We start from the raw sequence: 57,671 nt of genomic DNA on the forward strand, positions 1-57,671 counted from the left end.
ATAAATGATTAGTAATTGCCCGCTTGTTGCTAGATTTAACTTTAACCCAACACTATTAAACATATATTCTATTAGATTTAAACGTTTAGATATTGATTTGAACCTTTCCATTTTACCAGCTCTACATATTCACTTTTTATTCAGTTTATATTTATTAAATAGAATAAAGGGCTGAGAGTGTCTTATCTTCCCTCAACGAGTAAAAAGGCATGAGAAACTAATGGGAGTTTCGCCCACACCTACAGATCTTAAAGTGGTGTCAAACAAAGAACAGGTTTAGAACAGTAAGCGATGAACAGAATGAACGACCGAGGAATTGCTTGAAGCGCAAACAGCTAGTAATTGTATTCCCGAATTCAACACACTATTGGCAGCAAGGGAAACAGTTGGGTTAACTCTATGACAAAACAAATCCCCAACAGATTAATAACGAACGTAAACGCTTAGAAACAAATTAAACTAAAAAAGTAGCCAAAAACTGCTTCAGAAACACTTAATCATTAAAAATTGTATTTTTTTAGGTTTATAAAGTATGTTTGCGCGAGAATGAATATACTTTATTAGACATTAAAGATAGGAAATAGACATTAAAGATAGGAAATAGACATTAAAGAAAAGGCGACACGCCAATTTTATGCCTCGCAGGTTAGTTATTTGAATTGACTCTGCCACGCTTTGTATCAAAAAGCGACAAAACCTCTATTTCTAATAATCATTTGTATCTGACATTAATTAATTCGTATTTAACTGCATATTTTCAAAGGAATAAGATGAACGAACTCATCATTCATACCATTACTGTGTTCATGGGTTTTTTTGCCATTATGAACCCTATCGCCAATACCCCAATCTTTCTCGGATTAACGGGTCATAACGATAGAGAAACGGTCAAATCTATCGCTTTTAGATCAGTACTGATCGCCTTCATCATCGTCACTATTTTTGCCCTTTCAGGCAAACTGATTTTTGATTTCTTTGGTATCACCCTGTACTCACTGCGCATCACGGGCGGCATTCTGGTCTTTTTGATTGGCTTTAACATGCTACAAGGTGATTCAACAGCTGATAAGTCGGAAGAGACGGCCAACTCAGAAGGTCAAAAAAGTGCAGCGCTAAGTATTGCAGTATCACCTCTCGCCATGCCAATACTAGCAGGCCCCGGCACCATTGCTACCGCGATGAACTTCGCAAGCACTGATGGGATCTATGAGCCCATTATTACCGTCGTTGCCTTTGGCCTACTGTGCATCCTAACCTATGTAATATTTGTATTCGGCGAGCGCTTCGTAAAAGCGGTAGGACCAAGTGCATTAAATGTAATTACCCGAATGATGGGCCTGATACTCGCCGTTATCGGTATGCAGATGTTACTTGAAGGGATTCAGCAAGCTTATACAGCACTGTTTATCTAGAGTATAAATCAACTAGGTTTTATATAAAAATAGCCAGCAACCCGCTGGCTTTTTATTTGCTTTTTTATCATTTTCCCACAGAATCTAAAATACAATATCTTATTTTTTCTTTATGTAACAATTATATAAAATCATATCCTGATGACATATTCTGATGACATAGTTATGAAAACTTAAAGTTCTGAAAGCTTAAAGATCTGAAAGCTTAAAGATCTGAAAACTTAAAGCTCTGAAAACTTAAAGCTCTGAAAACTTTAACTTCATAGCCATAAAGGAAACAAGGTAAAAGCAAGACCGTCCAGAGTAATAACGAAACATTATTCACCAAGAGGCGTATTCACTAATTCAGATAAACAAGCTCAACCTGCACATCAAGTAAAACTCATCTGTAGACATTGTGGTGAATCCCCCCCCTCAATGCACGGTAAGTTTGTTTGATACATTAACAGTCATCAATGCACTAAAAATATGCCCATAAAGCAGCCTTGCCCCATGTGCTAAAGCAAAAGTCCAATAGTGTGATGTGGTTTATACCTTGAATTGCCAAGATTGTGATTTTAGATAAAGACTGATTAGTTGTTAGATAAGGTTTACTTTGAGCCACTTATTCATGGCCCACTTATTCACTGGTAAAACCTATTAGCGCCGCAGCACCGCTATCCAGCGACCAAGATTGAGTAAGCTAGCCAGCGAGCCAGCCACGTAAGTCAGCGCCGCGGCCTTTAGAATCTTCTCCGCATGTTTTAGGTCACCGTCGTGCAGGTAGTTACCCTCTTTTAGTATGGGCAGCGCCTTGCCATAACTGGCATCAAACTCCACCGGCAAGGTCACCAGATGCACAACAGTGCTCAACCCCATCGATAGCACGCCAATCAAAATAGTCAACGCGCCAGCCTGCGGTATACGGGTGAGCATAAACACCACTGGCGCCGCGAACATCATTATACCGGCAATACGTTCACCGACCATCGCAGCTCTAGCGAGCTTCTGCCTTGTGATAAACATAGTCTCGCCGCGAGAATCCTGTAGAGCATGGCCTACTTCGTGGGCAGCGACAGTCACAGCAGTTAGGGAGTGACCGGAATAGTTATCTGGTGTAAGGCGAACAACCTTGTCGGCGGGATCATAATGATCGCCGTTGGGAGTATCTTCAACCTTGACGTCATTTAGGCCAAAACGGTCAAGCAGATGACGAGCAAGTTCACCACCGCTACCTTGCTGACGATAGCGATCAGCTGGTTGCTGAAACTTGTCCATGATGTGCTTAACCCACAAGCCAGGCAAGAATACGCAGGCCGCAATGACAATAATTAGAATGATCCATAGCATGAAAACAAGTATGCCATAAACCTTGAGGTAACTCTCCAACATTCAAAGCCACTAAAAAGCCCCAATACCGTTAGATATCTGGGCTTTTGTATATACCAAGAGTTCTTTTGCATGAAACTTCGTTTTAGCTTTGAGGCTAGAGACCAACAGAGCATTTTTAAGGAATGAATTTTTACCTTATTAATAGGAAGTCATGCTATAGCTTTCAAAGCCTGTTTATGAGTATTATGGTGCTGATTATTATCAAGTTATGAATGGATGCTGTTGATAAATGATTCTCAAAAATAAAACACTTCAAAATGCTCAAACACCTCAAGCTGTCGCTGGTCAAAAGCAAGAGCAGAATGTGGCATTTTTTCTTCGCCGAGCGTTCAAAGACAACCCTGAAATTCTTATCATCAATGATTTCAAATTCACTTTTAATGATGAAACCGCTCAAATCGATCACCTAATCGTTTACCCCTATGGCTTTGTACTCGTTGAATCAAAAAGTATTAAAGGCAATGTGGAGGTTAATAAACAGGGTGAATGGACTCGAAGCTTTAATCAAAAATGGTCTGGCATGCCTTCGTCAATCAAGCAGGTAGAGCAGCAACAGATCTTATTTAAAGAACTACTAAACCACCATAAAATCGAAATACTTGGGAAAATGTTTGGTATTCAGCAAGGTATTAAAGGACGTTGTTGGGATCACCTCTGCGTGGTATCAAGCGATGCAGTTATTGATAGAAATAGCATGCCAAAAGTCGTATCAGAACAATTAGTGAAATCCGAATTTTTAGTCGATAAGCTTCATAAAATAATGAAGCTAGGAAATAAACTTTTACGCAAAGTTAATGTGTATGACACTCGACCTTATTTTAGCCAACAAGAGCTCGACTCAATTGGACACTTCATTCTCAGTCAGCACATTGATAGCCATAAACAAACAGTAAGTCCTATACCTGAATTAGTTACTCCAATAGCAAAGCCTCAAACTCCAAATGTCTATCAAGAGGTTCAACCCGTTCCTCAAGTAAAACTAAGCTGTAAACATTGTGGAGAATCAACAAACTACACCCCAATGTACGGTAAGTTTGGTTATTACATTAACTGTAATCAATGCACTAAAAATACGCCCATGAAGCAACCCTGCTCCATGTGCCACAGCAAAAAAACTAAAGTGTAAAAGCGCAAAGAGACTTACACCTTGAATTGCCAAGATTGTCAAAATCAACAAATTTTAGTAGCGAAGTAGAGTTAGGTATTTAAATGAAAGATAAAGATAAAATAGCAGTATTTATTGATGCTGATAATGCTCCTTCCAAAAAAATTGACAAAGTACTTTCTGAGCTAGCGAGATATGGCGTCGTTAACATCCGTAAAGCCTATGGGAATTGGAAAAGTACAAATTTAAAGTCTTGGGAGGATGTTTTACATGAATTTGCTATACAACCTATTCAACAGTTCGATTTAACAAAAGGTAAAAATGCTACAGATATGGCCTTAGTTATAGATGCTATGGATGTTCTATACACTAAAAATGTAGACATAATCTGCTTAGTTTCTTCAGACTGTGATTTTACTCCTTTAGTAACACGCGCTTTAGCTGACGGTAAAATGGTCATTGGTTTCGGTGAGAGAAAAACACCAATTGCATTTGTAAATAGCTGTTCTAGATTCCTATTTCTAGACGAAAAAGTAGAATTAGAGATACTTAAAACTTCAGTGCCCAAAAACTTAAATAGAGATACAAAACTTATAACTCTACTAAGGCAAGCAATCGAAGCAGTAGAAGAGGATGATGGTTGGGCAATGCTCGGTCCCATAGGAACTCATATTTCTAACCATGCATCTTTTGATCAGAGGAATTACGGGTTTAAAAAGCTAAGCGACTTGTTCGCATCAATAGATCTTTTTCAAATGAAAAAAACACATGGCTCTGTTTTATGGGTAAAAGATAAAAAACGATCAAAAGTAAATCATAAATAAAAATGAGTACCTAAAAAAGCCCACGACTTAAGTGGTAATGTTAGTAAGCCAACTCCACTCTATATTGGAATATATGGAATACCCGAATACAGCAAACCAAACTTTTTTAAAAGCAAATATCAATTTTACAGCTGATAATGCCGTCAAGGTCATACTATTCAAAGCAATTTCACCTTGTTTAGCATGAGCAGAAATTTGGTTGCCCCAAGTCGGTTTCTTCATTCCAAAATCTCAGTTATTCTCAGTAAGAAGATTATATCAGACTGGTCATACCAGTCAACTGGTCGACCAGTTGATAATTAATGATAAGAAAACTCTCAGTGCCAAGAATAAGTCTCATAACTTCAAAATAAACTAATGTTAAAAGCACTAAAAAGCCCCGATACCGTTAGGAATCGGGGCTTTCAATTTTTTTAGTTTCTAAGCTTTTAGGCTAGAGACCGACAGAGCATTTACGTAGGATAAATCGTGTTAGTACAAGGCGCTTTACCACGACGTTTAGTTTTTCATAAACGAGTGGTGAAGCAACGCAGTAATCACCGATTTAGACCAGTAAATTACATGCCCATGCCGCCCATACCGCCCATACCACCCATACCGCCCATATCTGGCGCTGCTGCGTCTTGTGGAATTTCAGCTACCATTGCTTCAGTTGTGATCATAAGACCCGCAATAGAAGCAGCAAACTGTAGTGCACTACGGGTTACTTTAGTTGGGTCAAGAATACCCATCTCTAGCATATCGCCGTAAGTGTCATTACCTGCGTTGTAACCGAAGTTACCTGTGCCGTTTTTAACTGTGTTAGCTACAACTGACGCTTCTTCACCGGCGTTAGTTGCGATTTGACGAAGTGGCGCTTCCATTGAACGTAGTGCGATAATTACACCGTGTTTTTGGTCTTCGTTGATCACTTCAACTTCAGAGATTTTAGAAGCAACACGTACTAGTGCAACCCCACCTCCAGGAACAACGCCTTCTTCAACTGCTGCGCGAGTTGCGTGTAGTGCATCTTCAACGCGGGCTTTTTTCTCTTTCATTTCAACTTCTGTCGCTGCGCCAACTTTGATAACAGCTACGCCGCCAGCAAGTTTAGCCATACGCTCTTGAAGTTTTTCTTTGTCGTAGTCAGAAGTTGACTCTTCAACTTGCTGCTTGATTTGAGAAACACGACCAGAGATTTGAGCTTGCTCGCCGTTACCATCGATGATGGTTGCGTTATCTTTAGTGATAACTACGCGCTTAGCTGTACCTAAATCTTCTAGGGTTGCTTTTTCAATTTCTAGACCGATTTCTTCAGCGATTACTGTACCGCCAGTTAAGATAGCGATGTCTTGTAGCATTGCTTTACGACGGTCACCAAAGCCAGGTGCTTTAACAGCAGCCACTTTAACGATACCGCGCATGTTGTTCACAACTAATGTTGCTAATGCTTCGCCTTCAACGTCTTCAGCAACGATAAGCAATGGCTTACCTGTTTTCGCTAACGCTTCTAGGATTGGTAATAATTCGCGGATGTTAGAGATTTTCTTATCAACTAATAAGATGAATGGAGAATCTAACTCAACGCTGCCAGTTTCTGGCTTGTTGATGAAGTATGGTGATAGGTAACCACGGTCAAACTGCATACCTTCAACAACGTCTAATTCGTTTTCTAGTGCTTGGCCTTCTTCAACGGTGATAACGCCTTCTTTACCAACACGCTCCATTGCTGTTGCAATGATTTCGCCAATTGATTCGTCAGAGTTAGCTGAGATAGTACCAACTTGTGCAATCGCTTTAGAGTCTGAACACTCTTGAGAAAGTGCTTTTAGCTCAGCAACAGCAGCGATAACCGCTTTGTCGATACCGCGCTTAAGATCCATTGGGTTCATGCCAGCTGCAACCGCTTTAAGACCTTCTGTCACGATTGATTGAGCAAGAACAGTAGCGGTAGTAGTACCGTCACCAGCAGCGTCATTGGCTTTAGAAGCAACTTCTTTCACCATTTGTGCGCCCATGTTTTCGAACTTGTCTTCTAGTTCGATTTCTTTAGCCACTGAAACACCATCTTTAGTGATAAGTGGTGCGCCAAAGCTTTTATCTAAAACAACGTTACGACCTTTAGGGCCTAAAGTGACTTTAACTGCATTAGCTAGAATGTTTACGCCGTCTAGCATTTTAACGCGAGCGTCACTGCCAAATTTAACTTCTTTTGCTGACATTTGTCTGTTCCTTAAAATTTGAGATGTTTGAAAGCGAGTTAATAACGAGGATTAACCTACAACTGCCATTAAGTCTGATTCAGATAGGATAAGTACTTCTTCACCATCAATCTTTTCTTTCTTCACGCCATAACCTTCATTGAAAATCACTACGTCGCCAACTTGTACGTCAAGTGCTTTAACTGTACCGTTCTCTAAGATGCGACCATTGCCCACAGCTAGGACTTCACCACGTGTTGATACTTCTGCAGCACTGCCTGTTAATACGATGCCACCCGCTGAAGTTGACTCAACCTCTAAACGCTTAACGATTACACGGTCATGTAATGGACGAATATTCATCTACGGACTCTCCTAATAATTGCTGCCCACAAACGAGGCGGTTTAAACAAATGATAAGGGCATAAATCCCTTTAATGTTTGATATATGGGGGTTGATGATCACAGTTCCAAGGGCGGCAATAAAAAAACTGCGATTTTTTTGTAAAAATTGTAGCTAGTATTTTTTAAAGCATGATGAATGCTGATAGAATTTGTCCCCCGTTGTCATGTTAAAGCCGAGATTGATGAAAGATAAACATGGGTTGCTAAGTGCGCCAATTGGTCGCGTACTCTTTACAATGAGCCTCCCAAACCTTATCGGTATCCTCACCATTTATGGTGGCAGCCTGATAGATACCTATTTCATTAGTCGTTTAGGCACTGATGCGTTGGCGGCTGTCAGTTTTACCTTCCCTGTTGCCATTGTATTTGCCAGTATCGCCATTGGTATCGGCGCTGCAGTGTCCACCAACCTTGCGCGGCTTATTGGTAGCGGTAATACCGATAAAGCCAAAAGCTTTTTATTTGATGCCATGCTACTGACTTTCTTACTCATCAGTGTTTTGGTGGCCGTCGGCATTGCGACTATCGACCCTTTATTTACCTTAATGGGCGCCAATGAAAAAAGCCTACCGCTGATCCACGACTATATGCTGATTTGGTTTTGCAGCGCACCGCTACTGGTGCTGCTGATGGTCGGTAACCAAGGCATACGAGCAACGGGTGACACCCGCTCTCCAGCTATCATCATGTCTGTTGCAGCCATTATCAACTTAGTGCTTGATCCCATTTTAATCTTTGGTTTGGGCCCATTTCCTCGATTAGAAATTCAAGGCGCTGCCATTGCTTCATTAATTTCCTGGGTCGTTGCATTCACAGTGTCCACTTATATTCTTATTTGGAAAAAGCGCATACTTGAATTAATGACCTTGTGTAAGCTGCGTATAAGATCTAATTGGAAAAGACTCGGCCACATTGCCCGCCCTGCAGCATTAATGAACATGCTTAACCCAATCGCTAATGGGGTTATTTTGGCGATGCTTGCCCGTGCAGACCAAGGGGCTGTCGCAGCATTTGGCGCTGGTATTCGCCTTGAAACCTTATTCATCGTAGTGTGCATGTCGCTCACTTCAAGCTTAATGCCTTTTGTTGGCCAAAACTTAGGCGCGGGGCAACATCAGCGCGCTAAAGACGGCATGATGATGTCACTTCGCTTTGCCTTAGTTTTTCAAACCTTACTGTATGTGCCTATCTTTTTTAGCGGCCACGGAATTGCTGAGCTATTCAGTAACGACCCATTAGTTGTTGACTGGTTAAGCTTTTACATTCAAGTGCTGCCTGCTGCATATGGTCCATTAGCGGTAGTGATTATTTTTGCGACTTGCTTAAATGCCTACCACCGCCCAATGATGTCATTAGTGATTAACTTGGTACGCCTATTCGTGTTAATGCTGCCATTAGCCGCGATAGGTTTGTATTTAGGTGGGGTAAAAGGTTTGCTGATTGCACTGCCAGTGACCAATACCATCATGGGCATTGCTTGCTACATGATGGCCAGTCGGATAACTGAACCTGACACAGCCCAAAAGCACTACAATAGCGATAAAATAACTAACTCTGCGGATTCAACGCTATAGTTTCAGCGCTATAGTTTCAGCGCTATAGTTTCAGCGTTATTGATAAAGAGCTGTTGATTAAGAACTATTGATTAAAAACTGTGAATCAAGTTTTGTAGATTGAATCTCAAAGAATCAATAGCTTAAATTAAGCTTAGCTCTTTATCGTTAGCATTAACTCAGCAGTCATGATTAAGCTTCATTAATCAGCTATTGCAGCATTCCATAATTAATGGTGTATTGAGAGAAAGGCATTCTTTAAGATAATGCTGACTCAGTAACCAATCAACATAGTCTAGGAAAGTTCATGAGTAAATCGGTCAATGCAGCGCTGTTAAACGCTTTTGTCTGTCCTGGCACAGGCCATTTATATTTAGGTAAAAAGGCCATTGGCTGGGGCATTATCGCCGCCTGTTTCGTGAGTTTATGCGTGATAATGACCGAAGTGATGACACGTGCCCAAGTTATTGCCGATGAGATTGTCGCTGGCAATATGCCAATGGATTTTTACAGTATTTACGACGCGGTTCATCAAAGTATGACGACTAATTTACCCCAGTCATTAAACCTTGCCTGGTTTGTGTTACTCGCTTGCTGGATAGGCGGTACTGTTAGTGCTTATTTGATGGGAAAGAAAATGGATGAGCAAAAAAAGAGTTAATGCTAAACAGGCTTACACTCTATGAAATAGTTAAAAAGATAACGAAAAGCCGCTTGAGGCAATGACTCAAGCGGCTTTTTTAATCTGCCAGACCAGCTTATGATTTTTTATCAGCGTCGCTGTTCTCACTCGTCTTTTTATCATCAGACTTTTTATCATCAGACTTTTCAACACTGGCGTTTTTATCACCGCTATCTGCTGGGGTAATATCTTTCACTTCAACCTGATGCGACTCAGGGGTTAAATCATTTGGATCAAACTTGCGCTCAAAGTCGCCGTCAAAGGTATTGCCATCTTGGTTAAATGGATTTTGATTTTGGCCAAATGGGCTGCCATTCCCAAAAGGGTTTTGACCTGCTTGACCTTGGAAACCGCCACCAGCAACCACACGCATTTGCATCCGTTTAAATACATAACTGGCAATCGGTGAACGTGTAATTGGAGTTAACAGTAATAAACCGATAAAGTCAGTGACAAAACCTGGAAACAATAATAATAAACCTGCCGCCGCTAGCATCATGCCTTCGACAATTTCTTTACCTGGCGCTTCACCGCGCTCAAGCTTAGATTGCACCGACATTAAGGTACTTAAACCTTGGCTACGAACCAATGAAACACCGACAATTGCGGTTAGAAAAACTAACGCGACAGTGTTCAATGGGCCAAACACATCCCCTACTGAGATCAATACCGATAACTCAATAGCAGGAACAAGAATAAAAACTAAAAACAAAACTAACAGCATGTTGGCCTCAATTATTTCATTGGGTATGAACAATATATGGGGGTAATCGGGTCTTAATTCAAGACGCATCGAGATTATCGTTAATCGCAACTGAATTAGGCGACTAACAATGCTCACGTAATTTGCTATTGTACTCAACAAGATTGTACTTAACAAAATGGTACTGAACAAAAGTGAGATACATTAGCGAATTATGATTAAATTCAAAAAGTATTGGCATTAACCTATTTTAGGTTATTAAGCTTAAGCTAACTTTAAGAGAAACCAAGGATGATAGATACCTTATGTCAGCAAGCTATTTATTAGTTATAACAACTTGTCCAGATATCGCCAGTGCTAAAAGCTCGCCGCGGCATTAGTTAATGCTAAAGTCGCCGCCTGTGTACAACTGCATTCTCAAGTTGAGTCAGTTTATATATGGGAAGGTGAGATTTGTCATAGTAGTGAAGTCGCTATGCACATAAAATGCATGGCAGGTAATTATGATGCGATAGAAAAAATAGTGATCGATTTACATCCCTATGAAGTACCAGAATTAATCGCTACGCCTATTACTCAAGGCTTGCCAAATTATTTACATTGGATAAAAGAAACCTCTCAATCATGAAAAGAATATTTGCGCTTATATTGACCAGTTTGCTTCTGCTATCGCCATTAGCACACAGTGAAGACATTTTTAGTAACAGCAATAAATTTAGTTTCCTGCAGGACGAGCCAGAGTTAATGCCTGTTGAGCAGGCGTTTGTGTTTGATTACAAGCAAGATGGTAATCAAATCGCGATTAATTTTGTCATAGCCGAAGGCTATTACATGTATCGGGACAAACTGACCTTTAGTGCCGATGGCGCTGTAATTGGTGATATCGCGCTACCAAAAGGTAAGATGCACGATGATGAATATTTTGGTGAACAACAAGTTTACTACTCTTATGTTGAGTTACCGTTAGCGCTAAAAGAGGCTGCAGCAGGCTCTAAAGTACAAGTCACCTTTATGGGCTGTGCTGAAGGCAAATTATGTTACCCACCAACTAAACGTGATGTAGACCTTGAAGCCGTTGCTGCAAATGATGGCAAACTGCCAAAAAAGAAAGCCATTATTGGTGGTGCACCTAGCGATACTGCTACTGATAGCACAGCTACTGAATCAAATAACACAAACACTTCTGAGCCTATCACCCAACAAGATAGCTTAAGCCAAATGTTGGCTAACGACAGTTTAATGTGGACCTTGGTAATCTTCTTTGGCTTAGGTATTGGTTTAGCCTTAACTCCGTGTGTTTTCCCAATGTATCCCATCTTGTCTGGCATTATTGTTGGCCAAGGTAAGCAATTATCAACGGCAAAAGCCTTCACTTTGTCGATGGCCTATGTTCAAGGTATGGCCATTACCTACTCACTACTGGGTTTAGTGGTGGCCTCAGCTGGGCTTAAGTTCCAAGCAGCGCTGCAACACCCCGCCATTCTGATTTTCTTAGCAGTGATGTTTGTGCTACTAAGTTTATCTATGTTTGGTATGTACGAATTACGTCTGCCAGGTAAATGGCAAGATAAGATGAATACACTGTCGAATAACCAAAAAGGTGGCAACCTGATTGGGGTGTTCTTTATGGGAGTAATTTCAGGTTTAGTGGCTTCACCTTGTACAACAGCGCCATTATCTGGCGCATTGATCTACGTGGCTCAAAGTGGCGACTTACTCCAAGGTTTCTTAGCCCTTTATGTATTAAGCATGGGTATGGGTGTACCACTGCTTATTATCGGCACATCAGGCGGTAAGTTATTGCCAAGAGCAGGCGCTTGGATGGATATCATTAAGACCATATTCGGTTTCTTACTGATTTCAGTCTCTATCGTCATGATTGATCGTATCTGGCCAGGCGTTGTTTCTGATGTACTTTGGTCACTATGGGGCATTGGCTTAACAGGCTACCTTATCCACCAAAACAAACTGTCAGAGTTTAACTGGAAGCAAACTAGCCGTGGCATTGTACTCATGCTGGCATTATTGGCGAGTTTCTCTTACGGTTTCCAAGCTGTGATGTCTGCGATGGGCTTACAAGCGCCATCTATCAGCAATGAAATAAACCAAACTGCGCCAGCTAAACAGGTAAAATTTAAACTGATTAAGTCAGTAGAAGATTTAGAACTTGAATTAGATAAAGCCAGCATTAGCGGTAAAAACGTGATGCTAGATTTATACGCTGACTGGTGTGTGGCCTGTAAAGAGTTTGAAAATATCACTTTTAAAGACCTTATGGTGATTGAACGTTTAGAGCAAATTATTTTACTTAAGGCTGACCTCACCAAAACCGATGCAGTTGATGTCGAATTGATGGAGTATTTCAGCGTTCTTGGGTTACCAGCCCTTATCATGTTCGATAAAAATGCTGACCAACGTGAAGATCTACGAGTAACAGGGTTTATGAAACCTAAACCTTTTGCTGAACACTTGGATTTATTACTTGAAAAGTAGTTTCAGGGTTTTATAACCCAATGATAAAAGACCAATTTAATTTTTAAATTGGTCTTTTTTTTATTTTATGATGACATTTTAATATCAAGTTAACTTTTTTCTTATACAATCTACTTATCTACAACCCCTTTTCAACAACTAGAATTAAGGCTTTATGGAACCTGCAATATTCATCATCACCCTTCTTTGCGGCATGCTAGTCAGCCGAGTGGGACTCCCTCCGCTCATTGGTTATTTAGCGGCTGGTTTTTTACTGTTTATCTTTGGCATACAAGATGAAAGTGTTCCACTGCTACAAGAGTTAGCCGACTTGGGTGTCATGCTGTTACTGTTCGCCATTGGCTTAAAATTGGATGTTAAAAGCTTACTGAAATCGGAAATTTGGGCCAGTTCCAGCCTCCACTTAGTTGGCTCGATTCTATTCTTTTTACCCATCCTTAAATTATTAGGTTTGGTAGGCTTGGATAGATTGGTTGATCTTGAGATTAACCAGCTCTTGCTATTAAGTTTTGCGCTAAGCTTCTCTAGTACGGTATTTGCGGTAAAAGTGTTAGATGAAAACGGTGATGGCCAAGCACTATATGGCCGAATCGCTATCGGTATCTTGATTATGCAAGATATCTTCGCGGTGCTGTTTTTAACGATTTCTAAAGGTGATTTCCCTTCGGTTTATGCCTTTGGTTTATTGTTACTACCACTGCTAAAGCCCGTCATTTATAAAGTGTTTGATCGTGTCGGCCACGGTGAAATGCTGATTTTATTTGGTCTCGCCATGGCACTTGTCATGGGTGCTTGGCTGTTTGAAGCGGTTGGCTTAAAACCCGATTTAGGAGCCTTGATCATGGGTATTTTACTGGCAGGTCACGCAAAATCCTCTGAACTAGCTAAATCAATTTATTACTTTAAAGAACTGTTCTTAGTCGCCTTCTTCTTAACCATTGGTTTAAATGGCTTACCCACCATCGAAGATATTGGGCTCGCAGGTTTACTGGTCTTATTGATCCCCTTTAAAGTATTACTTTTCTTTTTCATCCTCACCCGCTTTAAATTGCGTGCGCGTACCTCTTTATTCGCCTCGTTTAACTTAGGCAATTACAGTGAATTCGGTTTGATTGTCGCTGCCGTTGCGGCGCAAAAAGGCTGGCTACCAGCAGAGTGGTTAATTATTTTAGCGGTTGCATTAAGTATCAGTTTCTTAATTGCAGCGCCACTAAATGCCAGTGTGAATCGCTTATATCAAAAGTTTCAAGCCACTCTCACCACACTTGAAAAACATCCACTTCATCCAGAAGATAGACAAATCCCAGTGGGTAACCCACGCTTCTTAATCTTAGGTATGGGTCGTATTGGTTCCGGCGCTTATGATGAGCTACGCAGCAAATACAGTGGCGAGATATTAGGGATTGAGCACAAGCAAGAGTTAGTCGACTTTCATCGCCAAGAAGGCCGTAATGTTGTGCAAGGTGATGCAAGCGATACCGACTTTTGGGAAAAGCTTGAGCGGGCACCGAGCCTAGAATTAGTGCTATTAGCAATGCCACATCACGTGGGTAATATGTTTGCAGTAGAACAATTAAAGAAATTAGAATACAAGGGAAAAATCAGCGCGATTGTTCAGTACTCTGAAGATGCAGAATCTCTTAAAGAGCAAGGGGTAAACAGCGTTTATAACTTGTATGAAGCAGCTGGTGCAGGTTTCGTTGATAACGTGATCCACGAGTTACTGGAGCCTAAGACAGAAGTAGATACAGAAGTTGATAAAGCCAGCGCATCACCTGAAATAACCCAGACGTTAAGTAAGCCGTAGAATCTAACCTGAACTCGGGATAAGAAGTTAGTTAAACTGTTGAATTATTACATGTTTGCTTTCAATCTTATTCTAGAGAGATATTTTTTGCTTAGAACAAGGTAAATTTGTGCGCCAATAGCTGGCCTATTGCAAACAAATTTAACGCCGTTATCAGTAAAAATAACCTCTAGAAAGCAAGTTGTTATCCCGAGCTCAGGTTAATCTAATATGCAACAGCTCCTCATATAAAGGCGCTGCTGCAATGAACTAATATGTTTAATGGGTTTATTTTCAGAACTGGTAAGCTACTTTCAGCATAGGTCCATAAAATTGATACGTGACATCTAATTCAGTGTATTCCGTTTGAGAGTCGACTCCTATTTCATAATAGTTATACGTTGCTGTCACACTAAAATTATCGGTAACATTGTATTTAGCGCCAAATTCAACTTCATACATCCACCCTGTTAATTCATCAAACTTTAAATAAAAAGCATGTAAATGGCTTTTCAGCATCAGCTTCTCGCTTAAATGATGTTCAATCAACAAGCCCATATTGGGTAAAGGGGCGGTAACAGATTCATAAATCTGTCCTTCAACGCTTGTATCTGAGCTCGCATCTTCAGCAATAATATCAATATCACCCTCAAACCCTAAGCCAAGTCGGGTAATGTGTACTCCAACCAAGAAGTGCATATTAAGGTGTTCTGACGCAAAAAACTGATATCCATATCCAAGCCTCATAATGTCTAAGTCGAGCTCTGTAGATAAGCTCGCTGAAGCATCAACATGGTAAAGGTTGCCGTCTAACTTAATTTGAAATGGGTGGTGAACATGCTCTTGAATGCCATTTCGCTCTAATCCACGCCAATCTAGATAGATCTGATGGCGATCATTAAAACGGTATTCAGCGCTGAAATAAGGTAGGTGTTTGTCATCTGGCAAATTCAAATCTGATTCGAAATTAAGGTCATCATACTTTTCATTAATAGGATCATACACACGAATATTCGTGCTGGCTTGAGAAAAGAAAGCCCCTATTTCTAATTCAAATTGGTCAGCATGACTGTAACTAGAATAGCAACTTGCTATGGTGCTCAGCCATACAATGTGGACGAATTTACCTAATATGACTTTGTTAAGCGAGGACACAAATACTGCTCCATTTTTAAACGAGTAAAATAAACCTTTTCTGTGTTTAAAGCATATCCACAATAGTGAAAGGTTTCACGCTTTTTAAATCAAACGATACAGATAAAGATTTTCCCAACTAATTTTTTACATAAAATCATCCTCAATGAAAATGATAATGATAGTTTGTAAAGTCTTAACCTATTTATGATCACAACTTAAGCTTGAAGTCAGGCATAAAAAGCGCAACCTATGCGATATTGAGTAAGCGCTTAGTTAACCTCAATTCAGGATAGTTAATTAAATAAATACTCTGTTCAAAAAAACCTTAATACCCAAACAAGCCATTGTATTTTAGTGCGTTACAAATAAAAAAGTGAGCCAATAGGCTCACTTTTGGTTTGATACCCTTAAGGGGACAAGGACATCACTAACTTTATAATTTCGTTCTTACAAACTCGCTTTTACAGTCTAGTTTACTGCTTATTTTTTAGAGTAAGCAGCCGCTTGTTCACCTGCTAAGCGACCGAAAGTAATAATGTCAGAGATTGCGTTACCACCTAAGCGGTTGGCACCATGAACACCACCAGTCACTTCACCTGCGCCGTATAAACCTGGAATCACTTTCTTTTCTTCAGATAGGATTTCAGCTTTATCATCAATCGATACACCCCCCATTGTATGGTGAACGCCTGGTGTGACTTCGATAGCGTAATAGTTACCTTCATTTAGAGAGCGAGGTAAGTTAGGACGTTCAAAGTCAGTATCTTTACCTGCGGCAACCAATTTGTTGTACTGCGCAATTGATGCCGTTAATGCTTTTCCATCAATCCCTGCTACCTTACCTAAATTTTCAGGAGAGTCAGCTGAAGGCACAACACCCAGTTGGATATACTTATCAATTTTCTTCAGTGATTTACGTACTGAGTCATCAAAGACTAAGTATGCTACTTTACCCGTTTGGTTCAAAATCGCTGCCGCCGCTTTATCACGAGTGGTGATTTCGTTGACGAAGCGCTTACCTTCTTTGTTAACCAAAATCGCGCCGTTACCACGTACTGCTTCAGTCACCATCACGCCGCCTTTTACCGATAAGGTTGGGTGAGCCTGGATGTACTTAACATCAGTCATGCCTGCGCCAGCATTGCCAGCAACATCAAGACCATCACCTGTCGCGCCAGGTTGGTTAGTTGAAATAAAGCCTTTCAGTTTAGGATCGTATTGAGAAACACGCTCATTATTGCGACCAAATCCACCGGTTGCCATCACAACGGCATCAGCTTTAATCCAGTAGTACCCTGTGTATTGACCTTTAACCAGTAAACCTTCTACTTTACCCGAATCATCTTTAATAATTTCAACGCCGCGAGTGTTCATGCGCATGTCGACTTTACGCTCTAAAGCATTATCGTAAAGCACTTGAATAACGTGAGCACCCACACCAGCGCCACCTGTTGGACGATGTGAACGATTAGCTGATGCGCCGCCCATACGACCAACATCATTTAAATCGGCGCCCATTTCAGTCATCCAGTCCACTGAACCTTTAGAATGAGACGTTAGTACTTCAACCAATTTAGGGTCATTTAAGTCACGGCCACCTTTCATGGTGTCTTTGTACATAGACTCAACGCTATCTACGATATCTTTGGCTTTTTGTTGATCTGTCCAAGCAGCGTTCATGCCGCCAGCTGCAAGTTTAGCGTTACCGCCAATGACAGGCTCTTTCTCAACTAAAATGACTTTAGCGCCCTTGTCTGTTGCAGCCACTGCAGCAGAGAAGCCTGCACCACCAGAACCGACAACCACAACATTTACTGTGTCACTCGGCGCTGCTGCTAATGCCGCTTTTCGGTCTGCAGAATCTTTAGCTAGCTCAGCAATTGAAGGCTCGTAACGCTCCCATTTGCTACCAAATGGCATATCGAAATCAAAGCTATGGCAAGAGTCACAGTAAACAACTGATTTTTCGTGACCACTATGACAAGTCGTACATGCGACATCGCCGGGAAAGTGAGATTCATGGGCATTGTAGTTTTCACGAGTATTGTTTTCCGCCACTTCAGCTAGCGTGCCATGACACGAAACACATTGCTCATTTTCAAATGTAAGGCTGTCATTCGATAATTCACCACTTGGTAAGTGACAACTTTCACATTCTTGATTTTCAGAGTGAAAATCAGCAAGATTGTCTGCTGCTATTGCGCCGCCAACTAAGCCAGCTGAACCGAGTAATGCAGCTAATAGCGCTGCGCATCGTGTTAATTTCATGGTAACTCCTTTAATGTAGCCATGACGCTAATTCGCCATTCTCTGCCATGCCTTTTGGTCATCACATTTGCTACTGAACCTGATTTAACTTAATTTTCACGCTGTTTGGTCCATCACTCAACCGAACTTATCAGACATACTTACAAAATTAACAGCCGATCACATATAGCATTTATCCCTATGCAAAACCGCATAGCCCAATTCAGCACTATGCGGTTTTGCATAGTGCTAAGTGATCATCTTCACAAACTCGTTTTAACTAATGTCACTTATCAAATTATCCATTTTTGCTATCTAAGTGGCTCAGCCTTTCTGCCAAATTTACGCTCAATGCCACAGTTATGAAGATTACGATTTGCTAAAGTGCAAGCACGTTGTAACTGCTGATGATTGATTAACCTTGATGAAATATTGGCTCGGCTTATTGTTACTATTCAGTTTTCCTTCAATCGCAAAGGAAACCATCGTCTTTGGCGTGCATTCCACAACTGCACCTTTGGAGTGGCGAGATAACGGCGTTGATCAAGGGTTTCATGTTGAATTAATGAACAGCATTGGCCAATTGCTAGATAAGCCAATAATGGTGCGACGCAAGACTTTTCAGCAGTTGATGACAGACATGCATGATGCAAACAGCCAGATTGATGTTGTTGCAGTAGTGAGCCCAACCAATGTAAGACGTGAATTAAGCCAATCAGATCCAATTTATGCCACCCATGCCAAGGCCTATACCCTGCAAGGCAAAGATTACATCGACAATTGGTCTGATTTAGTCGGTAAAAGAGTCGCGATCAAAAGTGGCGCTTTTGTGGATGTGTTTTTAACTAATCAACCGCAAAACTTTACCCAAGTAAAAGTCGATTTATATGAAACGGGCTTTCAAAAATTAATGACTGATGAAGTCGATGTGGTACTGGCTGAAAACTTCGTCGCGCGGCGTCTGCAACCCAAATATCCTTTGGTACGAAGTTCAAGTGACGCGCTGATTTTCGGGGCATTTACCTTTGTCAGTAACCCAGAAAATGCTGCCTTACTAAAAGAAATTAACGATGCATTAAGACAGTTAAAAATCTCGGGAGAATACGACAGACTGGTCAATAAATGGTTTGGTATGGGCCGAGAAAAATTCGACATAACCTCGACCCAAAGAAAAATGCTTACCCTATCCATCGTCATTTCGATTATTTCGGCCATGGGGATGTTGTATACCTTTTCAGTAAGTCGCAGCCTAAAGTATCGCTCTGAAGCCCTCGCTCTTGAGCTAGAGCAGCGTGAAATTGCCGAGCAAAAAATTCGCTCTTTATCACAACAGTTTCAGGCTGTACTTGATGGTATTCCTCATGGGATGACGATATTTGATCATCAGATGAAGTGCCTGTGGAGTAACGATAATAATCAGTTATTGACCCACAGTCAGTTTCATTATGTCGATGGCACCCCATTTGATTTAAGTGCCAGTGTAAAATCGGTGATTGAGTCTAAAAAATCACTCATCGCCGATATGGGTTATTTAGCCCAATACTGGCAAGTGCAAATTCACCCCATTGCTGATGAACAAGCCGTAGTATTGCTAGAAGAAAACACCGAGCAGCAACACCTTCGCCAAGCCAATGACGAAGCAAGCCGTTTGGCTTCACTTGGCGAACTTTCCGCAGGTGTTGCACATGAAATTAATAACCCCACTGGGATTATCATTCATTCTATTGCGCTGTTTGCTGAGGCGATGAAAGATTTACGCCCCGCTGCTGACTATTACCAACAACAAAACCCTTTTTGGTTAGTGGCAGGACTTGAGCCTCAAGCAGCATTTGATGAAATAAGCCACAGCACTGAAGTAGTGGAAGAAAGCGCTAAACGTATTTCTCGCATTGTGAACGACCTAAAACGTTATGCATTGCCCAACATTGCCGCAAATCATCAATCCATTAGCTTAAATGAAGTGGTACAAGTGGCGCAGCGTCTGACATCTAACCAGTTAAAACGCTATCAAGTGAATATTGAATTACAGCAACCTAGCCCGCTGATTAACGGCGATGCGCAGCAATTGCATCAAGTGATGATTAACCTGATCCAAAATGCTTGTCATGCCACACCTGCTGGAACAGGGCTTATTTCGATTAAAACCTTCAGCACTGAAACAGCTGCTTATATTTGTGTTGAAGATAACGGCAGCGGCATGAACAAAGAAACTCTCAAACGGATTACAGAACCTTTTTTCACTACAAGGCGCTCCCATGGCGGTAGTGGTTTAGGTTTATCTGTTTGTAGCCGAATTTTGAAAGAACACCATGGCCATATGAAAGTCACTTCCACCCTTAATGAAGGCAGTTGCTTTACCCTCGTATTCAGTGCGCTACCACCATTGAACACCGACACATTTAACACCGAAGCATTGAACACCGAAGCATTGAACACCGAAGCATTGAACACCAAAGCATTTAACACAAGCCCAGCAAGGAGCTAAACCGTGAAACTCGCACGTAATATTCTATTAGTTGATGATGAAGCGCCTTGGTTAAGAACCTTAGCGGTAACCTTGAATCGTTTAGTGCCTGAAGCTGTGATTGATACTTGCGTGGATAGCCGCCAAGTGATGAACCGTTTAGAGGGCACTGATTACGCCTTAGTGTTATTAGACTTAACCATGCCATTTCATTCAGGGGAAGATTTATTAGCACAAATCCGCCTTGACCACCCTAACACTCGAGTGATTATTGTCACGGGTGTGAATGAAGTTGATACTGCCGTTCGGTGTATAAAGAATGGTGCTTATAACTACTTTATTAAAACTGATGATGTGGCTGATTTAGCATTAACCGTACGACAAGCTCTAGAGGTCGTTGGTCTTGAGCGTAATTACCACCGCATTAAAGAAAGCTTTTTAAGTAAAACCCTCAGCCAGCCAAGCGCATTTAATAACATCCTCACTTGCGAGCCCAATTTACTCGATCAATTTAGGTATTTAGAGGCGGTCGCCTTCAGTCCTGAACCTATTTTAATTTACGGTGAAAGCGGCACCGGCAAAGATGAATTTGCTAAAAGTTGCCACCAGCTGTGTAGTGCTGATGCCCCTTTTGTAAACGTGAATTTAGCGGGTATCAGTGAGAGCGCATTTGAATTACAACTGTTTGGCCAGTTAAGCCAAGAGCCGGGTAAATCACAAGCTGGCGCATTGCACCAAGTAGGAAAGGGGCTGCTTTATTTAAACGAAATTGGTGACTTGCCCTTGTCGTCTCAAGCTAAACTGTTGGATGTTTTACAGCAAAAACAATACTACCCCATTGGCAGTGACCGTCCCTATCCTGTTCACTGCCGCATCATTGCATCCACTCAACATGACTTACTTGCACTTAATCAAGCGGGCCAGTTTAGACGCGATCTTTTATATCGTTTACGCGCCCATAAAATTCATTTACCGCCATTAAGGCAGCGTAAATTGGATATCGCCATGTTGATCAATCACTTCATATCATTAGCAGCTGATGAGATGAATCTAACGCCGCCATTACAGCCAAGTGATTTAGCAACCCAATTGCAGTGCTATGACTTTCCGGGCAATTTGCATGAACTAAAGGGCATGATATTTGATGCTGTGAGCCGTAGTGATGGCATACAACTTAATATATCACCTTTTATGGAAGCGATTAATGAACATAAGTCTGCGGGTGAGCATAGCGGAAGCGGCATCATATTCCCGCAAGTACTGCCGACACTCGCTGATATGAACCAAGCATTGATTGATGAAGCCATGAGCCGTACAGCCAATAATCAAACGGCTGCGGCGCAAATGTTGGGTATTAGTCAGTCAGCCTTAAGTCGACGGATCACTAAAAAAGACTAAAGCCTGATTAAGCTTTAACCTGCTGGCATATTCTCCCTTCTCGATATGCCAGCTCACATCAGTAATACCTAATATTGTTCGCAAAATAGAATAATCCAGCCAGCCAAATACCTCTTTGTGAGTACAAATTACTTTAACCAACATGAATTTACTCAAAAAATACTCACATTGATGTTCAAATGGAATCAAAATAAGTAATCCTAGTTACACCTCGGACCAATCGTGATATAAATCACATATCTATCGCGCAATTAACTCACTTTCGACTAGATTTAAGGTTAAGTAAGTCAATACGATATAAGTAACTTAGTACGTAACTAAGTGCGTAGCTTTTTTACGTAACTCGGCATTCTTTGGAACTGTAACTGTATGTCTAATCCTGCTCAAAAAGCCATGAAGTTGTTTGTACAAACATTTGGAACTACGGCTGATGACCTGTATCAAGCACCAGGTCGCGTCAATATCATTGGCGAACACACGGATTATAACGAAGGATTCGTTTTACCCGCTGCAATTAATTTTCACACTGTTATCGCCGTTAAAGAACGTAGCGATAATACTTTCAGAGCTGTTACTGATGCTTTTCCAGGTCAAATTGAACAGTGGAAGTTTGGTGAAGAAGGCTCTACCCAAGACCAAAGCAGCTGGGGCAAGTATTTAAAAGGATTTACCGCGTCAATGTATCAATCAGGCCTTAAAGCAAAAGGGCTTGATCTCGCTATTGTCGGCAATGTGCCTTTAGGCGCTGGCATGTCATCTTCTGCTGCGTTAGAAGTCGCGTTTGGTACTGCGATTAGCTACGCCAGTCAGTTGCACCTGTCGCCTCTCGCGATTGCTCAAATTGCCCAGCGTGGTGAACATCGATTCATCAAGACTGAATCTGGCATCATGGATCAAATCATTAGTGCCCAAGCTGAGGCCGATCATGCTTTATTGATTGATTGTTTAGAGCTTGATAGCGATCCAGTCTCGATCCCAGAAAACCTAAGCTTATTGATCGTTGATCCAAACATTGATCGTCAAAGCCTCATTGAGCGTTTTGATAAACGCAAACAACAGTGTGCAGAAATCAACGAGTTACTCGCTATAGAATCATTACGTGAAGTGAGCCTAGTACAACTTAATCGTGAAAAAGATCGATTAGGTGACGAGCTATTTGCCAGAGCTAAACACGTACTGAGTGAAAACCAGCGTACAGTTAATGCCGCTAGAGCCCTTGGCCAAAATGATATGCCTCGCTTTAGCCAATTAATGGCGCAATCTCATGAGTCGATGAAAACCGACTTTGACATTACCACCCCTGAAATCGACACCTTAGTCAGTATCATCAAGCAAGTCATTGGCAATCGTGGCGGCGTGAGAATGAGCGATGGTTGCATAGTCGCATTAATCGATCATGAACTCACTGATGAAGTGGTGAATGCCATTGAAGATAAGTACTTTAAAGAAACGGCAATTGAAGCCATTATTTACTTATGTTCAGCCAGTGATGGCGCAGGAAGAATTGACTAGTTTCAATCAAAGCGACGTTAGGTAACAATCAAAAAAGGCTTATTTATTAAGCCTTTTTTATCAGCTAAATTAACCAAGTTAGTAAAGGCCATAAACAGGACATACTCCTTCATAATCTCATCAGGAAGAGGCATAAATGATTCAAATTACGGCATTGGAGCCATGGCAAGATCCCCGTGGTGGCCAGATTGAGCGGGTTCAATTAGATAATGGCATTATCGCAATCGAAATCCTAAGTCTTGGTGGCATTATTCGCCAATTATCAACTGCCGATAGCCTAGGGAAACATGAAAACATCGTCTTAGGTTGCGACAGTATTGAAGATTATCTCTCTCAACAAGCCTATCTGGGTGCGATTGCGGGGCGATACTCAAATCGGATTGCTAACGGCCAATTGCAGTTTCAAGGTCAAAGCTACCAGTTAGACGTAAATCAAGCGACTAACTGCTTACATGGCGGCGCTGATGGTTTTCATTTAAAGCAATGGCACATGCAGGCCATAGAAGATGGAGTCAGACTAACGGTTACCAGCCCTGATGGTGAAATGGGCTTTCCGGGAAACTGTGAAGTGCAGCTTGACTACCGCTTAGATGGCAATAACTTACTTATTGATATGCAAGCCAAGGTGGATAAAGCGTGCCCAATTAGTTTAACCCAGCACAGTTATTTCAATTTGGAAGGCGCTAACAGTAAAACCAATACCCAACATCAGATCCAAGTGGATGCACAGCAGTATTTACCAATGAATGATGTCGGCGTCCCGATTGGCATTAACTCAGTCACAGGCAGCGATCTAGACTTATCGCAAACAACATCCTTTGCAGTGCAAACGGAGCGTGCAGTCTTATCTGCAACCAATGGTTTTGATCATTGTTATGTATTAAATAATGATGACGAGATAGTCAGATTTGGCTCTATTTCGGCGCCAGCAAGCGGCCGTACAATGACTATTTACACAAACCAGCCTGGAGTACAGGTATACGGCGCGAACTTCCTTGAAGGTGCTGTTGGTTTTAATGGTGAAGTCTATCAATCACACCAAGCCATCTGTATTGAACCACAAATGCTGCCAGACTCCCCTAACCAACCAGAGTTACCTGGCGAGCCTTGGATACCAGCAGGCGGCACCTATCATCACTCAAGCCGTTATGAGTTTGGTATCTTATAAACTCAATTAAAGTCAGCCAACAAAAATGGCGCTATCCCTTGGATTAGCGCCATTTTTATTTATCTCATACCATGACGTTAATCATCATCATCTTCACTCATACTCGCTTCGAAGCCAGTATCTTCATAATCCATATCGTCATCATTAACACCCATACTGTCATCAATGGGGTCATCTAATGCAGCTGATGGTTTCTTTTTGGGCTCTGGTGCTGAATCAGGTACTGAAGACAGTTCGATATGTGCTTCATGCTTAGCCATAAATTCAGTTCTTGCCTCTAACCATGCAGCCTCATGCTCAGCTTTGGCTGATTTTAATTGCTCGTTATCCAGTTCGTGTAGGTTAACTTTAACGATATCTTCAACGTATTCACCGATAGTATTTCGGTTTGCATTGAATAAATATATCCGCCCTGGAGAAGCGTCTGGTAACGCGTTGTCGTGGACAACAATAGACGTGCCTCTTGAGGTACGAAGCTCACCAAACCAAACTTGTTTTTTTGCAGTGTTATACATATATGCTAACGCCCTTAAATCAACACATACCTTTGATAATGCGCTATTGTTAAGCACACAGTTCAATAATTAAACCATGTTCTGAGAGCATGATTAATGGGAATAATTAATCAAAAAACGCTGCAAAAATCAATCATTGATTTATGAACCTTTTGATATTTTGAAGTCAGTATTTTCTTTTTTAAACAGAGCTGCTCAATCTTTCGGCCTAAAACAATATCGTTCAAAAATCAACCAGCGCCGTCAATTTCAAATTTAGTTGAAAAATGGCAGCCTTCAAGTCGATATTTTGAAAAATACTGTTTTAAAAAACATCAATTGAGAACAGAAAAAGGATATCTGCTAAAAATCATTACATTGCGGTGATTTAGCATAAAAAGAGGGCGTAAAATTAGTCTCTGGTGACTTTATGGAGCAGGTTAACTATAAGTGATAGGCAATGGCGCTAACAGCTTTGGGACTAACATTAACAGCCATGGAGCTATCATTAACAGCAGCAAAACCATCAGGTATGACTTTGCTGCTAACCTAATGACTAAATCAACTTCAGGACGATTTTCCCTTGATGCTGGCCAGACTCCATATATTGGTGGGCCGCAATAACATCATTAAATGCAAAAACCTTATCCAGTTTAATGCTCATTTTACCTTGCTCGAGTAAAGGCCATATGTGCAGTTTTAGCCCTTGAGCAATTTCGGCTTTAGCTTCAATACTTTGCGGTCTTAACGTAGAGCCTGTCCAGCGGATCCTTTTAGCCATTAATCTAAAAATATCCACTTCAGCTTTCATGCCTCTTTGCATCGCAACTGACACCATTCTTCCGTCCATCGCCACCACTTTAAGGTTACGGTTAACAAAATCGCCACCAGCAATATCAAATACCACATTAACGCCTTCGCCTGCTGTCGCTGCTAAGATGGGTTCAACAAAGTCTTCACGATGATAATTAACCGCCACTGCCGCGCCTTGTTCAAGGCAGTATTGACACTTTTCATCAGAACCTGATGTAACAAAAACCTTAGCGCCTAATGCACTGGCCATTTGAATAGCAGTGGTACCAATACCACCAGAGCCGCCATGAATAAGCACAGTTTCACCAGCCGTAAGTTCAGCCCTTACCACCATATTGCCCCAAACGGTAAAACAGGTTTCAGGTAATGCAGCGGCTTGCTCAAAGCTATAGTTTTTAGGTATAGGCAAACAATGACTGGCGTCGGTAACAACTTGCTCTGCATAACCACCACCTGGCACCAGGGCGCAAACTTTATCTCCGACCTTCCATTGGCTAACATCGCCTGCTACTTCAAGGATTTCCCCCGCGACCTCTAGCCCTAAAATCGCGCTTGCACCTTTAGGGGCAGGATAAGCTCCTTCACGCTGTTTGATATCAGGGCCATTTACACCTGCAGCATATACTTTTATCAACACTTGGCCTTGAGTTAACGGAGCAAGCTCACTGTGACTAAAAGACATCACTTCAGCACTACCCGTTTTGTCAAACGAGACATGTTTCATACAGCAAATCCTTATTAAAGTGTAATTAGGTAAACTCTACTGACATTGCCACCCGCCAGTGATACTACTGATACTACTGATACTACAACCTAAATAATGACTGGTATCACTACAAAGTCATTTTTCAATGGGTTGTTTGTATCTGGTAGGCGCATAAAGGTAATTATTATTAAACTTTATCTTATACCCAAACAACCTGAAGATACGTGTTTCAGAGCTTCACCGTGTTTTCAATACTAGGCGCGTTAATGCGGTAATGTAGGTACCTTATAAATTAGCGCAACAACGTAGTGGGAACACGGTGAAACTCCCTGAGGGCAAGTTTTACACGCGTTTATGCTGCGTTATTGATTTTGAAAAGGGAATAACCATTACCCGCAATCAATGCCTTGCCTAAACGCGTGTAAATTCTTGCTGAAATCGAGTATCTTCAGGTTGTTTGGGTATATAGTGTCGACATGAGTTACTATATATACCAATATGCTTAACGTTAACGACTTTTTCGCAATTAACATCTCTCAAATACCCTTCCATGAGTATAATCTCGTTAATAAAGGTTTTGACGTGACACTTTTGCCAAACTACTTCGACTAACTGGAAATAACATCATTGTGAAAATGACACTAAAAACAGCTTTAGCCAACGTTGTAAAATATTGCATCACTTTATTGCTGTGCTTTGGCGCATTCTCTGCGTCTGTTTCAGCTAAACCCCTTTTAATCGCCTCCGATATTTGGTGTCCTTATGTTTGCGAAGGTCAAACGGGCTACGTCACCGAGTTAACTCAACGTGCTTTTGCAGAAATGGATCAGCCGGTACATTTTATAGCCGTACCGTTTAATCGTGCACTTAAAGAAGTACAGCAGGGTAATATTGACGGCATTTTAGCAGTGACCCCTGAGCATGTAGCCCAATATAATTTATTCACCGATGAAATCATTATTGGTTATGCCAGTAAGGACTTTTTCACCACTAAGAGTTTTCCTTGGAAATTTACCCAATTGGAAGACTTAGATAATGTGCAGGTTGGCATTATTCGTAGCTATGATTACGGCGAACGCTTAAACAATAAAATAGCTCATTCAAATCGTTTTTACTTTGCCTCAGGTAATCAACCTTTATCCATGAATATCCAGCGCCTTATCAAAGGTCGATTCCAAGTCCTGCTTGGTAATAAAGTGGTCATTGAAAACACTGCAGAAAAGTTAGAGCTAGCAGACCAAATCCGTTATGTCGGCTCTTTTGGTGAACCATTACCTTTGTATGTCGGCTTTAATGCAAATAACACCCAAGTAGCAAAAATGTTTGCGAGTGGCTTAGAGAAACTAAAGCAAACTGGCGAGTTCCAGCAAATTTTGGACAAGTACAACATCGAAGAAACTGCAGCGACTCCTTTCCTGTAACGAATAGTTTTCTCAGTCACGAGTAAGACTTAACTACATTTCATTGAAAACCCATCAAAAAAGCACTTTTACCATGTAACCACTTGTTTATTAGCAGCTATTAATAAAAAAGCTTACCTCAACTCTTCTATTTTATTTAGCCATTACTGATATTAGCAAAGCTTTTAACCGCACTAATCAAAATAAGTTACAAAATGTGTACTTTTAACACATTTGTTATCGCTGGGTGTACAATCTATTTTCGGTTTTATAAAGCCTCTACATCACTCAGCATTGATAGCCTTAAATTGAAAATAAACGTCACGAACACATGAGTCGGACACTGCTATTTCTGCCTGAACCATCTTTAAAAATTATAAAAACATGTGGCATTTAAGCTTAAAAAAGTGACCACCTCGGAGCAAGCATGAAACTGTATTCTCAGGCTATCGCACTAGTATTTGGCCTAATTTATCTTCCTTTAGTGAGTGCATCCCCTATTGAACAAACTAAAGGTGACTTTGAAGATAAGTTTCGTCAATTAGAAGAAAGTCACCCAACACCTAATGATTACCGTAATGCTGCGGGTGAGCCAGGTAAGGATTATTGGCAACAGCAGGTTGATTACAACATCAACGTAAAGCTAGATGAAACTAAGCGCCGCATTTCAGCAAATCAAACCATTACTTACCATAACAACTCACCTTATACACTTAAGTATTTATGGATCCAGCTCGAGCAAAACCGCTTCAGTCCTGACTCTATTGCTGAACGCAGTAGCACCTTTTCAGGCCTTGGTAATAACGCCAGTGCTTCAGCGAAAGCTCAGGATAAGGCGCCTGCTAAGATTAACTTATCCACCTTACGTCGCCAGCAGTTTATGGACGATGTTGAGTTAGGTTACGAGCTTGCCAATATCACCGATGCCAAAGGCAAAGCCTTGCGTTATGTTATCAATGGCGCACAAATGCGCATTGATTTACCCAAGCCACTTAAGCCAAATCAAACTACCAAAGTGAAAATGGATTTTGAGTTTAATATCCTTGAAGAAGATGCTGTAGGCGCACGTTCAGGTTACGAGCACTTCCCTGATGATAAACGTGAAGGCGGCAATGATATCTTCTTACTAGCCCAGTGGTTTCCACGCGTATCGTCTTATTCAGATTACGAAGCTTGGCATAACAAAGAGTTTTTAGGTCGTGGCGAATTTACCCTTGAGTTCGGTAACTACGACGTAAAAATGACCGTGCCTAGCGATCATATTGTCACCGCAACTGGCGTATTACAAAACCCGAAAAAGGTACTGACGAAAACTCAGCGTAATCGTTTAGAAGATGCGAAAGATGCCAAGCGCCCTGTGTTTATTGTCTCAGCGGATGAAGCCTTAGAGAATGAATCTAGCACTCAGTCAGGCCAAAAAACTTGGCACTTTAAAGCTGAAAATGTCCGTGACTTTGCTTGGGCATCATCACGTAAATTTATCTGGGATGCTAAAGGCTATCAGCAAGGTGGCGACACCATGCCTGAAGTCATGGCCATGTCGTTTTACCCTAAAGAAGGTGGTGAACTTTGGGAGAAGTACTCCACTGAGTCTGTCATCCATACTATGGAAGTCTACTCACGCTTTACCTTTGACTACCCTTACCCAACAGCCATTAGTGTTAACGGGCCTGTTGGCGGTATGGAATACCCGATGATCAGCTTTAATGGTCCACGAACCATTTGGCATGAAGATGGTCCTCGTAGTTACACCTTATCTGAAAAACAATTCTTAATTGGCGTGGTGATTCACGAAGTAGGTCATAACTACTTCCCGATGATTGTGAACTCAGATGAACGTCAATGGGCTTGGATGGATGAAGGCTTAAACAGCTTTTTAGACGGCGTAGCCAGTAAAGAGTGGGATCCTGATTTAGCTTGGGGGCGCGAGCCAAGTGACATCATCGAATACATGAAGTCTAACGTGCAAGTACCTATCATGACGCAATCCGATAGCATCTTAAAGTACGGGCCTAACGCGTATACTAAACCTGCTGCTGCGCTTAATATCTTGCGTGAAGTGGTGTTAGGTCGCGAGCTGTTCGACTTCGCTTTTCAAGAGTACTCTCGCCGCTGGGAAAACAAACGCCCGACGCCTTATGATTTTTTCCGCACCATGGAAGAAGCCTCTGGCGTGGATTTAGATTGGTTCTTCCGTGGTTGGTTCTACACCACAGATCATGTGGATATCAGCATTGATAAGGTGTACCAATTACGTTTAGACACCAAAAATCCTGATATCGATTTTGATCGTCTACGCCAAGAAGAAGCCGATAAGCCAACCTCATTATTTATTCAAAATAACCAGCAAGCAGGCATGAAGCCTTGGGTAGACTTAAACGGTGACTTAGCCGATTTTCATGACGAAAACGACCGCTTTACTGTGACCAATAAAGAGCGTAATAAGTACCAGTCGACCATGGCTAAACTTAAGCCATGGGAACGTAAAGCACTCGCTCGAGCATTAGAAGAAGACAAAAACTACTATGTGATGAACTTCTCTAACATTGGTGGTCTGGTTATGCCAATATTACTTGAGATGACCTATGCTGACGGTACTACAGAAAAGCTCACTTTACCTGCCGAAATCTGGCGCCGTTCACCTCATGCTGTGAGTAAATTGATTGTCACTGAAAAGTCACAGCAACTGGTCTCTGTTGAAGTCGATCCAAGCTGGGAAACCGCTGATGTGGATATTGAAAACAACCATTATCCGCGTAGAATTATCCCGTCACGTATTGAAGCGTATAAAAAAGAAAAACGTAAGGGTAAGCACCGCCGTGATGTGATGCATGACATCAACACCGAAGTGAAAGAACCTGAGGCGAAGGAATATAAGAAGTAATGTCACGACAATTTATCGCTGTCGCCTTTTTGATACTTATTGCCGCAATGAGCATTTGCGGCAAAAGCTGGGCGCACCAACAAAAAGAAAGCTACAGCAATGTGCTATTTAACGAGCGAACTGGCAATTTAGAAGTTCAGCACAGGTTCTATTTACATGATGCAGAGCACGCTGCTAAACGCCTTTTCGATAGCAATGTTGATTTATTGAAAGAGCCAGTGAGCCGAGAAGCTTTTGCTTATTACGTGCAAGATAAGTTTCATATTGCCGATAATAACCAACAAGTGATTAAGCTCAATTTTGTTGGTACTGAGGTAGAAGGTAAATACCTATGGGTTTATCAAGAAACCCAGATTAATCATCAAACCATGAATAGCTTTTATATTAAAATGGAAAGCTTGCAAGAGCTTTGGCCAAGCCAGCTTAACTACATTAATGTTGAACGTGAAAAGCAGGTGAAGTCATTAAGACTTGGTGCTGGCGATGCATGGCAGCACTTAACTCTTTAGCTATTAGCGGCGAACCCGAAACAGTTAGCTCAAAATCATTAACACTTGAAAGAGACCTTAGGGTCTCTTTTTTATTCGCTTTAGCTACCCTCACCTTACCTAGCGCACGTTTGTTTTCATAATTTGATCTAGCTCAAAAATAGCGCAACTTTTGTTAAATTCTTGTTGTTTAAAGTTATCAGGTTGGCACACTGAAGATAGTGATATAGAAAATTAAGCTATAAATATACTTCAGATAGAACCAGTTAGTTATCACCTAAGCTGTTGTAATATTGTTCTTTAATTATGTGTATTCACAGGAGGTGGAATGAGCGGATTAGTTAAACTACTACAATCTATGCTCGGCAGTTTTCGAGATTTAGTCCCCATTATATTGGTGGTCAGTTTCTTTGAAATCTTTATTCTTCAGCAAGCCCCTGCAAACTTGTTCTCAATTCTCGTTGGGGTCGTCTTTATTGTTCTAGGATTAACCTTTTTCGTGTTTGGCTTAGAGATGGGACTTTTCCCCATTGGTGAATCATTAGCACACGCCCTTGCGCGAAAAGGTAGCACCTTTTGGTTAGTTATTTTCTCTTTTGCTTTAGGTTTTGGTACCACCTTAGCCGAGCCTGCCCTCACCGCAGTTGCAGCCGAAGCCGCAGAAGTTGCCGCCAGAGGTGGTGCGATAGCAAGCTCAGAAGATGCGATGGATATTTACGCATTAGGACTCAGACTCACAGTAGCGGTGTCAGTCGGTTTAGCTATTTTGCTTGGGGTGATCCGCATTGTAAAAGGCTGGCCAATCCATTACTTGATTATCGGCGGATATGTCATTGTGATGATCCTCACCAGCTTCGCCCCAGATAACATTATCGGCATCGCCTACGACTCAGGTGGCGTCACAACCTCAACGATTACCGTCCCTTTAGTCACCGCACTGGGTGTAGGTTTAGCCACCGTGATTAAAGGTCGTAACCCCATGCTTGATGGTTTTGGCTTAATTGCCTTTGCCAGCCTAACCCCTGTGATATTCGTTTTGCTATATGGCATGGTGCTTTAGCTATGAGTATTAACCCGTCTGTCACCGATTTTAGATTAATCTCATTGGGAGTAACTCATGGCGTGGCTTAACCAGTTATTCGAGACCTTATTACTGACTATGCGTGATGTGATCCCAATTGCGGTCATATTGTTTGGTTTTCAGTTAGGTGTGCTCAAACGACCTATCGCTAATTGGAAAACCGTAGTGCTAGGGTTTGTATACGTCACCTTTGGTTTGAGCTTTTTCCTAGTGGGATTAGAGTTAGCGTTATTTCCTATTGGTGAGAATCTCGCAAACCAACTGACCTCTCCTGAAATTTTACACCCTGACGGCTCTGGTGGACCTTACTTGTGGCAAGACTATTTTTGGGTTTATGTATTTGCTGCTGCAATTGGTTTTAGCACCACGATTGCAGAACCCTCTTTGATTGCTGTTGCGATTAAAGCCAATGAGGTTTCTGGTGGGACTATTAGCACCCAAGGTTTACGTATTTCTGTCGCTATTGGGGTGGCATTTGGTATTTCGCTCGGCTGCTTTCGTATCGTGGTCGGCGATCCAATTCACTATTACATCATGGCAGGTTATGTGGTGGTGGTGATTCAAACCTTCTTTGCCCCTAAATCAATTATTCCCCTCGCCTATGACTCAGGTGGCGTCACCACATCCACTGTAACAGTGCCTTTAGTGGCAGCTTTGGGCCTAGGATTGGCATCCAATGTTGAAGGACGTAATCCGTTAATTGACGGCTTTGGGCTGATTGCTTTTGCAAGCCTATTTCCCATTATCGCCGTGATGACATATGCCCAAATTGTAGCTTGGTTAGATAAGCGCAGAGATCAATCAAGTGACGAAGAAACCGAAACACAATCAGCTATTAGTAAACCATCATCTATATCAAAATTAGAATCGAATCGATCCGTTAAGGAGTAAACCATGCGATTTAAGTTAATTATCGCGTTTGTCGACGACATCACCACTGACACAGTGCTTGATGCAGCAAGAGAAGCCGGTGCAACTGGTGCAACTGTTATCAACCATGCCAGAGGTGAAGGGCTAAAGAAAAAGAAAACCTTCATGGGCTTGGGGCTAGACGTACAAAGAGATGTCATTTTATGGCTGGTCGAAGAACATATGAGCCGCCATATTTTAGAAACGATTTGTGATGTTGGCAGTTTTAATACCAACCCAGGGCAGGGTATTGCTATTCAAATTGATGTTGAAGATGCCGTTGGTGTTGCACACCAAGTCGAAAAACTCACCAATGAGATTAAGGATCAAATATGAAGCAATCGACGCTTATTAAAAATCGCGACGTATTAATGAATCAATATGCCATGATTGACGGCATGCTGACGATTAGCGAGGCCATCGCCATTGCAGTCGAACATGACGTATCTATTCTGGTAGTAAATAAACGCCATGAACACGATGAATACGGGATGCTGCTGCTGAGTGATATCGCCAGAAAAGTGCTGGCAACCAATAAGTCACCCGAGCGAGTCAATGTTTACGAAATTATGATAAAGCCGGTCATGTCTGTCAGCCCTGATATGGACATTCGTTATACCGCCAGATTATTTGACCAATTCCAAATCAATAAAGCCCCGGTCGTTGAAAACCATAACATTGTTGGTTTCGTGACCTATGATGATATTGTCCTTAAAGGCATGGTCGGCAAATAAAAATCCCTGCGTAGCAGGGATTAATTTTCATCGACAATATTAAATATACTGTGAATTAGAACGGGATATCGTCATCCCAATCGCCACCTAAATCAGGTGTCGTGTTCTGTGGTTGCGGCGTTGGTGCTGGACGCTGTGCAGGAGCTGACTGCTGCTGGAAACCACCTTGCTGTTGTGCAGGTTGTTGGAATCCACCTTGCTGCTGTTGAGCTGGGCGCTGCGCTGGTGCCGACTGCTGTTGACCATAACCACCAGATTGTTGCTGTGGTGCTGGCGCTTGAGGCTTAGGCGTATAAGCTGGTTTTTGAGCCGCTTGCTGTTGAGCAGGTTGCTGGTAACCACCTTGAGGCTGTTGCTGTTGGCCGTAACCACCAGACTGCTGAGGAGCGCTTTGTTGCGGTGCATTGCCACCAAAGTTTTGACCTTGGTTCATGCCACCTTGCTGACCGCCTTGACCACGGCTATCAAGCATTTGCATTTCCATCGCATTGATTTCTGTTTTGTAGCGGTCTTGGCCAGTAGTCTGATCCTGCCACTTACTGGTTTGCAGTTTACCTTCTAAGTAAACTTTAGAACCTTTTTTCAGGTACTCGCCTGCTACTTCAGCTAAACGACGGTACATAACAATGTTATGCCATTCAGTACGTTCTTGCTGTTGACCTTGTTGGTCTTTCCAAGACTCACTCGTTGCCACAGTAAAGTTAGCTACGGCGTTACCATTTGGCATGTAACGAACCTCTGGGTCCTTTCCTAGGTTACCGACCAAAATTACTTTATTCACACCACGACTGGCCATTGAAATCTCCTGCGATTTACCATGTTCTAAATTTAATTACGTTCAAATTCTGTTGAATTAATTATGTCATTTTATGGTTACTGAAACATCAGCTACTCCACAAATAAGCCCAAATTAATTCTTAGCTGACAGAGCCTAACACAGCTCGGGCTTCTCTTAAATCGAATTGATCATCTACTTTTAAATAAGCGGCTTTCTCTTCTATCACCACAATCGCTTCTGCAACACCTGCAAGCTGTGATAGTTGAGTTGCCATATCTTTAGCATGATTTCTATCTTTCGCTTCTGCTTCAAGCGTATAGGTTTTTAGTAGTACAGGTTTTTCCATGCCGATGGTTAATAACAGCCAAACAAACATCAGCGCTAATGCCACAAAAAACACCCCTGAAGCACCCACTAACTGATAAGCGCCGCCACCTAACATACCGCCGCAAAATGCACCTAAAAATTGACTGGTTGAATAAACCCCCATCGCAGAGCCTTTATCACCCATTGGACAAAATTTTGCGATAAGACTAGGTAATGAAGCTTCTAAATAGTTAAAACCAGTAAAAAATAATACTACTGCGCCACTAAGCACCCATAAGTTATCCGCATAAAACCCCATCGCAGCAAGCGCTAGCATCATAATCATTAGCGAAATTTGGAACATGGTTTTGGTGTTATTGCGTTTAACCCCAATGATGATTAACGGCACCATCAAGAAAAATGCACCAATAAAGGCTGGGAAATACAGCATCCAATGTTTTTCTTTCACTAAACCTGCATCAACTAAATCCAGCGGCAGTGCAACAAACACGGCAGTAAGGACTAAATGTAATATGAAAATGCCAGCATCTAAGCGAAACAGCTGCGGATCCATCAGCATGCGTTTAAGCTTAGTTGGCGTAGCAACAGTATCGCCTTTAGGTGCTTGTGATACCGGATTTGGCACTAATACCTGCACGATAACCATACCCAGCACAGCCAAAATTGCTGTTAAAAAGAATAAGCCTTCAAGACCTGCATACTGGGCAACGATTGGCCCTGCTAATAAAGATAAAGCGAAAGAAAAACCGATACACATACCGATTATCGCCATCACTTTTGTACGTTGTTCGTCTCGTGTAAGGTCGGCAGCAAGAGCAAGTACCGCAGCTGCGATTGCCCCCATACCTTGCAGTGCTCGACCAAATACCACACCATAAATATGGTCTGACATGGCAGCGACAATACTACCGATAGCAAAAATAACTAAGCCACCAAGAATGATCGGCTTGCGGCCATATTTATCTGACAACATGCCCATTGGAATTTGCAAACAGGCTTGAGTTAATCCATAGGCACCAATGGCAATCCCGACCCATAATGGCGAGAATCCTTCCAAGTGTTGGCCGTAAAGCGCAAACACGGGCATGATCATAAATAAGCCCATCATTCGTAAGCCAAACACACTAGCTAACGAAAATGCGACTTTCTTCTCTATGCCGGATAGTCCATTTTTGGCCATTCAATTGCCCTTAATACTGTATCGATAAAAAATTTTGAGTTGCGCATATTATCACAGCGTCCTAATTTAGCTCAAAAGGAATAATGAACCAAGGTGCAACTGTTTATCGTATTTGCTAATGAAGTTAAACAAACAGGTTATAATGTGTTTTATGTCCCAGTAAAAATTATTAATTTAAGCCAACAAATCTCGAAAATAAGGGTAAATTAAACCCTATACAACACTGTATGAAATACTGTATAAATACAGTGTAAAATCTAGACGCTTGTGACATTGACTTGCTACACATAGCGCTTAAACCCATTTTAAATTCGATAGCACGCTCCTCTTTCTTGAGTCTTTGCTGTCGAGTACAACATCAGAGTGAAGAATGGATACAATTGAAATTCGCGGTGCACGAACCCACAACTTAAAAAACTTCGATATAACAATCCCTCGCGACAAATTGATTGTCATCACTGGTTTATCAGGCTCTGGTAAATCTTCATTAGCCTTTGATACCTTATACGCAGAAGGGCAACGTCGCTATGTCGAATCGCTCTCGGCCTATGCGCGTCAATTTTTAAGTTTGATGGAAAAGCCTGATGTTGACCACATTGAAGGCTTAAGCCCAGCGATTTCGATAGAGCAAAAATCCACTTCACATAACCCACGTTCAACAGTGGGTACCATCACTGAGATTTATGATTATTTAAGATTATTGTTTGCCCGTGTGGGTGAACCTCGCTGCCCTACTCACGGACAAGCATTAACAGCGCAAACTGTCAGCCAAATGGTCGATAAAGTATTGGAGCTGCCTGAAGGTAGCCGCCAAATGCTGCTGGCTCCAGTGGTTAAGGCCCGTAAAGGCGAGCATGTAAAACTACTCGAAAGCTTAGCCGCCCAAGGTTATGTCCGTGCACGTATTGATGGCGATGTATGTGATTTATCCGATCCGCCAACACTTGATTTACACGTTAAACACACCATTGAAGTGGTCGTGGATCGTTTCAAAGTCCGTGATGATTTAAAGCAGCGTTTAGCTGAGTCATTTGAAACCACATTAGAAATGTCTGGCGGTATCGCGGTTGTGGCAGATATGGCTGGTGAAGCTGAAGAAATTGTTTTTTCAGCAAACTTTGCTTGTCCTCATTGTGGCTATTCAATGGCGGAGCTTGAACCACGAATTTTCTCATTCAATAACCCAGCAGGAGCCTGCCAAACCTGTGATGGTCTAGGTGTACAGCAATACTTTGATGCCGACCGCGTGATCACTAATAGTGAATTATCATTGGCTGGCGGCGCTATTCGTGGTTGGGATAAACGTAATTTTTACTACTTCCAAATGCTCAGTTCATTAGCTGAGCATTACAAGTTTGATGTCGAAACGCCGTTTCAAAAACTCACTGACAAAGTGCAAAAAATTGTACTTCACGGTTCTGGCAAGCAAAGCATTGCATTCAAGTACATTAACGATCGCGGCGATGTCGTCATCCGCAATCATCCCTTTGAAGGGATTTTGAATAATATGGACCGCCGCTATCGTGAAACTGAAAGTAATTCAGTTCGCGATGAGCTATCTAAGTTCATCAATACACAGCCGTGTAAAAGCTGTGGCGGTTCTCGCCTGCGTGAAGAAGCGCGAAATGTGTTTATTGGCGATCTAACTCTGCCTCAACTAACTGAATGGTCTATTGGCGAAGCCATGGGTTACTTCAAAGATATTAGCTTTACTGGCCAAAAAGCCCAGATTGCTGAAAAGATCTTAAAAGAAGTCGGCGACAGACTTGGCTTCTTAGTCAATGTGGGGCTTAACTACCTTAGTTTAGACCGCTCAGCCGACACCCTTTCTGGTGGTGAAGCTCAACGTATTCGTCTAGCCAGCCAAATTGGTGCTGGGCTTGTAGGCGTTATGTATGTGTTAGATGAACCCTCTATTGGTTTGCACCAACGTGATAACGAGCGCCTACTTAAAACTCTGATCCACCTTCGCGATTTAGGCAACACGGTTATCGTGGTTGAGCATGACGAAGATGCAATACGCATGGCAGATCATGTGATTGATATCGGTCCAGGCGCGGGTGTTCATGGCGGTGAAGTCATCTGCTCCGGCGGACTAAAAGACATAATCGAGTGTGAAGAGTCGATTACTGGCCAATATATTTCCGGTAAAAAGCAAATTCACGTCAGTGAGCAACGTACACCAATGGATCCGAAAAAGGTCATTGAACTATGCGGCGCCACGGGTAACAACCTTAAGAATGTCGATTTAACTATCCCTATTGGCTTATTCACCTGTGTCACAGGCGTTTCTGGCTCCGGTAAATCAACACTGATTAATGATACCTTTTATAAAATCGCTCATCGTATGCTCAATGGCGCAACCATAGACGAACCTGCTGCTCACAAAAGCATTAAAGGGATGGAGCAATGTGACAAGGTTGTCGACATTGACCAAAGCCCAATTGGTCGCACACCTCGCTCAAATCCTGCCACTTATACGGGGATATTTACTCCAATCCGTGAATTATTTGCCGCGACTCAAGAGTCACGCAGTCGTGGTTACCTGCCAGGTCGTTTCTCTTTTAACGTTAAAGGCGGCCGCTGTGAAGCATGTCAGGGCGATGGGCTGATTAAAGTTGAAATGCATTTTTTACCAGATGTGTATGTACCTTGTGATTCATGTAAAGGTAAGCGTTATAACCGTGAAACTTTAGATGTGAAATACAAGGGCAAAAACATTCATGAAGTCTTGCAAATGACCATTGAAGAAGCCCGTGTATTCTTTGATCCAATTCCAGCTATTGCTCGCAAGCTGCAAACCTTAGTTGATGTTGGCTTATCGTATATTTGCTTAGGCCAAAGCGCGACGACGTTATCGGGTGGCGAAGCTCAGCGAGTGAAGCTATCTAAAGAGCTGTCTAAGCGAGATACAGGTAAAACCTTATATATTCTCGATGAACCCACTACAGGGTTACATTTTGCCGATATTCAATTATTGCTTGATGTATTACATAGATTAAAAGCTAAAGGTAATACGATTGTGGTGATTGAACACAACTTAGATGTGATTAAAACCGCAGACTGGATTGTCGATTTAGGCCCAGAAGGTGGTTCTGGCGGTGGCATGATCCTAGTGAGTGGTACGCCTGAAGATGTGGCTCAAAATACCGAGTCGCACACAGCGCATTTCTTGAAACCATTATTAAAGAAACTACCTACAGTTACAAAAGCTAAAGTTAAAAAAGCACCCGCGAAAAAAGCAGCAGCCAAGAAAACGGTAAAAAAGGTTGCTACGAAAACAGATAAATAATGATGCTAATTTAGTCATCTAATTAACTCAAGTCGGCTTAATCTTATGGAATGATTAACCAGAGGATATGAAATGGATTTTCAATTAACGGCTCTGGTTTTAGTTCTAGCCGCGGTATTTGCTCTGTCGGTAACGTTAACATTAGCTCTGACTCAACTTTTTGGGCGCTATTTAGCTCAAAAAGTTGAGCTTATCGCCTATTCATCAGCTCAAATATCACCAGCTCAAATAAGCTGCTGTACATCTAAGTTACGCCAGCTCCCAACGCCGCTATTAAAACCTGCCGCATTATTAACGTTACTTTTTACCTTCGCCATAACGGGTTGCGCGACACAAAACTGTGGCAATTCACCCGTTAATCACTGGAGCAACCAAAGCCAACTTCTTGAAGATATTCGCGTGTTGAGCAGCCCTGAATTTGAAGGAAGAAAAACGGGAACAGATGGCGCGAAGCTCAGCCGGGAATACATTAAACAAAGATTTACTGAGTTAAACCTGAGCCCATGGCAAGATGAGTTTGAGGTTCCCTTTAACTACCGGTCTAGCTTTTCAGATAAACAAGGGATCAATTTAATTGCCACGATTAAAGCAAAACAACCTAGCCAGCGCTGGCGAGTCATCACAGCGCATTATGATCACTTAGGTAAAAAAGGAAATAAGGTTTTTACAGGTGCCGATGACAATGCTTCAGGTGTCGCAGCCATGTTTGCTATTGCTGAGCAATGGCAAAAGAAAGGCAATGAAGATATCAATCTCATGCTCGTCGCCACAGATGCCGAAGAGCCAGGTTTATTCGGCTCCTACGCCTTAGTCGAACAGTTACAAAACACACCACAAATACTCATCGAACTGTCACTTAACTTAGATATGATAGGCAACCCTTCTCGACCTAAAGCCATTTATATTGAAGGTGAGAAAAATTTAACTGAATTTAGTCAGCTAAAAACTCAACTCCAAGACTATAATCAATTGTGTGTGAGAGAGAGCCGTTCGAGAATGAAAAACGGCAGCATGGTCAAAATTGATTGGTTGCGTGCATCGGATCATTATCCGTTTCATAAAGCAGGTATACCTTGGCTTTATTTAGGGGTGCCGACACACAAATACTATCACACGGTAAACGATACGATTGATACGCTTGATATCGGCTTTTTAGCTGCTGTAACTGAAACTGCTTTTGAATTCATCACAGTGAATAAGCAGCAAATTGCTTTACAATAATCAGGCCAATTTTAAAAAGTTATTGAAAATATATAGTCATATGGGTGAAAGCTTGCTATAATATCGCCCCTTTGACGCGGGAAATCGACACGGGGTTGATTTTCTGTCTGTGAAACTTTAGCGCGAATGCCACTAAATTCGTGCATACCCACAAGGCTACAACTCAATGTCATCCGATGAAAGAACTTTCCGCGAACTTGGTTTATCCGAGAATTTGCTTCGTGCCCTTGACGATCTAGGTTACGAAAAACCAACTCCAATTCAGTCTGCAAGTATCGACCCGCTAATGGCAGGTAAAGATATTTTAGGTCAAGCTCAAACTGGTACTGGTAAAACAGGTGCTTTCGCACTGCCTTTACTAAACAGTGTTGACCAAAAGCTGAACGCTCCTCAAATCCTAGTGCTTGCACCAACTCGTGAACTTGCCGTTCAGGTTGCTGAAGCATTTGGTAGCTACGCTAAACACATGAAAGGCTTCCATGTACTACCTATTTACGGTGGTCAAAGCATGCATCAACAATTAAGTGCGCTACGTCGTGGCCCACAAGTTGTTGTTGGTACGCCTGGTCGTGTTATGGACCACATGCGTCGCGGTACATTAAAATTAGATTCATTAAAAGCATTAGTGCTTGATGAAGCTGATGAAATGTTAAAAATGGGCTTTATTGACGATATCGAATGGGTATTAGAACATAAGCCTGAAAACAGCCAACTTGCACTTTTCTCTGCGACCATGCCAGAGCAAATTAAGCGCGTTGCTAATAAGCATTTATCAAACCCTGTTCATATCAGCATCTCAACCACTAACTCAACTGTTGAGTCTATTGACCAACGTTTTGTTCAAGTGTCTCAACACAACAAGCTTGAAGCTTTAGTACGTGTATTAGAAGTTGAAAATACTGAAGGTATTATCATCTTCGTTCGTACTCGTAACAGCTGTGTTGAATTAGCTGAAAAACTAGAAGCCCGTGGCTACGCTTCATCACCATTACATGGTGACATGAACCAACAAGCACGTGAACGTGCTGTTGAGCAGCTTAAGCGTGGCAAGCTAGATATCCTTATTGCTACAGACGTTGCGGCCCGTGGTCTTGACGTTGAGCGTATCGGACACGTAGTTAACTACGATATCCCATATGATTCAGAAGCTTATGTTCACCGTATTGGCCGTACAGGCCGTGCTGGTCGTACAGGTATGGCGATTCTTTTCGTAACAAACCGCGAAATGCGTATGTTACGTACCATTGAGCGTGCGACTTCAAGCCGCATTTCGCCAATGAAAGTACCAAGCCCTGAGACTGTTGCAGAGCGTCGTTTATCTCGTTTAGGCGAGCAAATCCAAGAAACCATTAACGGTGACTTAGATTTCATGAAAAACGCTGTTGCAGAATTATGTCAACAACTAGAAATCGATACCGATTTATTAGCTGCGGCATTATTACAACAAGTTCAAGCTGAGCGTCCATTACAACTTCCTGCGATTCAAGAGCGTCAACGTGATTCACGTGACCGTGATGATCGTGGTAGCCGTGATGGTGGTCGTGAGCGTCCACGTCGTGATTCACGCGGTGGTCGTCCACAGCCAACGAGCTTTGGTAGTGCTGAAGGCTTAAAAGATAAGCCAGATGTTAAGATGTGCCGTTACGTAATCGAAGTAGGTCGTGATAATGGTGTTGGTGTAGGTAACATCGTTGGCGCTATTGCTAACGAAGCAAACATCGACAGCCAGTTCATTGGTCAAATTCAATTATTTGATCAAGTGACTTCAATTGACTTACCAGACGGTATGCCAAAAGATGTGTTGACTCACTTACGTAAAGTACGTGTATGTGGCAAGCCACTGAACATCAAAGAAGCTGGCGATACTGCTTTCCCAGAGCAAAGCGACCGTCCACGTCGTCCACGCAATGACCGCCCTCGTGGTGACCGTCCTCGTGGTGATCGCCCTCGTGGTGACCGTCCTCGTGGAGACCGTCCACGTAAGCCACGTGACAGCGAGTAATCGCTCACAGTATCAACTTAATGTTGAATAACTGATAAAAAATGGAGCTTAGGCTCCATTTTTTTTTGCTCTATATTAAGTTTATAAACAGCCTGAACAAACAAGGGTAATATTTCATATTGCACTTCCATGCTTTGGCTCATTTTCAATAAAATTTGAAACTAAGCTAACTTCATTTCTTATTACTATTTCCTTTACGTTTTTGGGCAGCGTATAAAGGCCATATTTGAACCACAAAGACTGAACCTACAATCAAAACAATGCCTAATAATGACCAAGTATCCAGCGTGTCGGCACTAAAGGTATTTGGCCATAAACCTAGCTTTACCACCATGGCATTGGCAGCGAAGCTCAGCACCGGAGTCAAAGCCAGCATGGCGCTGACCTGAGCGGTAGGCCAATACTTCATTGATTGGCCAAAACACCCATATGCAATCAGAGTATTCGCGGCGCAAAAAACAATCACTACCCATTCATCATTGGTCATCGAACCAAAGTGACTAAAGTCGCTAAAGGGTGCCATCACCAAAATACCTAAACCATAAATAAACAGCAGCACATTATTCGGCGTTAACTTGGCAATAAGCGACTTCTGTAACAGTGCATAGCTCGTCCAAGATAACACTGAGAACTGGACAATTAACACTCCAATTCCAACTTGGCTAGCATCGGTGGCAGACAAGTCCAAACTTGGGTGAAAAAACAATAATACCCCAAGGGCTAAGGTGGCAAAGCAAGTTAGCTGCAACGCAGTTAAGCGCTCTTTGAAAAATAATGCGCCGCCAAATGCCAAATAAAAAGGCGCAGTTTGGAAGTTAAGTTGGGCAGTTCCAGGTGATAAGTAATCCAGTGAATATACAAACGATGTGTAGTTACACATCAACAAGATAGCGGCGGCTGATAATCTCAGCCAATCTTGCATTGCTAAATTTGCAAACTGTCTCAAAGCACCAAATCGCCACTGCAAAAAGTACGTCACCACAAACGCCACCAAAAATCGAAACCAAGTGAGTGTGACAGGATCGATAAAACCGCCAGAGAGCTTTAAGGCAATGGGTAAAATACCCCAAAAAATGACGGCGACGGAAACAAAAATGAATCCTAAACGAGTATGGCTCACTGGTTTGCTTCTCAATTGAAATAGACGTTAAATTTCGCAACATATTGCCTGAAAGTGATAGCGTTATAAACCAATAAAACGCGGAATAGCTAGACTCAGTTTTCGCTATACAGGATTAAGAGTTTAGCCGCCTGATAACCATGGAAATCTCGATGAATACAGGTAAAATAGCCGCCATTAAAATACCTATATATCCTGCTTCACCAAGGATAGTCCCTGCACTTAACATCTAAGGAACACTGGTCATGAGTCTTGCTGATTCAGTTCTCGCAATTAACAATGATTTGCCTATCCGTACCGATAAACCGGTCCATAGCGGTAAAGTTCGCAGTGTATATTGGCTTACTGAAGCTGATAGCCGTCGTCTCATTAGTGACAAAGGTTATAACGTTCCTGCTGATACGCCGTTAGCCATCATGGTCATCAGTGACCGCATTTCTGCCTTCGATTGTATTTTTCATGGTGAAGGTAATTTGCAAGGTATCCCTGGCAAAGGCGCGGCGCTAAATGCCATTTCAAATCATTGGTTTAAATTGTTTGCTGAAAACGGTTTAGCAGATAGCCATATCTTAGATATTCCACACCCATTTGTATGGATTGTACAAAAAGCTCGCCCAGTTAAAGTGGAAGCGATTTGTCGTCAATACATTACTGGTTCAATGTGGCGTGCATACGCAAAAGGTGAGCGTGAGTTTTGCGGCATTACCTTGCCAGAAGGTTTACAAAAAGATCAAAAACTACCTGAGCTACTGATCACACCATCGACTAAAGGTATTTTAACTGGGATCCCAGGTGTGCCTGAACAAGACGATGTCAATATCAGCCGTAGTGATATTGAAGCGAACGTTGCCGCATTTGGGTTTGAGCAAGCCTCTGATATCGACTTATATGAAAAGCTTCTAAAAGAAGGCTTTAAAGTTATCTCTGATGCATTAAGCGAACATGACCAAATGTTTGTCGATACAAAATTTGAGTTTGGTTACGTTAACGATAAAGATGGCAATTCAAAGCTTATCTACATGGATGAAGTCGGAACCCCTGATTCATCTCGTATTTGGGATGGTGCAGCGTACCGTGACGGTAAAATTGTTGAAAACTCAAAAGAAGGTTTCCGCCAATTCCTACTGAATCATTTTGACGATGCTGACATCTTGCTTAATAAAGACAGAATGCCTGAACGTGAAGCACTCGCCCGTGATAATGACCTACCATTAGAGGCGATGATGAATGTGTCTCGCACCTATACTGGTGTGGCAGAAAAAGTCACCGGCAGCAGTATCGAGCTTCCTGAAAACCCAAAAGCCGATATCATTAAAGTGTTGCGTGAAAACTACGACTTGATTGACTAGATTTTTTTAAAGAGAATTTAATTAGTTGAATTAAAAAGGATGGCTATTGCCATCCTTTTTGCTAACTGCTCACTTGTACTAGCTCATTTTTGGACAGAAGCTAGTTATGCATTATGAGATGGCAAGATCATTCATAAGCGATATGACAAGAGTCCGTATTCGGGTTTGGCGGTACAGCACACACATAAAAAGCGTAAGTTCTTACGCAAATATTTACTATATAAAGGTACACTCGGGCTTGTTCAACATTTGGGAGAAGGACGCGGCTGCGCGCGGCCTATCCTTATTAGTTATGTGTTTTTACACGAGGTTCTCGTCGTATAAGGTATAGATATCTTCACCAGCACTTTGTCTTTTAATCAAATTCTGAACTATATCGTATGTGCCATTTGCGCTAGCTACGAAGGACCACTCGTTGAATTGCATTACATATTTTTCTATTGTTGGCGGTTTAACTCCAAACTGTTCGGCAACCTTTTCTATTGGTGTTCCCTGCTCAAGTAGGATTTTTGCAGATTGCCAACGCCCAACCTTATTTGCAGTAGATATTAGAGCCTTATTTCTTGAACGAAATTCCGCTATTTTTGCCCTTTGTTCTTGGTATTGCTCTGAGTAAGTATCAAGAAACTCGCTACAAGACTCACTGGAGCTCAATACTTCGTCTGATAGGTCAATATTTAGTGCTTTCGCAATTGACTTCGCATAAGACTCTTGCCGATGTGTTGGTGGCTTTTTATCTTCAGGAACAAAGCTTCTTAGTATGTCGATAATTTGTTCTGTATTGTAGCTGTACAACTTTAAGTCATCTGCTTTTGCATGCTCTGATATTATATTGTACAAAGTAGTTGGGATTTCAAAACTGATCCTGGCTTCACCTACTACGATTTCAGCAATTGATACTTCATTGCTCATATTGTATTAAACCTCTGTAATTCAATTAAACACCTAACGCCTTGCTAACAAGCGACAACGCGATGCCGCTTAACTTGAATATTGAGCCATAAACACAGAGCTGAAATTGCGACTGAAGTCGCCAAGCGTTAGGAGTCTTTGTTAAGCAATTTGTTATATTCATTTCTCTTTCAATGCGATAATTTCACTCGAGTTTTTAACTATAGTTACCGCGATAGAACCCATAAGAAAAAATGGATAAAAAAACTTCAGAAAGTTTAAGCTGTCATCTGCGGCTTCATTGGTTTTTATGAAATTGTCACGATGATCATTGTATGAGTTCAACCGTTCAAATATCAAGGTAACAGACTGTTCCTCGGTTTCAACGTTGGGCATGTCTTTAACTAAAATCTTGGGTACAGAGTCTATTTCAATAGTCGCCCAAAATGCGCTAGCACTCTTAAACCACTCACATAGATCTATCCAATAGGCATGATCTTGTATTGAACAAACTCCTTCAGTAGATTCATACTCAAGGTATGCTCCAATATTCTTTAGTTCTGTTACAAGTGGTATTTTTTCCGAGTTTGCCCAATTACTGGCCAATGAGGCTCGTACATCTAAAATTGCACCGTATGCCCCCACCAGTGCTACACCTAATACAATGGTGTTTACTTTTTTCCATTCAAGAGCGCTTGGATTATATACCTTGCGTATAAATAATTGCCCTAATCCTATGATAATTAAGGTGATTACAAGAATCGAGCTAGGGGTTGCTAAAAACGGATGTTCACTAAAAAAGTTATTCATGACTACCTTTGAATATAACAGCTTATTCAATAGCAGCACGATAACGTTCCAGACTGCTCAATTTATGTAGAAAAGATACCATCGCTAACTCATTGTTGTAAATCGAATAATTTTTACAAATACTTTGGTAATGTTTAAAATACAGCCGGAGAAAAAATGCGTCTTTGTTTACGAGGTCTGTACAACACTTTTTAACATTTTTCAGTGCCTTGATATATATATATGTGTTTTCTCGATAGTTACAAAATTATCGATGCGTAGAAAATTCATTTTTCGCATCCTTTGCCTCCCAAGTTATCTCAATTTGGAGCAATTCAGTTATACCTGTATAGATAATCAGTCTTTTGAGCGGCAAGTAAAGCCATAAAAAATGATTACAAAAACTAAGACTATATTGATTCGTTTTAAATAGCCTCGTTGTTACCGCTGACTTGCAATGGGGCATAAGTGAGTTACGAACAGCAACTCTATAATTCATTTATATTTACTCAATTATTGAAGACCATTACTTCAATCTAATCCATTGCCTGCCGCAGGCTTATGTGCAGATGCATCCAAGACTCGCCGTAAACACATCCATGTGGGCTCTGCGAAAACATCCATGTTTTCGAAGGTCTTGAACGCATCTACACTGGGATTATTGTCTCTTCGATTTGACTATATTCGTCGTAATTAAAAAAGCTACAAAAACCAAGAATCTGATCAGCTAAAAGACTCCAGTTGAATTGAGGGCGTTGAAGAAAATAGCGTGAGCCTGACAGGACGTCAGGCTAGCTTTCGTGGGGCCATGGAAGGCCCATCGGAAGCGTTAGCATTTTCGAATAAGTCTGAAGCAGTCGACAAACTAAGTCAGAAGTTGGATACATTCCCATCGAAAATATGCGCTTTTCAGCATTTTTCGTCTGGGGCGGCAGGGTGATCCAAGAGGGTATTGCTGTTGATACCCTTTTGGCCTGTGCAGGATGGAATCCTGCGATGTTTCTTTTGTTTTTGGCGAAACGCCACGACTTTGATTTTTCAAAATGATAAAACAAGTTTAGGGGCAGAAACGTGTTAAATACACTTAATCACAAGTGGCAGTTAAGGGCGAAAGCTGCATTGTGAAATGCCCGATGGGATATAAGCTCGTACAGCTCACTCTTAATATAGCCAGCTACACTTTACGGCGACTTAGCCCTAATGCAGTTAATAGCATTAAACCTAAATAGCCCAAGCTACCACCGCGATTATCTTTCTCAGTAGCGACTTGTGGATATTCAAGCGCGATAATCACAGGATCATGATCTGAAGATGAAAACGCGTTTTCAGACTTCGATAATTCACCTGTGTACTTGCTGCTGTATTCAAACAAGTTAGATTCCACCGCATTGATATGCCAATCTTCCACTGCAACAACACGCTGAGCTAAACTGCTATTGCCTAAAGCATGGTCTAAATTGCCTAGCTCACCATTGTAGCTATATGAGTATGTTTCAGGTCCGTGCGCTTGAGTACTTAAGTTAATCAAGCCATAACCTTTATCAATAATGCTGCCTTGATTTTGATGCGTCACACCATCAAGTGTTGTCCAAGATGCAGTGCGAATGACACGTTCTGTGGTTGCTGAATCATAATCAGTTAACACAGCTAACGGATCTTCTTTAGCGTAGGCATTAATATCACCCATCACCAGTACATCGCCATCTAACCCTTTTACTGCTTCACCAATAACTTGCGCGGCAGAAACACGAAAAGCATTACATTTTCCTTGAAGATCTTCAGGTTCAGAGTCTTCATTGAAGTTAACCCAATCCTCTAAACAACCAGAGCCTTTCGATTTTAGGTGATTAACAACCACCGTTAGTTTTTGCTCATTAATCAAAAAAGTCTGCATCATGCTGTGGCGTTGGTATTTATCGTAAGCAGGACTCAACTCTTCCACATCGCCATTCATGCGACTTACAGCACCTGTTTTAGCATGTTGTTCAGGAGTCATAATCATTTTTGCTTTGCCATCTAAAGACACAACAGCTGGACGATAAAAAAGGCCCACGCTAATGGCATCATTACCAACGAACTTACCTTTAGCCTTATCTGCAGCATCTAGCTCAACAAACTGATAAGCTTGCTCTTCTGGAAGCTTTGCATTCAAAGCATCAAGCAAATTTTGAATCGCACTTAACTTGCCAAAACCGTTATTTTCAACTTCCATCAAACCTATAATATCGGCGTTCATCGCCACCATAGCGTTCACGATTTTAGTCCGCTGCAATTGCATTTCTGCTTCAAGAGTTGCACCACGATTGTGCCCTAAAGGGTTTTTATCGCCACCAAATTCGCTATTAAAGAAATTCAACACATTGAAGCTTGAAACCCGTATGTCGCCCATTTGGGCAATGGCTGGTATTTCTTTACGGTCCTTTTTACGAATAAAATCTTTGGCGGTCAGCTCATTGAGCGGTAACAAACGATATTGATCATCGCTAAAGCCAACAACCCCTTCTAGGTTAGTAACTTGGTCACCAATACGGATATACCCAGTATCAGCATTAAAGCCAGGGAAGTAAGGCACAACCCCTGCTGGGGCTTTAATATCGGTATCAATGAATAATTGATTCAGTAAATTAGCATCATTGAGCGCAACAGCTTCTGCTGAAAGCGGTTGATGAACTTGCGTCGCTTTAAACAGTGGTGCTTTATGCGACAACACCATGTTGTTGCGGTAGATGCTATTATCGAAGCTGAATGTCCGCGTGACTTTCATATCACTTCGAGTATCAAGCACGACCTTCATGCCCTCAACACGCTCTAATGCTTGTGTAAGGGTTTCTCCGACTTTAACTTGAAGAGGCCTTGCAGGTAACTCACCCACTATTTCACCAATATCAACTTTTTGCTCATTTTTGATATCGATTTGGGTAAAGCCATAATGCTCCTTCACTTTACCTTTAACGCAGACCTCAACACCGGGTTGAATCGCATCAGGAGCTGATTCGCCCCAATGGACAAAAATGCCATCAGATGTACTGGCTAACCCATCACCTTTGGCATCTTGAATGAAAAAGCCTTTATATAAACTTTCAGTTCTGGCTGTCACAATGCCCTTAGCCACGTACTCTTCTATAGACTCATAAGCACCATCAGGCACTAACGGACTAGACGCGCCATCACCTTGAATAGCGTAAATTGGCGTTAAAGTCTCTCCCTCACAGGAGAAAGCATCTTGTAATAATGCTTTATTACCAGAAGTTACTTGTGCGTGCTCAGCCTTAGTTTCACTTTGAACATTAGTTTCACTTTGAGCATTAGTCGTTTTCGCATTTACCATGACGGGTAACGCTAAACCAATCGCTAACGATATGGCTGTCAGCTTATTCACTTTCATATTCAACCCTTTGATTATTATTGTTTTTATAACACTATGAAATTGCTATTTTAATTAATCGAATCAAATAGTATCAAATAATTGTTACTGAACTGCTTTTATTTAACATTTACAGTTAAGCAGGCACAAAAAAGGACACTAAATGTGTCCTTTAATGGGGGCTAGCCGCAAACAAAGCTTATAAATACTTTATCCAAGCTTGTTTACTTTGGTGCTTATATTGGCTGAAACGCTTTGTTGGAAAATACAATAATATTGCCAGCACAAGAGTGACTAACCATACCCAAGTAATGTCAGTAAAGGCGTATATGTCACCGTAATTTGGGCCAATGACATTGAGTGCAAATTGGTACATAAACAATAGTAAATACAAATGCACAATATAGAAGAACATTGGCGCTGAACCAAAGGTAGATAATACCTTGCCATATTTCGGTTTCACGTTTTCAAGCGCCCGTAAACACAATAATGTGCCACCAATTGTCACTAACAGAAACGCTAAAGACGGTGGGTATTTAGTGACATTAAACACCGACATCAATGTCATTGTTAAGCTTTCGCCTTGTTGCCAATCTAAGGTTTCACCATAAATATTCAAGCCTCGTAATATGGCAAATAAAGCAAAACAGGTTAACCCGAGCCCGATTAGGATTTTATGGCGTTTAGCATCATCAAAACTCGCACTATAAATCGGCGCCATAGCATACCCGAGTAAAATAACCCCAATCCAAGGTAGCACTGGATAACTTGCTCGAATACCGATGAAATCATTAGGGAAAATATTGCCGCGATCATGCAGGATTGCCCAAATGGTATAACCCCATTCTCCCGGTGCAAAATTAATGGGTGCCAGCGCATTATGACCAAATACAATCACTAACCCGATAACTGCCAGCCATACTCTTGGCAAGCTAATTAATGCAGCAAGAGCGAGCATACTGATACCGATAGCCCACATAACCTGCAGCCAGATCATCTCGTAATTTCCCATCCACTGGAAGGTAATTACCGTGCACTCCAGAGCAATAATAAATAGTCCACGCTTAATTAAGAACTCACGTCCATTTCGCTGTGGTCCATGCTGAGGATGACTATAAAGCCATGCTGAAACACCTGTTAAAAATACAAAAGTAGGAGCACAGAAATGAGCAGCAAACCGACTTAAAAATAATCCAAGGCTGGTGCTATCAAGTGTCATTGGATCGGTCACTTGTTCATGGTAGAAAAAGCGCTCTCTGACATGATCTAACAACATAATTAACATGACGATGCCACGCATGATGTCGATACTATCGATACGTTTTTTCAACACCGACGGACTCACAGCATTCATTTAGGAACTCTCTTTAAAAACTTAAAAATCAAAATAAGCAACAATACTTGTACGACTTATCACTATATCAATCCGTTGACCTAATCATTGTTCTTTATAGTAAATAGCTCAAGAACCCCAACGAAGCCGCAATGAAATATTTTCATAAAACTTACAAAACTTACCAAATACAAACGACAATGCTCTTCACTTAAACTAACCAACCTTTCCCGACCACCAGCCACATAAAACAAACCAAACACTTAACTTTAATCCGGGGCCAATAAAATTAAGCTCTGAAGTAAAAGAACTGTTATTTAAAGGCCGTTATTTAATCAAAAGGTGGGCTTTCATTTTTATCTGTTCGAATAAAGAAGGAGCCGTAGGCCCCTTTTTAATAACAGGCCCTAGAATTAGTATTTAGCAGCCTCATTTTCTTTTGGCATTGTCGCTTGGATAAACTCACGTAAATCTTGATTCGATTGTTTCAAATCTTCTGAGCGAAGGTACATCATATGACCACTACGATAGCCTTTAAAGCTCAAGCGGTCTTTCATTTTACTGCTTGGGTCTAACTGCCACATACTGTACTTAGCATCAAAGTAATTGGTCGCGCCATCGTAATAACCCGCTTGTACCATCACATTTAAGTATGGGTTTTGCGCCATCGCTAGGCGTAAGTTTTCACCTGTTTTATTATTGGTGCGATCCCAAGGATGTACATTACCTAACATGTAATACTTAATATCAGTTTTATAGTTCAGCTCTTCACGCATATAAGCATTAATGGCTGGCGTGAAAGAATGTAACCAAGAGGTCAATTCTGCATTGTAATCAGGGCTATCACCGACATCTTGCTTATCGATACCTAAATAGCGTGAATCTAAACGACCGATGGTTTGGCCGCGCTCACGCAGTAACTCTTTCCAGAAAAAGCGCGTAGAGACATCAAGGTTTGATTTCAATACCGCATCAACGCTTAAACCAGAAAAATGCGCTACTTTTTCAGCAATTTTAAGTTTGTGATCAGGGGCGATAAAGCCGCCCATCGCTAATGCAGGAATATATTCGTTAATGGTAAACGCTTCAACTTCTGGCAAGAACTCGGTTAAATCGGCATTTTGTAAATCAGCTGATAAAGCCTTGTGATACCAAGCGGCAGCGGCAAAGTAGGGTAAACGGTTAGCTGATTTAACAGGTCCTTTACGCTCGATACCAATATCCGTTGGAGATACGAGTACCACGCCATTTAAGTACATCCATTGGCGGTTTTGTAACTCTAGCGCTAAACCTGACACTCGAGTTGTACCGTAACTTTCACCAATCAAATACTTAGGTGAACGCCAGCGTTCATGGCGGCTTACAAAGGTGTTAAGCCATTCAGCTAAGTATTTGATATCAGCATTGACACCAAAAAACATTTCTTGCTGCTGATCTTTAGATGGCATCTCGCCGTCTTTATTCGGCAATACTCTTGAGTAACCTGTATTAACAGGGTTTACATAAACAATGTCAGCTATGTCCAAAATTGAATATGGATTGGCTTTAACTCCATAAGGCTGTAAAGGATAACCTTCATCATCAACGTTAATTGCACGGGGGCCGGTATAACCAATATCCATCCACACTGAAGCTGAACCAGGTCCGCCATTAAATGAAATCAATAATGGTCTTTTCGCAGTGTTTCTAACACTGTCACGCTGGTAATAGGTGTAGCTTAGGGTTGCTACAGCATCACCGTTTTCATTCCAAACCGGTTGCGTGCCAACTGTCGCAGTGTAAGAAAAACTCTGACCATTGGCTTTCGTTTTATGTTCAGTCACCACGGTTTCGTCAACCGCTATTTTACGGCTGTATTCGGCCATTGATGACTGATTAGCGCTGTTTTTATCGTTATCTTCCGCTAATGCTGCAGTTGAAACCAACATTGGAGAAATACAAAGCAGGGTTGCTGCGAGGGTCGTTGCGAGGGGAATTGCCTTCATACCTGTTCTCTTTTTATCTATCTTGGGTATTTGTGTGAGTCTATTAAATGTCCAAATGCGATAGAGTGCAATCAAAGTGTTATCCTAATCGCAACAAGCCGCACACAAAAAATATCAAAACATTGATTTAAATGAATTTATAACTAAAGTAAGAATCGTAAGCAAACGTACATTCACATTTTAATCCTTATTTTAAAGCATGAAAATCAGGCGATAAGAAAATTGGGGGCGAAGACACCTTATATGAACACTTCACCGTTAGAGGCTAAGCAGTTAGAAGCTAAGCACCTAGAAAATAAGCAGTTAGTAAATAAGCAGCAATGCTGGCAACAAAATGATTGGCCACAAAACGCCAAGCATTGGACTGAGGTTGAATTAAACAAACACAACATCCGCTTAATTGGCGAGTTACAGCAAGTTAAAGGCTGGGCTTTAGGTCACGTGTTAAGGCAATCGACTCATTCTGGCGAGGTGTTTTTTAAAGCCACTGCCCTTCTTCATATGTTTTCCAATGAAGCCAGTTTATGTGCCAAGCTATTTGAGCTATTTCCACAAAACAGCGCCGAAGTCATCGCATTCGATGCAAACAAACAATGGATGTTAACCAAAAGCTTTGGCGAGGCATTTGTTGATACAGTGCCACTTTCTGACTGGTCAAAACCATTTGCCGCATTTGCCGGTTTACAAATCGAATCAGTAAAGCATATCGAGCAATTAGAAAGTGCTGGTTGCATACGCCGTGAAATCATTAATCTTACTCAGCAGTTAAGCGATATTTTTCAAGATATCTCAGTGAGCTCTCAGTTACCCCAAGATCTCGATTTGTCTCCTGAGAATCTACAACAAGTACTCAGCCGTCTTGATAATGACATTACTGCGCTATCAGCATATCAATTGCCCAATACTTTGGTTCACAGTGACTTACACATTGAGAATATTGCACCTTTTAACCCTGCCACCAGCACGATTGGAAATGATGTAAATAATCAGCATGTGGGTTTTATCTTTTTTGATTGGAGTGATGCCTGTATTAGCCATCCTTTTATCGATGGCACTTACTTATTCAGAATGAACGATAGCCCAGAAAAGCATACGGTGATTAATGCTTACTTGTCTCAATGGGATAAATTCGGTTCAAAAGATGAACTCAGCCAAGCTTGGCAACTCGCTGAAGGCATTTGTTACGCTCATCAAGCTGTTTCCTATGCAGGCATGCTCCATATTCTGTCAAAGGAAGAAACGCCAGAGCTGGTTACCGCATTTGAAAATGCCTTCAGACGGTTCTTGATTAAAATAATGAATTAATAGTGTTAAAACACACTTGAAACCAGCTTGTTTTCAGTGAGATACAATAAACTTATTTTTCATCATGTTGCCAATACGACAAAATGTAAAAAAGAGCATAAAAAATAGAGTTTTTTGTCAAAAAGTCGTATCAAATCATCACTAGCTGCACTAAAATTTGGTTACTTTTCATCATTGAAGCACCGACTCTATGAAACAGGTTGAATTTCGCAATATTGATAAGCTATTTATCAAAATGTCTATTAACGATAAGTTCTGGGCTATTTTTGGGCTGTTTATGCTCATTGTTACCAGCATTTCAGTAAACAATTACTTCAATAGCATAAATCAAATAGAACAAAACTCTATGACTGTGCTGACTGAAAAAGTGACCGCGACAGTTAATGCTTTAGAGGCTACAGGGCAAATTGAGCAAGCTAGTTCAGCTGGTTTGTCAGTGTCTAACTTTAATCAACAAAGCCAGCGTAATGGCAACAACATTACTGCTGTCGTCCAGTCTAATGGGCAATATTACTCATTAAATCAGTCTGTTTACCAGCTCGAAAATGATGCGAAACAAGATGCCTTATATAGCTTGTTACTGTCATTTTTATGGGTATTGCCATTTGCACTGGTGATTTACTGGAATGCGACCTTTATTGGTGGCGCATTATGGGTTTTATGGGATACCACTGCCAAAATTGGTAAAGGTGACTTAACCTCTCGCTTAGGCTTCCACCCAGGTCGTGATGAGTTTGGTACCATTGGTTGTGCTTTAGACCAAGCAATGGACACTTTAACCGAGCTTGTTGTTACGGTTAAACAAAGCGCCGATACACTGCATACAACCTCAACATCATTTGCCGATGAAACTCAGCAAAGTGCTGAACAAATCGACCAGCAATATATTTCATTGGACTCGGTTGCAACTGCAATGGAAGAAATGACAGCGTCTTCTTTAGAAGTATCAAATATTGCCAAGAATACTACCCAGCAAGTAGAGCAAGATTCTGAGTACACTAAGCAAAGTTATAACCGAGTAAAACGTGCTATTGAAGAAATTCAGCAGTTATCTACTTACATTGAAAAAACCTCTGACTCTGTGGGCAGTTTAAAAGAAAATGCCACCAAAATTAATGAAGTGATTACCACCATTAACGCGATTTCAGAACAAACTAACTTACTTGCATTAAACGCTGCTATTGAAGCTGCACGTGCGGGTGAAATGGGTCGTGGATTTGCGGTAGTTGCTGATGAAGTGCGTACCTTAGCAAGTCGCACTCAATCTGCGACAGTTGAAATACAGTCTATGATTGAACAGCTGCAATCTGAAACTCAAAATATTGATAGCATCACTCAAGATACGGTCAAGCAAGCTCAAAGTAGCAGTGACTTAATCACCAATATTGGTACTGATGTGAATGCAATTGCTGAATCATCACGCTCTATCATGGACATGAGTTTTCATATTTCAACGTCATCAGAAGAGCAAAGTGCTGTTGCGAATGACATTGCTAAAGAGCTAACGGAAATTCGAGTGAAATCAAATACCATTCGTGATCTTGCCAACCAATCATCAAGTGGCGTGGTAGATTTATCAGAAGCTTCAGCTAACTTAGGTCGTATTTTGAGTAACTACCAAACAGCTTAACATTGTGTAGTAAGACCTATACCAACAAAAATGCCGATAATCACTTATCGGCATTTTTGTTTTTACTCACGAGTGGTTCACCCAATGGGCTTAAATTAACCCAATTTGTTCACTCGCTTTATAGCTGATGCAGTGTGTAACCAAACTGGCTTTCGCTATCTTTTGTCAGTACAAAGCTGTAATTAGTATCACCATCAAAACTGATCAGTTCAGATTGGTACAATAAGGTTTGAGTGCCATTATCAGACTCATAAACCACATTAATTTCATAATCATCTTGCGGCATCACTAAGCTTTCTTGCTCAGCAAAGTCGATATCTTCAATGGTGTATTCCGCAGACTCAATCGTTTCTGAGCTATTCACAAAATACACCGTTAAGTCATCGTAATCTTGCGATAAGTTCACCACATCGACATTGTACTCGTAAGCTCTTGGACGCATATCATGTTCAATCACCATGCCCTTGACGGTATCATCTTGGTACAGCAGCAAAGTACGAATATCGTCTTGGTTAAAGGTCACGAGTACGTTATCTAAAATGGTTTCACTACTGTCCGTATTGGTTACTGTCACCCCATAGTCATTAAAACCCGTTTGCTGGAAATCACTCACTGTGAATGAAGCAATATCGCGCAAGTAGTGTGACTCTAATTTACTTTCTACATCCACATTAACCGTAACGTCTTCAAGGCCATTAAAAATTCTGAAATCAGCCGTTGAATCAATATTGGTATAAGAAACAGGCGTAGAGGTTGAGTCCACACTGTCTAACGTTATTTTTAAATCACCAGAGCCAAAGCTGTTACGCAAAATAAACTTATACACCGTTTCAGTAGTTAAGCTCATGCTTTCTGTGGTGTAAACCACCTCATCAGTGCCTTGCTCGGTTAAGTAAATAACATATTCGTCGGTATCTAACATAAGCTCTGTTGTGTAGCCACGGTAACCAATACTGCCTAGCATTGTCGCATCTTGGTACTCGTCGCTATCAAGGGAAATATAAGCGTCATACGCCATATCTTCAGAAGTCACATTGGCAATTAATACCTGCATTTTGCTGTAATCTTCATCGTCGTCATCATTCATATCATCCATATCGCTACGCTCGTAACTAATGTCTAATAATTCAGGTGAATGATAGTCGCCATACAGTAC

At 41.5% G+C, this 57,671-nt stretch carries 43 protein-coding genes (1 of these 43 only partly in view); 25 read left to right on the top strand and 18 right to left on the bottom strand.

Annotated elements, in window-relative coordinates; genetic code table 11:
* Positions 1–770: 770 nt before the first annotated feature.
* Positions 771–1,412, top strand: coding sequence for a MarC family protein (locus L2735_RS13655; protein WP_248985233.1), 642 nt, complete (start codon positions 771–773; stop codon positions 1,410–1,412).
* A gap of 639 nt (positions 1,413–2,051) precedes the next feature.
* Here L2735_RS13655 and L2735_RS13660 read toward each other — a convergent pair.
* Positions 2,052–2,783 carry a zinc metallopeptidase gene (locus L2735_RS13660; protein WP_248985234.1) on the bottom strand — a complete coding sequence of 244 codons (732 nt, stop codon included), beginning with the start codon at positions 2,781–2,783 and terminating at the stop codon, positions 2,052–2,054.
* A 229-nt stretch (positions 2,784–3,012) separates the two neighbouring features.
* Here L2735_RS13660 and L2735_RS13665 point away from each other — a divergent pair, with 229 nt between their 5' ends.
* Together L2735_RS13665 and L2735_RS13670 are read left to right on the top strand one after the other, a co-directional pair.
* Entirely contained in the window at positions 3,013–3,909 is an 897-nt protein-coding gene (locus L2735_RS13665) for a nuclease-related domain-containing protein (RefSeq protein WP_428848314.1), read from the top strand.
* Between the two features lie 83 nt (positions 3,910–3,992).
* On the top strand, positions 3,993–4,712 hold the full coding sequence (locus L2735_RS13670) for an NYN domain-containing protein (protein ID WP_248985235.1): 720 nt from the start codon (positions 3,993–3,995) through the stop codon (positions 4,710–4,712).
* A gap of 27 nt (positions 4,713–4,739) precedes the next feature.
* On the opposite strand, the gene L2735_RS13675 is transcribed toward L2735_RS13670, so the two are convergent.
* The 3 genes from L2735_RS13675 to L2735_RS13685 all read right to left on the bottom strand — a co-directional run bounded on the left by L2735_RS13675 (position 4,740) and on the right by L2735_RS13685 (position 7,255).
* Positions 4,740–4,934, bottom strand: a complete 195-nt coding sequence (locus L2735_RS13675; protein WP_248985236.1) for a hypothetical protein — start codon at positions 4,932–4,934, stop codon at positions 4,740–4,742.
* A gap of 335 nt (positions 4,935–5,269) precedes the next feature.
* The gene (groL, locus tag L2735_RS13680; RefSeq protein WP_248985237.1) at positions 5,270–6,913 is read right to left on the bottom strand and encodes a chaperonin GroEL; all 1,644 of its coding nucleotides are present in this window, start codon (positions 6,911–6,913) and stop codon (positions 5,270–5,272) included.
* Positions 6,914–6,964: 51 nt separating this feature from the next.
* Entirely contained in the window at positions 6,965–7,255 is a 291-nt protein-coding gene (locus L2735_RS13685; RefSeq protein WP_248985238.1) for a co-chaperone GroES, read from the bottom strand.
* A 224-nt stretch (positions 7,256–7,479) separates the two neighbouring features.
* On the opposite strand from L2735_RS13685, the gene L2735_RS13690 reads away from it, so the two are divergent.
* Both L2735_RS13690 and L2735_RS13695 read left to right on the top strand, forming a co-directional pair.
* On the top strand, positions 7,480–8,871 hold the full coding sequence (locus L2735_RS13690) for an MATE family efflux transporter (RefSeq protein WP_248985239.1): 1,392 nt from the start codon (positions 7,480–7,482) through the stop codon (positions 8,869–8,871).
* A gap of 286 nt (positions 8,872–9,157) precedes the next feature.
* Positions 9,158–9,511, top strand: a complete 354-nt coding sequence (locus L2735_RS13695) for a hypothetical protein (RefSeq protein ID WP_248985240.1) — start codon at positions 9,158–9,160, stop codon at positions 9,509–9,511.
* Between the two features lie 97 nt (positions 9,512–9,608).
* Here L2735_RS13695 and L2735_RS13700 read toward each other — a convergent pair whose 3' ends face one another.
* Entirely contained in the window at positions 9,609–10,256 is a 648-nt protein-coding gene (locus tag L2735_RS13700) for an FxsA family protein (protein ID WP_248985241.1), read from the bottom strand.
* Positions 10,257–10,644: 388 nt separating this feature from the next.
* On the opposite strand from L2735_RS13700, the gene cutA reads away from it, so the two are divergent.
* From cutA to L2735_RS13715, 3 genes are all read left to right on the top strand, one after another.
* On the top strand, positions 10,645–10,863 hold the full coding sequence (cutA, locus tag L2735_RS13705; protein ID WP_346348140.1) for a divalent-cation tolerance protein CutA: 219 nt from the start codon (positions 10,645–10,647) through the stop codon (positions 10,861–10,863).
* Complete coding sequence (locus L2735_RS13710) at positions 10,860–12,728, top strand: protein-disulfide reductase DsbD (RefSeq protein WP_248985242.1); 1,869 nt, start codon at positions 10,860–10,862, stop codon at positions 12,726–12,728. The genes cutA and L2735_RS13710 overlap by 4 nt, the downstream gene beginning before the upstream one ends.
* Before the next feature lie 154 nt (positions 12,729–12,882).
* The gene (locus L2735_RS13715; protein ID WP_248985243.1) at positions 12,883–14,535 is read left to right on the top strand and encodes a cation:proton antiporter family protein; all 1,653 of its coding nucleotides are present in this window, start codon (positions 12,883–12,885) and stop codon (positions 14,533–14,535) included.
* Positions 14,536–14,808: 273 nt separating this feature from the next.
* Here the strand turns inward: L2735_RS13715 and L2735_RS13720 are convergent, their stop codons facing one another.
* Together L2735_RS13720 and L2735_RS13725 are read right to left on the bottom strand one after the other, a co-directional pair.
* Entirely contained in the window at positions 14,809–15,669 is an 861-nt protein-coding gene (locus tag L2735_RS13720; RefSeq protein ID WP_248985244.1) for an outer membrane protein, read from the bottom strand.
* A 462-nt stretch (positions 15,670–16,131) separates the two neighbouring features.
* On the bottom strand, positions 16,132–17,919 hold the full coding sequence (locus L2735_RS13725) for a flavocytochrome c (protein ID WP_248985245.1): 1,788 nt from the start codon (positions 17,917–17,919) through the stop codon (positions 16,132–16,134).
* Positions 17,920–18,322: 403 nt separating this feature from the next.
* On the opposite strand from L2735_RS13725, the gene L2735_RS13730 reads away from it, so the two are divergent.
* From L2735_RS13730 to L2735_RS13745, 4 genes are all read left to right on the top strand, one after another.
* Complete coding sequence (locus L2735_RS13730) at positions 18,323–20,383, top strand: ATP-binding protein (protein ID WP_248985246.1); 2,061 nt, start codon at positions 18,323–18,325, stop codon at positions 20,381–20,383.
* A gap of 3 nt (positions 20,384–20,386) precedes the next feature.
* Positions 20,387–21,760, top strand: a complete 1,374-nt coding sequence (locus tag L2735_RS13735) for a sigma-54-dependent transcriptional regulator (protein ID WP_248985247.1) — start codon at positions 20,387–20,389, stop codon at positions 21,758–21,760.
* Between the two features lie 369 nt (positions 21,761–22,129).
* Complete coding sequence (gene galK / locus L2735_RS13740) at positions 22,130–23,272, top strand: galactokinase (protein ID WP_248985248.1); 1,143 nt, start codon at positions 22,130–22,132, stop codon at positions 23,270–23,272.
* A 136-nt stretch (positions 23,273–23,408) separates the two neighbouring features.
* Positions 23,409–24,440: an aldose epimerase family protein gene (locus tag L2735_RS13745; RefSeq protein WP_248985249.1), complete on the top strand. Its 1,032-nt coding sequence runs from the start codon at positions 23,409–23,411 to the stop codon at positions 24,438–24,440.
* A 77-nt stretch (positions 24,441–24,517) separates the two neighbouring features.
* Here the strand turns inward: L2735_RS13745 and L2735_RS13750 are convergent, their stop codons facing one another.
* Together L2735_RS13750 and L2735_RS13755 are read right to left on the bottom strand one after the other, a co-directional pair.
* Positions 24,518–24,955 (bottom strand): hypothetical protein, encoded by a 438-nt coding sequence (locus L2735_RS13750; protein WP_248985250.1) that lies wholly within the window; start codon positions 24,953–24,955, stop codon positions 24,518–24,520.
* A 535-nt stretch (positions 24,956–25,490) separates the two neighbouring features.
* Positions 25,491–26,471, bottom strand: coding sequence for an NAD(P)H-quinone oxidoreductase (locus L2735_RS13755; RefSeq protein ID WP_283104643.1), 981 nt, complete (start codon positions 26,469–26,471; stop codon positions 25,491–25,493).
* A 617-nt stretch (positions 26,472–27,088) separates the two neighbouring features.
* Between L2735_RS13755 and L2735_RS13760 the strand changes: the two genes are divergently transcribed.
* From L2735_RS13760 to L2735_RS13790, 7 genes are all read left to right on the top strand, one after another.
* Positions 27,089–27,874: a substrate-binding periplasmic protein gene (locus tag L2735_RS13760; protein WP_248985276.1), complete on the top strand. Its 786-nt coding sequence runs from the start codon at positions 27,089–27,091 to the stop codon at positions 27,872–27,874.
* A gap of 406 nt (positions 27,875–28,280) precedes the next feature.
* A complete protein-coding gene (locus L2735_RS13765; protein ID WP_248985251.1) occupies positions 28,281–30,737 on the top strand; it encodes a M1 family metallopeptidase in 2,457 nt (818 codons plus the stop codon).
* Positions 30,737–31,246, top strand: a complete 510-nt coding sequence (locus L2735_RS13770; RefSeq protein WP_248985252.1) for a DUF6702 family protein — start codon at positions 30,737–30,739, stop codon at positions 31,244–31,246. Before L2735_RS13765 ends, L2735_RS13770 begins: the two co-directional genes overlap by 1 nt.
* Before the next feature lie 307 nt (positions 31,247–31,553).
* Positions 31,554–32,285 carry a DUF1538 domain-containing protein gene (locus tag L2735_RS13775; RefSeq protein ID WP_248985253.1) on the top strand — a complete coding sequence of 244 codons (732 nt, stop codon included), beginning with the start codon at positions 31,554–31,556 and terminating at the stop codon, positions 32,283–32,285.
* Between the two features lie 57 nt (positions 32,286–32,342).
* Positions 32,343–33,197 carry a DUF1538 domain-containing protein gene (locus tag L2735_RS13780; RefSeq protein WP_248985254.1) on the top strand — a complete coding sequence of 285 codons (855 nt, stop codon included), beginning with the start codon at positions 32,343–32,345 and terminating at the stop codon, positions 33,195–33,197.
* A gap of 3 nt (positions 33,198–33,200) precedes the next feature.
* Positions 33,201–33,551: a P-II family nitrogen regulator gene (locus L2735_RS13785; RefSeq protein ID WP_248985255.1), complete on the top strand. Its 351-nt coding sequence runs from the start codon at positions 33,201–33,203 to the stop codon at positions 33,549–33,551.
* Positions 33,548–33,949, top strand: coding sequence for a CBS domain-containing protein (locus tag L2735_RS13790; protein ID WP_248985256.1), 402 nt, complete (start codon positions 33,548–33,550; stop codon positions 33,947–33,949). Before L2735_RS13785 ends, L2735_RS13790 begins: the two co-directional genes overlap by 4 nt.
* 55 nt (positions 33,950–34,004) lie before the next feature.
* Here L2735_RS13790 and L2735_RS13795 read toward each other — a convergent pair whose 3' ends face one another.
* Both L2735_RS13795 and L2735_RS13800 read right to left on the bottom strand, forming a co-directional pair.
* Positions 34,005–34,745, bottom strand: a complete 741-nt coding sequence (locus tag L2735_RS13795) for a single-stranded DNA-binding protein (RefSeq protein WP_248985257.1) — start codon at positions 34,743–34,745, stop codon at positions 34,005–34,007.
* Between the two features lie 121 nt (positions 34,746–34,866).
* Entirely contained in the window at positions 34,867–36,234 is a 1,368-nt protein-coding gene (locus tag L2735_RS13800) for an MFS transporter (protein ID WP_248985258.1), read from the bottom strand.
* A 370-nt stretch (positions 36,235–36,604) separates the two neighbouring features.
* Here L2735_RS13800 and uvrA point away from each other — a divergent pair, with 370 nt between their 5' ends.
* The 3 genes from uvrA to L2735_RS13815 all read left to right on the top strand — a co-directional run bounded on the left by uvrA (position 36,605) and on the right by L2735_RS13815 (position 42,749).
* Positions 36,605–39,526 (top strand): excinuclease ABC subunit UvrA, encoded by a 2,922-nt coding sequence (gene uvrA / locus L2735_RS13805; RefSeq protein WP_248985259.1) that lies wholly within the window; start codon positions 36,605–36,607, stop codon positions 39,524–39,526.
* A gap of 72 nt (positions 39,527–39,598) precedes the next feature.
* Positions 39,599–40,747, top strand: coding sequence for a M20/M25/M40 family metallo-hydrolase (locus L2735_RS13810; protein ID WP_248985260.1), 1,149 nt, complete (start codon positions 39,599–39,601; stop codon positions 40,745–40,747).
* A 166-nt stretch (positions 40,748–40,913) separates the two neighbouring features.
* Entirely contained in the window at positions 40,914–42,749 is a 1,836-nt protein-coding gene (locus L2735_RS13815; protein WP_248985261.1) for a DEAD/DEAH box helicase, read from the top strand.
* Positions 42,750–42,921: 172 nt separating this feature from the next.
* Here L2735_RS13815 and L2735_RS13820 read toward each other — a convergent pair whose 3' ends face one another.
* Positions 42,922–43,869, bottom strand: a complete 948-nt coding sequence (locus tag L2735_RS13820) for a DMT family transporter (RefSeq protein ID WP_248985262.1) — start codon at positions 43,867–43,869, stop codon at positions 42,922–42,924.
* 245 nt (positions 43,870–44,114) lie between these two features.
* On the opposite strand from L2735_RS13820, the gene L2735_RS13825 reads away from it, so the two are divergent.
* Positions 44,115–45,218 (top strand): phosphoribosylaminoimidazolesuccinocarboxamide synthase, encoded by a 1,104-nt coding sequence (locus L2735_RS13825; protein WP_248985263.1) that lies wholly within the window; start codon positions 44,115–44,117, stop codon positions 45,216–45,218.
* Positions 45,219–45,518: 300 nt separating this feature from the next.
* On the opposite strand, the gene L2735_RS13830 is transcribed toward L2735_RS13825, so the two are convergent.
* The 5 genes from L2735_RS13830 to L2735_RS13850 all read right to left on the bottom strand — a co-directional run bounded on the left by L2735_RS13830 (position 45,519) and on the right by L2735_RS13850 (position 53,460).
* Positions 45,519–46,130, bottom strand: a complete 612-nt coding sequence (locus tag L2735_RS13830; RefSeq protein WP_248985264.1) for a helix-turn-helix domain-containing protein — start codon at positions 46,128–46,130, stop codon at positions 45,519–45,521.
* Positions 46,131–46,289: 159 nt separating this feature from the next.
* Positions 46,290–46,919, bottom strand: coding sequence for a hypothetical protein (locus tag L2735_RS13835; RefSeq protein ID WP_248985265.1), 630 nt, complete (start codon positions 46,917–46,919; stop codon positions 46,290–46,292).
* A 1,153-nt stretch (positions 46,920–48,072) separates the two neighbouring features.
* Positions 48,073–50,283, bottom strand: a complete 2,211-nt coding sequence (locus L2735_RS13840) for an ExeM/NucH family extracellular endonuclease (protein ID WP_248985266.1) — start codon at positions 50,281–50,283, stop codon at positions 48,073–48,075.
* Positions 50,284–50,461: 178 nt separating this feature from the next.
* Positions 50,462–51,616: an acetyltransferase domain-containing protein gene (locus L2735_RS13845; protein WP_248985267.1), complete on the bottom strand. Its 1,155-nt coding sequence runs from the start codon at positions 51,614–51,616 to the stop codon at positions 50,462–50,464.
* Positions 51,617–52,008: 392 nt separating this feature from the next.
* Positions 52,009–53,460, bottom strand: a complete 1,452-nt coding sequence (locus tag L2735_RS13850; RefSeq protein WP_248985277.1) for a S10 family peptidase — start codon at positions 53,458–53,460, stop codon at positions 52,009–52,011.
* Positions 53,461–53,823: 363 nt separating this feature from the next.
* On the opposite strand from L2735_RS13850, the gene L2735_RS13855 reads away from it, so the two are divergent.
* Together L2735_RS13855 and L2735_RS13860 are read left to right on the top strand one after the other, a co-directional pair.
* Entirely contained in the window at positions 53,824–54,885 is a 1,062-nt protein-coding gene (locus tag L2735_RS13855) for an aminoglycoside phosphotransferase family protein (protein ID WP_248985268.1), read from the top strand.
* Positions 54,886–55,075: 190 nt separating this feature from the next.
* The gene (locus tag L2735_RS13860) at positions 55,076–56,515 is read left to right on the top strand and encodes a methyl-accepting chemotaxis protein (protein ID WP_248985269.1); all 1,440 of its coding nucleotides are present in this window, start codon (positions 55,076–55,078) and stop codon (positions 56,513–56,515) included.
* Between the two features lie 118 nt (positions 56,516–56,633).
* On the opposite strand, the gene L2735_RS13865 is transcribed toward L2735_RS13860, so the two are convergent.
* Positions 56,634–57,671, bottom strand: the 3' portion of a protein-coding gene (locus L2735_RS13865; RefSeq protein WP_248985270.1) for a hypothetical protein. 327 nt of this gene lie beyond the right edge of the window; 1,038 of the gene's 1,365 nt are visible here — the last part of the coding sequence; the start codon falls outside the window, past its right edge; it ends in the stop codon at positions 56,634–56,636.

The sequence above is a fragment of the Shewanella olleyana genome, assembly GCF_023283825.1.
In the GTDB taxonomy this organism is placed as follows: Bacteria; Pseudomonadota; Gammaproteobacteria; order Enterobacterales; family Shewanellaceae; genus Shewanella; species Shewanella olleyana.

Excerpts from the sequence above, each read along its gene's own strand:
- L2735_RS13655 (WP_248985233.1), top strand. The coding sequence starts at position 771 with ATGAACGAACTCATCATTCATACCATTACTGTGTTCATGGGTTTTTTT.
- L2735_RS13660 (WP_248985234.1), bottom strand. The coding sequence starts at position 2,783 with ATGTTGGAGAGTTACCTCAAGGTTTATGGCATACTTGTTTTCATGCTA.
- L2735_RS13665 (WP_428848314.1), top strand. The coding sequence starts at position 3,013 with ATGATTCTCAAAAATAAAACACTTCAAAATGCTCAAACACCTCAAGCT.
- L2735_RS13670 (WP_248985235.1), top strand. The coding sequence starts at position 3,993 with ATGAAAGATAAAGATAAAATAGCAGTATTTATTGATGCTGATAATGCT.
- L2735_RS13675 (WP_248985236.1), bottom strand. The coding sequence starts at position 4,934 with ATGAAGAAACCGACTTGGGGCAACCAAATTTCTGCTCATGCTAAACAA.
- groL (WP_248985237.1), bottom strand. The coding sequence starts at position 6,913 with ATGTCAGCAAAAGAAGTTAAATTTGGCAGTGACGCTCGCGTTAAAATG.
- L2735_RS13685 (WP_248985238.1), bottom strand. The coding sequence starts at position 7,255 with ATGAATATTCGTCCATTACATGACCGTGTAATCGTTAAGCGTTTAGAG.
- L2735_RS13690 (WP_248985239.1), top strand. The coding sequence starts at position 7,480 with ATGAAAGATAAACATGGGTTGCTAAGTGCGCCAATTGGTCGCGTACTC.
- L2735_RS13695 (WP_248985240.1), top strand. The coding sequence starts at position 9,158 with ATGAGTAAATCGGTCAATGCAGCGCTGTTAAACGCTTTTGTCTGTCCT.
- L2735_RS13700 (WP_248985241.1), bottom strand. The coding sequence starts at position 10,256 with ATGCTGTTAGTTTTGTTTTTAGTTTTTATTCTTGTTCCTGCTATTGAG.
- L2735_RS13710 (WP_248985242.1), top strand. The coding sequence starts at position 10,860 with ATGAAAAGAATATTTGCGCTTATATTGACCAGTTTGCTTCTGCTATCG.
- L2735_RS13715 (WP_248985243.1), top strand. The coding sequence starts at position 12,883 with ATGGAACCTGCAATATTCATCATCACCCTTCTTTGCGGCATGCTAGTC.
- L2735_RS13725 (WP_248985245.1), bottom strand. The coding sequence starts at position 17,919 with ATGAAATTAACACGATGCGCAGCGCTATTAGCTGCATTACTCGGTTCA.
- L2735_RS13730 (WP_248985246.1), top strand. The coding sequence starts at position 18,323 with ATGAAATATTGGCTCGGCTTATTGTTACTATTCAGTTTTCCTTCAATC.
- galK (WP_248985248.1), top strand. The coding sequence starts at position 22,130 with ATGTCTAATCCTGCTCAAAAAGCCATGAAGTTGTTTGTACAAACATTT.
- L2735_RS13745 (WP_248985249.1), top strand. The coding sequence starts at position 23,409 with ATGATTCAAATTACGGCATTGGAGCCATGGCAAGATCCCCGTGGTGGC.
- L2735_RS13750 (WP_248985250.1), bottom strand. The coding sequence starts at position 24,955 with ATGTATAACACTGCAAAAAAACAAGTTTGGTTTGGTGAGCTTCGTACC.
- L2735_RS13755 (WP_283104643.1), bottom strand. The coding sequence starts at position 26,471 with ATGAAACATGTCTCGTTTGACAAAACGGGTAGTGCTGAAGTGATGTCT.
- L2735_RS13760 (WP_248985276.1), top strand. The coding sequence starts at position 27,089 with ATGACACTAAAAACAGCTTTAGCCAACGTTGTAAAATATTGCATCACT.
- L2735_RS13765 (WP_248985251.1), top strand. The coding sequence starts at position 28,281 with ATGAAACTGTATTCTCAGGCTATCGCACTAGTATTTGGCCTAATTTAT.
- L2735_RS13770 (WP_248985252.1), top strand. The coding sequence starts at position 30,737 with ATGTCACGACAATTTATCGCTGTCGCCTTTTTGATACTTATTGCCGCA.
- L2735_RS13775 (WP_248985253.1), top strand. The coding sequence starts at position 31,554 with ATGAGCGGATTAGTTAAACTACTACAATCTATGCTCGGCAGTTTTCGA.
- L2735_RS13780 (WP_248985254.1), top strand. The coding sequence starts at position 32,343 with ATGGCGTGGCTTAACCAGTTATTCGAGACCTTATTACTGACTATGCGT.
- L2735_RS13785 (WP_248985255.1), top strand. The coding sequence starts at position 33,201 with ATGCGATTTAAGTTAATTATCGCGTTTGTCGACGACATCACCACTGAC.
- L2735_RS13790 (WP_248985256.1), top strand. The coding sequence starts at position 33,548 with ATGAAGCAATCGACGCTTATTAAAAATCGCGACGTATTAATGAATCAA.
- L2735_RS13795 (WP_248985257.1), bottom strand. The coding sequence starts at position 34,745 with ATGGCCAGTCGTGGTGTGAATAAAGTAATTTTGGTCGGTAACCTAGGA.
- L2735_RS13800 (WP_248985258.1), bottom strand. The coding sequence starts at position 36,234 with ATGGCCAAAAATGGACTATCCGGCATAGAGAAGAAAGTCGCATTTTCG.
- uvrA (WP_248985259.1), top strand. The coding sequence starts at position 36,605 with ATGGATACAATTGAAATTCGCGGTGCACGAACCCACAACTTAAAAAAC.
- L2735_RS13810 (WP_248985260.1), top strand. The coding sequence starts at position 39,599 with ATGGATTTTCAATTAACGGCTCTGGTTTTAGTTCTAGCCGCGGTATTT.
- L2735_RS13815 (WP_248985261.1), top strand. The coding sequence starts at position 40,914 with ATGTCATCCGATGAAAGAACTTTCCGCGAACTTGGTTTATCCGAGAAT.
- L2735_RS13825 (WP_248985263.1), top strand. The coding sequence starts at position 44,115 with ATGAGTCTTGCTGATTCAGTTCTCGCAATTAACAATGATTTGCCTATC.
- L2735_RS13830 (WP_248985264.1), bottom strand. The coding sequence starts at position 46,130 with ATGAGCAATGAAGTATCAATTGCTGAAATCGTAGTAGGTGAAGCCAGG.
- L2735_RS13835 (WP_248985265.1), bottom strand. The coding sequence starts at position 46,919 with ATGAATAACTTTTTTAGTGAACATCCGTTTTTAGCAACCCCTAGCTCG.
- L2735_RS13840 (WP_248985266.1), bottom strand. The coding sequence starts at position 50,283 with ATGAAAGTGAATAAGCTGACAGCCATATCGTTAGCGATTGGTTTAGCG.
- L2735_RS13845 (WP_248985267.1), bottom strand. The coding sequence starts at position 51,616 with ATGAATGCTGTGAGTCCGTCGGTGTTGAAAAAACGTATCGATAGTATC.
- L2735_RS13850 (WP_248985277.1), bottom strand. The coding sequence starts at position 53,460 with ATGGCCGAATACAGCCGTAAAATAGCGGTTGACGAAACCGTGGTGACT.
- L2735_RS13855 (WP_248985268.1), top strand. The coding sequence starts at position 53,824 with ATGAACACTTCACCGTTAGAGGCTAAGCAGTTAGAAGCTAAGCACCTA.
- L2735_RS13860 (WP_248985269.1), top strand. The coding sequence starts at position 55,076 with ATGAAACAGGTTGAATTTCGCAATATTGATAAGCTATTTATCAAAATG.